Origin of the sequence: Aquimarina gracilis (genome assembly GCF_035285365.1) — a bacterium.
Taxonomy (GTDB): Bacteria; Bacteroidota; Bacteroidia; order Flavobacteriales; family Flavobacteriaceae; genus Aquimarina; species Aquimarina gracilis.
On record NZ_JAYKLX010000009.1, the window covers coordinates 1 to 55,546 of the forward strand.

Sequence of the window (55,546 nt, forward strand, 5' to 3'; positions counted from 1 at the left end):
TACCTATGCGTTCGGTATCGGAGTAACTACGGTTACCTGGATCGTGAGTGATGGTGTTGGAAATACCGCTTCTTGCGAGCAGACCGTGACCGTGAAAGCGACCGGGAATTGTAGCTCCAAACTGCTTACGGATTTCAACAGCGGGTTTTCTCCCAACGGTGATGGCATTGCCGATACCCTAGTGATTGAAGGCCTTGAAGACTATAAGAACAACGTGGTGAAGATATACGACCTGAGCCAACGGTTGCTGTTCAGCGCGCATTATGGGGGACCCGGCGATGGCTGGGACGGTACCCATAAAGGCAGTCGGGTACCCGTGGGCTCCTATGTATGCGTGATCGACTATAACGAACCAGAGTTGGGCCACCAAACAAAAATGATCTATGTTAATTATTGATCTTTCTGCTTCTGTAATGGTTGAGGCTTCGATCCTTCGAGAGCCTCAACCCTCACTAATGTTGAATCCTACGGACCCTGAGGTCCTCGAAGGGTCGAGGGGTAAGTAGTACTAAGCATTATCCTGGGCGGGGCGGAGTCGAAGGGTCGAAGGGTGAACTGCACACTGAGCCTGTCGGAGTGGAAGTCGAGGGGGAGGAATTTCCTCAAATTAGATAAAAACCAAATACATAATTATAAACAACAAGAATTAAAATGAACGAAAACAACAGAATTAGTAAGGTGCTTACCAGTGAAGAGATCACCAGTATACAACAATGTCTTACCACCTTAAAATGTGAATTAGGATTTTTACAAAACTTAACGCCCAACGAGCGTAAAAATCTACCCAAAATCAATAGCGCCAACAAAATTTTTGCAGAAGATAGCATTCATATCCTTGAGGGCAGGCCCCAATGGATCCCGGGTGCTTTAACGGCAGAAGAAGCCCGCAAAGATCTTACCCTGTTTGAGCAATTAGATCCCATCATTCTGGAGCTGGAAAGTGTATTGCGCCAGTTAAAAGATACCCAGACCATTGTGGGTAGCGAGGTATATCGAGTAGCACTGTCGGTTTATAGCCTTGCCGATGCTGCCCGCAAAATGCCAATGGAAGGCGCCCAAAGTGCCCACGAACTCTTAAAAGCCAGATTTTCTCAAAGCATAAACACCAATAATACCCCAGAAGATACGGTTGAATAGCAACACATTAGCAAAAAAGGTGGGTGCATGGTCAAAAAAGATGGCCCGAGGTACAAAAATACCCCGATAGCCTACCAAAAGGGCGGGACGAGGTGCCAATCTACCGGGCGCACCTACTACTGCAAGTGGGTGAACTGACAACGCTACAGGGATCTTTAACAATTGAAGTACCCATACCCACTTAGGTAAGTACCCTACCTGACAAATCTACAGGAACCTTTAACAATTGAAGTACCCCAGGGTACTTATACAAGTGGGAGGGGGTACTTATATAAGTGGGGGGGATGTATATCATTTGACAAGAATGAGGGCCAAGGTTTTGATAATGTGAAGTTCCTTCTCCCCTAGGAGAAGGAATTCAAAAACATGCTTCAAAGAATAACTAGAACCTTAAGCAAATTGTTATTTCATTATCCAAAGCCAAGTGTGGATATAAATTAACTTATTTTATTTAGATTGATTATAAATAATTAGTATTTTTGAGTCAAATTTGATTCAACATGAACCCTATTGACAAAATTTACAGCAACCAGGTTGGTATTTCATTTTTTTGGAAAAGAGAAACAAAAGTAACTATGCCTAGAGTTCAATTGGTATTTAGGGATATCGGTTTCTTGCTTACGCTAAATGAATTAAAAGATTTTTCTGATTCTTGTATTTCAACCAAAGAAACGCAATGCTGTAATGAGTGCATGGACGCTCAAAATTGCCGGTCACTATTGTTAAGAACACCTTCAGAAAAGATTGACCTTGCTGTAAATCGTGAAGAACTAGATCAAATTCATGAACTAATCAACGGTACTATTTTTAGAGTAGAATTAAAGAGTTGGATAAAGAATTTAGGTCTCAATTAGTCTGTCCCAAAAAGTCAATTATCTTATACGCAATCTCTTCAGCTTTAGTTTCCTGAATAAAATGTTTTTCATCAATAAAGTGAATGTCTTCTGGATTTACTTTTAGTGCATTTGCTGCACGTGTTTCTTGCGGTGGCCACTGCAACATTGTATCATGAATACCCCACATTACGGTTACCGGAACAGTTACATTTTCAAAAACATCACTGTAGTCGGGTAACTCATTACAAGTTTGACTGAAGAAGTAATACATAGCTTCTGTTTTACCTTCGAGCAATGGTTTTTTATATCCTTCTACATCCAAAGAATTAAGTGTGTTTTCTTTTAATCCTTGTTTGAATAAATTTTTAAGTAAAGTGTTTGTGGTTACCCCATTTCTATAGGCCCACATGGCAGTTTTTGCCATACCTCCTGGTTTCATCCTTACTGGCGGGTAGAATCCATCTTCATACATAATGGTATTAAAAACGATGAGGTTTTCGATCTTATTTGGAGCCATTCTCATAAGCTCCCAGGTCCATAATCCACCAGCGTCATGCATAGCATGGGACCAAGTTTCGACACCCAAGAACTCCATAAGGCCCAAAAGCCGTTTGGCATGATTTTCTGCATTATACAGCTCAAAACCTTCGGGAGAGTCACTGGATCCATACCCAAGCATATCGGGAATGATTACTCGATATCCATTTTCTACCAAAAGATCTATCATTTTACGATATAACCACCCAGAGGTAGGTACTCCATGCAATAAGACGATTACTTTTTCACTTTTACCTTCGTCAATATACTTGATTAAACCATCGTCTGTGGGATACAACCGTTGTTTTTCCCGAAAATCTTCGTACGTAATTTGATTTTTTCTGATTTTGGTATTCTCGTAGGGCTTACATGAAAAAAGTAATATCCCCATAAGGGCTAGTACAAAAAATTTCTGCATGGTAATGATGATTTATGAGCTAGCAATTTACTTAAAATCATTTTTGTTTGCCAAGCAGAATAGGATTTTAATAGAAAGAAATCAAAATAAATTATTGGACACCTGTTATATTAAAATGACTACCGTTAAAACTAAACGTATCCTCCAAAGTTTTACCCAATAATGCTTTACCTATAGGAGAGTTTGGCGCAATAGCAAAGTACGTGTAATCATTAAGCTGTATTTTACCTACCGATATGCTTATAAAATAGTTTCCATTTGAGGTTTCAATCAAACTTCCCAGGTGTATTCGATTTGAGGTAGCGTTAATGTCAATTTTCTGAAGGATTTCCTGCAGTTTTTGAACTTCGGCAAGTTGTTTTCCGGCTTTTTCGCGTTCTAATTGTAACATTGCACGACCCGTTTCGTGCTTATCACCAGCTGTACTTTTGGTTTCTGAAGTCAGGGATTCTTGTATATCCTCAATACTATTTTGAATGCGTTGTAAACGTTGACTTACATAATTTTGACATTCCTGCAGTAACTTTTGTTTAATATCCCGGGTACTCATTGTTTTGTGGTTTATCGAACACTAAAGTACCATAATTACGCATTTGTATAAAAATCCATTCCTTTCTTTTTTGCGTATACTCTGATGCCGGATTGGCCAAATATTTTCTGGGATTCGGTAAAATTGCTGCAATTGCCGCTGCTTCTTCAACCGTTAGTTGATCTGATGATTTGTTATACCAAAATTTTGCCGCCGCTTCGGCACCATAAATACCATTGCCCATTTCGATGCTATTCAGGTACACTTCAAGAATACGCTCTTTGCTCCACATTTTTTCGATCAAGAAGGTGAAATAGGTTTCTAACCCCTTGCGCACCCAGCTGCGTTGCGGCCATAAAAATACATTTTTTGCGGTTTGCTGTGTAATAGTACTGGCACCTCGTAGCCGTTTTCCGGCTTTATGTTCGGCAATTGCTTTTTCGATGGCTTCCTTATCAAAACCCTGATGTTCTATAAAACGTTGATCCTCACTGCAAATCACTGCCAGTTGTAAGTTTTTTGAAATTTTTGATAATGGAACCCATTGATGCTGTATCGTGTGTTTTGGATTGGACTGAAGCTTTCTAATCCCCATTAATGGTGTAGCAGGGACATCAATCCACTTATAGCTTAATACCCAAAGTGGGCTAAGTAAGATAAAAGCAACAAAGCTTTTAAACAGAAAACGAAGAATTTTTTGCATAACCAATAGATTGATCTATAGTAGATCTGCCAATTCTGTGCCAACAATACTTCCTATGGCAACTCCCATTCCGCCAAGGCGTACGCCACAAAAAGTATTGTTTGATACTTGTTTCACAATTGCTTTTTTTTGGTTTCCAACGCCCATAATACCACTCCAGCGATGTTCGATTTCAAAATCAACATTAGGTAATATGATTTCACCTAATAGCTGTTCTAGTTTTTGTTGTACAAGTTGGGTTTGACCTAATTGGGTGGTTTCTTCAGTTGCAAAGTCCAGATTACGACCTCCTCCTAACAAGATTCTATTATCAATGTTTCTGAAATAATAGTATCCTTTATCCAGGTGAAAAGTGCCTTTGATATGCAAACCTTTAATTGGCTTGGTAATTACTACCTGTGCACGAGCTGGTTTTACCTGTTCAATTCCTAATTGAGAAGCAAAACCATTGGTAGCGATCAAGACTTTGTTTGTAGAAAACGTAAAATGATCGGTTTTTATTTCTACCGAAGTGTTAATATCATTAATTTCGGTTACCATGCAGTTGTTTAAAAGATGAATTCCCCTGGCTTGTACTTTGTTAAGTAAGCTTTGCATCATCTTACCGGTATCGATTTGACCTTCAAACTGATTTACAATATATTGAGGTTGGATCTTTTTGAAGTTGAAAGTATTTTGTTGTGTTGCAAATACAGGATCTTCAAAAATGGGGTTTAGAAGGGTGTTGATTTGCTCTTTTTTTGAAAGACACTCTTCATACAATAGCTGATCTTGGATGGTAAAGAGCTCGAATCCCTTATTTGGTTGATAATCTACAGCTCGATCTCCCAAGTTTTTCCGTAATAAATGAAGTCCATCATATCTTTTTTGAACCAATTGCAATACTTCTTCCTCGCTATGCGAATTGAGATCGTCGATTATTTCTGATAAGCTTCCAAAACAAGCAAAACCTGCATTTTTGGTACTGGCCCCGTTAGGAAGTATTCCGCGTTCCAGGACAACTATTTTTGCCTTTGGGAATTTGTTTTTTAATCGAAGTGCACAAGAAAGCCCAACGATGCCGCTGCCCACAATGGTAAAGTCTATATTAGATAACCAGGTTTTATGTTCCCAATAGCTGAAATTCATTTTTTGATAAAGATCATAAAAAAAGCCTCGATATCGAGGCTTTTTTGTGAGTGATTTAATCTTCTTCGGGTGCTGCCATTTCAAAATCTTCCATAAATTTAGTAGTGTAGTCTCCGGCTACATAATCTGGATGATCCATTAATTGTCTATGAAATGGAACCGTAGTTTTAATTCCTTCAACAACAAACTCGTCAAGAGCTCTTTTCATTTTATTGATGGCTTCTTCACGGGTTTGAGCAGTAGTGATCAATTTGGCGATCATAGAATCATAGTTTGGCGGAATGATGTATCCACTATACACGTGGGTATCAATTCGAACACCATGACCTCCGGGAAGATGTAAATTGGTTATTTTTCCTGGTGACGGTCTGAAATCCTTATAAGGATCTTCTGCATTGATTCTACATTCTATAGAGTGTAGTTGCGGATAATAATTCTTACCAGAAATAGGCACTCCGGCTGCTACAAGTATTTGTTCTCTTATCAAATCATAATCTACAACTTGTTCTGTAATTGGATGCTCTACCTGGATACGAGTATTCATTTCCATGAAGTAGAAATTACGGTGTTTATCTACCAAAAACTCTACAGTACCAGCTCCTTCATACTTAATGTATTCTGCGGCTTTTATTGCTGCTTCTCCCATCTTTTCACGAAGTTCATCGGTCATGAATGGAGATGGCGTTTCTTCAGTAAGTTTTTGGTGTCTTCGTTGTACAGAGCAATCTCTTTCTGATAAGTGACACGCTCTTCCGTTGCTATCACCTACGATTTGTATTTCGATATGGCGCGGCTCTTCAATAAGCTTTTCCATATACATATCATCATTACCAAAAGCAGCTTTACTTTCTTGTCTGGCAGATTCCCATGCGGCTTGCAGGTCTTCTTCTTTCCAAACGGCACGCATTCCTTTTCCTCCACCACCGGCGCTTGCTTTAAGCATTACCGGGTATCCTGTTTCTTTTGCTACTTTTTTACAAGTTTTAAAATCGGGAATTACACCTTCACTTCCGGGTACACAAGGTACACCTGCTTCGATCATGGTAGATTTTGCGGTTGCTTTATCTCCCATTTTTTCGATCATCTCTGCACTGGCACCGATAAATTTAATTTCGTGCTCTTCACAGATTTTAGAAAATTTGGCATTTTCAGATAAAAAACCATATCCCGGGTGTATGGCATCTGCATTTGTGATCTCTGCAGCTGCTATTATATTGGCCATTTTAAGATAGGATTCGGTACTAGGTGCAGGACCGATACAAACAGCTTCGTCTGCAAAACGTACATGCAAGCTTTCTGCATCTGCTGTCGAGTATACAGCAACAGTCTTAATACCCATCTCTTTGCAGGTTCTGATCACACGCATGGCGATCTCACCTCTATTTGCAATTAGAATTTTTTTAAACATAACTTCTTCGAAATTTAAAAATTTCAAATTCCAGTTTCCAAATTCCAGTAGATAGGCTTTTTGGAGGTATCTTGAATAAGATCAAGGCTGGAATTTTAAAATTGGGTTATGATGGGTCTACTAAGAAAAGTGGTTGATCAAACTCTACAGGAGAAGCATCATCAACCAATACTTTAACGACTTTTCCTGAAACTTCACTTTCTATTTCGTTGAAAAGTTTCATCGCTTCAATGATACAAAGCACATCTCCTTCTTTTATGGTATCACCCACTTCAACAAACATTGGTTTATCTGGTGATGGCTTTCTGTACAATGTACCTATAATAGGAGATTTGATAGTAACATATTTCGAATTATCTTCTTCTGTTGCAGGCTTTTGGGTTGCTGCGGGTGCCGCAGGTGTTGGAGCTGCCGCTGGTACCGGTGCAATTGCCTGAGGAGCACTTCCTACCGGGATCTGCTGAACAATCGTTGTTTCTTTACTGTCTTCTGACGCAGTTTTGATGGTGATTTTAACGTCATCCATCTCTAACTTTACTTCGCTTGCCCCTGATTTGGCAACGAACTTAATTAAATTCTGAATTTCTTTTAAATCCATAATATTGGGTATTGTGTGTTTAGTTGTTTAGGAATTATAGGCCCATTTAAGATAAATAGAACCCCAAGTAAAGCCTCCACCAAATGAAGCAAATACTATATTATCTCCTTTTTTGAGTTGTTTTTCGTAATCGTGTAATAACAACGGCAGGGTGGCCGAAGTAGTATTACCATATCTTTGAATATTCATTAGGACTTTGCTTTCGTGTAATCCCATTCTGTTTGCTGTGGCATCGATAATACGTTTGTTGGCTTGGTGTGCTACCAACCAGTCTACATCTTGTCCAGTAAGGTTATTTCGTTCTAGAATTTTTGTGCTGGCATCTGCCATGTTAGAAACAGCGTATTTAAATACGGTCTTTCCGTCCTGTTGAACGAAGTGTTGTTTTTTGGCAACAGTTTCTTCAGAAGCTGGTAGTATAGAACCTCCTGCTTCAATTTTTAAGAATTCTCTACCAACGCCATCTGTTCTAAGATACTCGTCCTGTAAACCATAACCTTCTTCATTAGGTTCAAAAAGAACCGCACCACCACCATCACCAAAAATGATACAGGTTGTACGATCGGTATAGTCGATAATAGATGACATTTTATCTGCACCTATTAATAAGACCTTTTTATATCTTCCTGATTCGATATAGCTTGCCGCCGTTGACATTCCATATAAAAAACTGGAACATGCAGCTTGCAAGTCATAAGAAAAAGCATTTACTGCACCTATTTTGGATGCCGCATATGCAGCTGTTGCTGCCACGGGGAGATCTGGGGTAGCCGTTGCAAAAATTACCATATCAATCTCTTTGGGATCGAGATTTTTTTTGGTAATTAGATCTTCTGCGGCTTTTATACCCAAGAAAGAACTTCCTTTGTCTTTATCTTTAAGTATTCTGCGTTCTTTAATACCTGTACGAGTGGTGATCCATTCGTCGTTAGTGTCAACCATTGTTGCTAATATGTCATTGGTTAACAGATAATCTGGCACATAAGCGCCTACAGCTGTGATAGCTGCTGTGATTTTACTCATATCTTAGTTTTAATTCACAACCTTTATAGCACAAAAAAAGACTAAAAAGTCGTTGAAATTACTAAATAATATACAAATATGGCGCAAAATAATTGGATTTTGACACATATTCAACTAAAAACAAAAAAACTCTCACAAAAGTGAGAGCTCTCTTTGAAATTTTAACAGTATACTTATGCTACTTCTTCCTCAGTATTGTCGATAACTACCTGTCCACGATAGTATAATTTACCTTCATGCCAGTGAGCTCTGTGGTATAAATGAGCTTCTCCTGTTGTTGGATCTGTAGCAATTTGCGGTACAGAAGCTTTGTAATGAGTTCTTCTTTTATCTCTTCTTGTTTTCGATATTTTTCTCTTAGGATGTGCCATTGCTTAGCTATTATTTATCGTTTAATAAGTTTTTTAATTTATCCCAACGAGGATCTGTTTCCTCGCTATCATTTTCTATTGTTTTTTCTTTTGGACTTAGCTCGTCTAACTTTTCAAGTATATCCGATTTTAATGTTCCGTCTTCTACACCAGGGTGAACTCTTTTTTGCGGCATTGCCAAAACAATGAGTTCATATATATATTGTTGAACGTTCACTTCGTATTCACCATGGGGAAGAATAAGAAGCTCTTCATTTTCATCATTATATTCGTCACCGAACTTTACGACCAGAAAAAAATCATTTTCTATAGGTAGGTCAAAAGGTTCGTTGGTAAGATCGCAATTAATGTTTACAGTTCCGGTAGCTTTAAACTGAAGTTCTAACAGGGTAGTTTTCTTGTTGAACTCTAAATCAATTTTTACCGCTGCGGCATTAAATTCATCATACTCAAAATGCTCAAAGAACGTATTGTCAATCCTATACTCAAACTGGTGTAATCCTTGCTTCAGTCCAACAAAAGGAATAGTATACTCTTTAAGTTGTATCATTTCATCATCAGTTTCAGTCGCCTGCCAATTTGGTTAAGGCGGGTGCAAAGATAACAAAAAAACATTATGAAAGCCTTTTTGTAAACAAAATTATATCAGAAAGTTAGTCTTTTAGTATGTGAGTGGATGAGTACTCGGGTTTTTGGGCCAAAAAACTTAAAAAACCCAAGGTCTTGTTCAAAAACAAATTAAGGTTTTTTAAATGACTTATCTACTTCTGCTGTGGTTTACGAGGCTGCTTTTTTAATGGGTTTTTTGTAATCTCGGCGTATTGATTTCGGTTTTTATAAATTTTCAAAGCCAAAAAAACTGCTTCTTCAAATGAGCTATGATCGGCTTTGTTTTTTCCAGCAATTTCGAAGGCAGTACCATGATCGGGCGAGGTGCGTACCTTATTAAGACCTGCTGTGTAGTTCACTCCTTTTCCAAAAGACAATGTTTTAAAAGGAATCAATCCTTGGTCATGATAAGATGCTACAACTGCATCAAAAGTTTTATAGGTATTGGACCCAAAAAAACTATCGGCTGCGTATGGACCATATACAAGTTTACCAGATTCCTGAACTTTTTGGATCGTTGGTTTTAGCACTTCTTCATCTTCTTTGCCAATTACCCCATTGTCTCCACTATGCGGATTGATTCCTAAAATGGCAATTTTTGGTTTTGAAACTCCAAAATCCTGTTTTAATGCTTGGTGAATGGTGTTAATTTTTTGCGCTATAAGTTCGGGAGTAATGGTGTCTGCAATATCTTTTACAGCTACATGATCGGTAAGCAATCCTACTTTAAGGTCGTCTGTAATCATGAACATAAGACTGTTTCCTTCTAATTCCTGATCAAGATAATCGGTATGCCCTGGGAACTTAAATTCTTCAGACTGTATGCTATGTTTATTGATAGGTGCAGTAACCAACACGTCGATTTCATCGTTTTTCAGGGCTTGAGTAGCTGCTGTTAATGACTTGATGGCATAGCTGCCAATTTTTTCGTCTTCTTTTCCAAAGTTAATATTAACAGGTTCTTTCCAAACATTAAGAACATTGATTTTACCATCTAGAATTTGAGAGGTTTTATCGATACCATGCAAATTAACATTAATGTTATATTGTTTTTTAAGGAAGGAAAGAATCTTTACCGAAGCAAAAATAACTGGCGTACAAAAATCGAGCATCCGCGAATCCTGAAAAGTTTTAAAAACAACTTCGCTTCCGATACCATTAAGATCACCAATAGAAATCCCTAGTCTTATTTTTTCTTCTTTCTTCATTATATAACTTCCTTTATCTGTATTTTTGAAACCTGATACAAAGCCTCACTTTTAAGGTCACAAATTTAACTAAATAATTTGCATTTATGTTCACAGGAATCATCGAAGAATTAGGAACGGTTACATCTTTAAGAACAGATAAAGAAAATCTGGATATTACAGTACGTGCTAATTTTACTTCAGAATTAAAAATTGATCAAAGTGTAGCGCATAATGGAGTGTGTCTAACAGTGGTTTCGATTGAAGGAAATACATATACCGTTACAGCAATCAAAGAGACGTTGGATAAAACCAATCTTAATGATCTTAAAGAAGGCGCCATAGTGAATTTGGAGCGTGGAATGAAGCTTGGCGATCGCCTAGATGGACATATTGTGCAAGGACATGTGGATCAAATTGCAACCTGTACCGAAATATCTGAAGCCGATGGTAGTTGGTATTTTACCTTTGCTTATGATCCTGGCTTGAGTAATATCACCATCGAGAAAGGATCTATTACTGTTAATGGAGTAAGTTTAACGGTGGTGAATTCTAAGAAAAATGAATTTAGTGTAGCTATTATTCCGTTTACCTATGAACATACCAATTTTAATACTTTTGAAGTGGGTACTGTAGTGAATCTTGAATTTGATGTGATTGGTAAGTATGTAAAAAGAATTACCGAGTTGGGATAAAACAAATCTTAATCTAGGTTTTGTCTTTTGTATTTGGCATAAAACCATAATTTGGGAGATAGTTTTGGGTCGTCTCCCTGGTAATACCCCCAGCCTATGATTTCATAAAACTGTTGAGATACAGTTTCCTTGAAATATTCAATTTTTTGAGGATCTTTTTCATTGCGCTGCCAAACAATGGTGCTCTTACCTTTTGTGCTGCCTGCATGTATAACCGTTTCATCGGGTTTTTTAACGACACACCACATTTGGCCTTCCTGAATTTTATTAACTCCTTCGCTAATCACTTTTTTGCCAGAATCGGGATAAAAATCGGTGATGGTTACTTTTTGGAAATACGGTGTTTCTGAGGTGTATATTTGCTCGACCTGGATACTATTAATTTGTTTAAGACCTCTTTTTTGAAATGTTGAAAAGGAGATGTCTTTCAGGTCCAATTGATCTTTGAGTACTGGATTCTTATCTTCAAAAATTAGAAACTTACCTTTCCAATAACCATCTAATATTTTAAAAACATCGGCATAGCGTTGATCTTGAACCGTAGCTTTGGGAATATCTTGAATATTGTCAATAGCAATACTGTTCTGGCAGCTACTGCTAACCCAGAATAGTAATAGTATATATAGGTATGATCGTTTCATCTGTTACGAACATATATACATTTTTGATCTTAAAAAGAAGAAGAGGTATTGAGCGAGGTAGAAGAAGTAGAATGGTGATTATACCAATTCTACTTCATTGAATTTAAAAAGTGAAACTTTGTTTCTTCCAATTTTTAAGAGTACTCCTCCTAAATCACTCAAACTAGAGCAGGATTCGAAATCTAATACTTTGCCAAAATGTTGGCTTTTTGCATCAATTACTTTATACTGCATAATACATGATTTGATTTGACTTGTTTTCCCAATTTTTCATTATGGTTGTTCTTTCCCCAAAAAACATACCATAATGCATCAAATTCTAGAGTAAAAATAATTGTCAATCTTTTTTTTTGAAAATAAACTTATCAGGTTTTATTAACAATAACCTAACAAAAAGGCAGTTAGATATCTGAAAATCAAATATTTTATGGTTTTTCTTAAAAAAGAAGGCGGTAAAACCGGAAGTATATTTTTTGGAATATTTCCAAATTTTGTATCTTTGTTTTGGAATATTTCCAAAATGGTGTGGCTGTCGTTTTTGCCAATTTTAAGATTTTTTTACCTTTTATTAAGTTATTTTTTTAATGTCATGGCATGTGATTTGCAAAAATATACATGAACCAAATCGTATATCTATGATGCTAGAAATACCTAATGCAAATGATTTTTATGTTATGAGTGGTATTAATTATGAAATACAAAACAGAAAACTACAATTATATAAGCATACGTTTGATTATAATTATTGCAAACGCAAGTATAACGAATATGCCCTAATGGAACTGGATCAGTTTAAAAAGTGTTTGAAAGATCCCGAGAAACTCGGAGAAATAGGGCATTTGTGTTGTTTTATTTTGTGGGTAAAAAATAAGGAAAAGCACGAATACCGAGATACACTTGGTGATTATGGATTGATTCACTTACTTTTTCATTGTTTGGAACATAAAGAACATGCCGAGATTCATGCAGAGTACATCCATATGTTGTTTAAAGAAGATATTAAGTTGGTATAAAGTATGACGCTAAGTAGATAAAAGCCGTTTGCAATTTGGAAACGGCCTTTTTGTAAGCAAGCTCTATGACCGAGTACAGCTAGATTCATTTTGCTCTATGAGGGTATGCTATATTCAATCATATGAGCTTGCAAGTATGTATTGGTTTTCAAAATTCTCAAAAGCGTAGTTTATAGGATTAGCTTGATGGCATCTTTATTTAGTAAATAAGCCATTTCTTCAATAGGAATTTCTACTGCATATCTCCCTGTATATGATGGGCAAATAATACAGTCATTAAAATAAAATTTTATACTAGTATTTGTAATTACAAAACTATCTTTGTTGGCTTCAAAATGATCTCTGGTCAGTTCCCAACAAGAATTATAATGGTTCTCTTTAGAAATTTTGTTTATTAACTTTTGATTGATCTTTGACAACATTTCTGTTTCGGCATTTTTCTTGAACAAGGTGTTAAAATCAAGGAAAGCAGCTACATCAAGATCAAAGTTGAGGCACTTAAACATATACGACGAATGGTTTTCATCGGTATAGTGATTAGCTTTGTACAGTAAAATGCTTATCAATTGGTTTTCCTTACCATAGATTTTATAATCAATAATTCTTTTATAACGATGCACATCGATAACCGATGAATCACATGATAGACTATTGTTTTTTAAAACTTCGCTTACGGCGGTTTCTGTTTTTAAATAATTATTCTGTATGTATTGGTTAAAAACTTTATAAGAAGACTTGATATCTTCATTAAGATAAGGGTATTTATAGTTCAAAACATAGTTGTCTTGTTTCTTAAAGAATGTTTTGGTGGTTATAAGATGTTCCAGGTTTAATTTATCATCTTTTTCAGATAATAGGCGTTCACTCTTTAATACCTGGGTGCTTTTTTTATTATCTGCAGATTTAGGATGTTCGATCTTTTTTATTTGGCCTGGAGAATTGTAATCATTGATTATTTTTTCGTTTTTACAAGATATAAAGGCTAACAAGAATAAAAATACTAAGATGTTTTTCATATACTTAGATGTTAAGAGTTTATTTAACGCTGCAAAATTCCGAAATTTTAGTCATATATTTTTATTTATATTTATGATGATAAGTATAATTTTTATTTATGTATTTGTTTTGACAAAAGAGGTTAATCTTTTGTTTTTCAGATGATTGTAAAAAAATACAAATTAAGCGGTGAGGAATGACAATACTTAAATTATTGAAAACGAAAAAGCCTTACATTGCTGCAAGGCTTACGCTTAAAAGGTGGTCCCACTTGGGCTCCCTTCAACTCGTGCCTCCCTCAGGACAGGCTTCTCACCCTGTTTTTGTTTTTAAAAATGAAAAAAGCTGCTCCTATTAAAGAAACAGCTTTATTCAAAATATGTGGTCCCACTTGGGCTCGAACCAAGGACCCCCTGATTATGAGTAACTTCATAAAAAGACTCATTTGGGTTTGTTTAATGTGTAATCATCTAATAATCAATTACTTTTGTAGGTATAGATTTTGTATCGAACTGAATGAAACTGTAATAAACTGAAAAAAGTGGGCAAAAAGTGGGCGAAAAACCTTTGAAGTTATTCAATATAGTTTTACTTTAGACTTGTTACTTCAAACAAGAAATTAATGGCAAAAATCTTCTTCTTTCTGGATACCAGAAATAAAAAATCAGACACTTTTCCGTTGGTACAAAGAGTAAGTCATCAACGAAAAAGAAAAGATATAAAAACACCTTACATAGTGTCACCAAATCTATGGAACGAAAAAGGAAGAAAATTTAAAAGTTCTTTTCCTAACTCAGTTCGTGCTAATGCATTCTTGACAGATCGTATGAAAGCTGCAGATGATGTTTTAATAGAATGCGAATCCTTTTTGAAAAGCATGTCTGTAGAACAATTAGCAAGTTTGATCGAGGATAAGATAGAGGAATATGCAAATAAAAAAATTGGTAATAAGGTCAGGCATAAAATCAATAATATTACCCGATTGTATGAATACGGAAAAATTGTAATAAAACGATACAGAGAAGCTAAACGTTTCGGAATGGCAGATGCAATAGAAGATGCTATTAGAATGGTGGTTACTTTTAATGGAGGAGAAGATCCTTTGATTACAGAAATTGATGAGACTTTTCTTGAGAACTTAGAGGCGTATTACTTAAATAAAGGAAACTCGCTTAATGGGCTCGGAGTTCGACTACGATCTATTCGAAGGGTTTTTAACTTGGTAATAAAAGATGCTAATACAGAGCTGAAGCAAGAACATTATCCGTTTGGCAAAAATGGCTATTCTATTAAACAGCAGCGTACCAAAAAAAGAGCTGTTGGACTAGATGTTATAGAAAAAATTCAACAGTTAGATTATCCAGAAGGGTCTTCTCTATGGCATCATAAAAACTATTTCTTGTTTAACTTCTATATGCGAGGGATGAACTTTATGGATATGGCCTACCTAAAAGTAGGCGCTATAAAAAAGGGAAGACTACAATATAAACGTAGAAAAACCAAAAGAGGAAATAATGTGAGAGAATTTGATATTCTGATTCCGAATGAGATTAAGAAAATACTTAGGTTTTATACTAGTGAAAAATCTAAGGGAGATTTGGTTTTCCCAATTCTTCAAGACGTTATTCACACAGAGTCTGAAGAAAGAATTCATGAGGTATATTCAAGCCGGCTAAGGAATCATAATAGAAGACTTAAAACCATAAGTAAAGAACTAGAGTTGGATACCAACCTTACTACTTATGTGGCAAGACATACCTTTGCTACTGCAGGAATTCGAAAAGGAGTTTCCAAAGCACAAGTGGGTGATATGTTAGGTCACACAAATTATTATACCACTGAGGCCTATTTTGCGGACTTTGAAAATGCTGTTTTGGATGAAGCTGCAGATAAGATTTTTAGTTAAGATAGCCTATCGATTCTCTAACTCCTTAATAAAATACGAAGGATAAATCCCGGTTTTTTATAGAATGCTTTGGCAAAGGCCTCAGCATTGTTGAAACCAATTTCTTGAGCAATGGCCTTTACCGTGTATTTTCTAAACCGGGTATCTTCTAGCAGTTTATCTACTACAAAATCGATACGTAGATCATTAATATATTGGGTAAAGCTTTTTTCTTTAAAAGTATTAACCACTTTAGATAAATAGCTAGAGTTGGATCCAAAACTTTTAGCAAGATCTTTGGTATTAAGTCCTTGTTGTAGATAACCCTGTTTTTCTTCAAACTGTTGTAATTTGTCAAGAAGTTTATCAAGAGTTTCTTTGTTGATGGATGAAGATCCAGGAGGACTGTAATTTGAATCATCTTTTTTTTGATTATTATTGGCCTTTCCTTCCAGTAGTTTTAAGAATCGTTTTTTGTATAAACGTTGACGATGATAGTAATAGCCAGTTCCCAACAAACTAAGTCCTAAAAAGATAGTTACTATTATATTTTGATATGAGATTTTGGTGTTTTCTTTTTCTAGAGACTTTATAATTTTTTCTTTTTCCGAGATGAGAACTTTTGCATCATAATTTTTGATGATATTATTTGCAACATTTTTACTTTTCCTATTAATAATACTATCAATAGCTATAAGCTTATTCATATATATTAATTGATTACTTAAATCTTTATTTTTTCTGTAGTATTTTATTAAGGCATCATATGCCGCACTGGCTTGTCTCATCCCCTGCGGATTATGTGTTTCGAATAGAGAATCAACTTTCTTTAGATATTTTGTATACATTGGGTAATCCTTGCGTTTTCCATGTATTTTGGAAATCATCAAATAAATGGAGGCAATAGAAGATTTTCTATTTTGGAGTAAACGCGATCCTTTAAGTAAACTATCTAAGGCTTTATCATCCTGTCCTTTTAAATTCATGGTGGCACCATAAGAAATGAGAAATGCCGGATACATAAACTTACTTTTTAGCTTAAGACTTTGTTTAATACCTCTTGTATTGATAATCTCTGCAGAATCAATATTTTTATTGACATTGTATGAATTAGCTAATGCAAACAAAGATCTTACATATTGTCTTTTATGCTCAATTCTGTCGAGGTCAAAATCGAAAGAATCAATGTTTTGTTTAAATATTTCTAGTGCCTCTTGTCTATTTTTGGTTGAGTTTTTAAGAAGTCCAATACAATGTTTTATTTTGAAGAGTTGAAATTTATTATTCCTGTCCAGAGCTATTTCCTGAGCCTTAATATAATTTTGTAAAGCTTCATCATATCTTGATAGATAAAAGAATTGCATCCCTTTTTCTATATACCCTTGCGCTGGAAATTCATGATGGATCAAGTTTTCAGAATATTTTAATATACTATCCGTAAGACTTAAAGCTTTGTTTTCTTCAGAAATGATAGCTTTGAAGTAGAAGCCTTTAGCAATATTTAAACTGTCATCTTCTTTTTTGGACTTTTGCAAATATCCATTCGCGTATTGTTTTGATACTTCACGATTTGTTTCTGTATCAAAGAATCGCCTTTCCAATTCTAAATAGGTGAATGATTTTAAAGAATCTGGTACCTCAAACTTCTGCCCATATCCCAGTACTGAAGCTAAAATAAAAATAGAAACCATATAGATCCGTAGTTGCATAATCATTGTTTTGTTGGGATCAAAAGTATTTAAAATCACAGAAGATCAATGTGCTAGCCACTTAAAATATAAGGAGTAATGGACTGGTTTTATAAAAAACGAGTAGATTTAAGATCTATATAAAAGAAACCTCTTAATCACGTATTAAGAGGTTGTAATATTATTATATAACTATCATATTATTTTGGTTGATAATCAGGATGACCAGTTTGCCAAAAAGCATATGATAGAACTTCTGCAACCATGTTGAACTCTTCATCTTTTTTAGAAAATGTCATTCCATGCCCTGATTCAAATTCTGCTTTAAGTAAGATTGGTCGATTTGAGATATTCGCTTCTTTTAATTTCGTTGCGAATTTAATTGAATGCCATGGAGATAGTCTCGTGTCATTCATACCAGCAGTTATTAATACCGATGGGTATTCAACATTATCTTTAATATGGTGATAAGAATCCATAGCCAATAAACCCTTAAAATCTAATGAATCTTGTATGCTTCCAAATTCTTTAATATTATTTGATCCGTTAATACCACTTTCCATTCTTAAAGGATTAAGTAATCCTCTATCTATTACTGCAGATGAGAATAAGTCCGGTCTTTCTGTAATAGCTCGTCCTAAGACGATACCACCTGCACTACCACTCCATAAAGCAAGTTTTTCTGGAGATGTGTATTTGTTATCTATGAGATATTCAGAACAACTTATTAAATCTTTCCAGCTATTTGATTTAGTATTTTTATATCCTGCTTTATGCCATGAATCACCTTTTTCTCCACCACCTCTAACATGTGCAACAGCATAAATACCTCCTTCTTGAGCCCAAAGTAAGAAACCATAATAAAAATTAGGTGTCATGCTTATGCCATAAGAACCATAAGCCCTCATAAGAACAGGAGTACTGCTATCTTTTTTTAATCCTTTTTTATATACAAGAGATAATGGAATTTCCTCTCCATCAGAAGATTTTACCAATACTTCTTCAACTATTAAATCGCTAAAATTAGCTTTCATTGAAGCAGGATAATTTTTATCTAATTCAAATTTACCTGTAATAGTGTTATAAATATATCTAACTTTTGGAGCAGTCCAACCCTGAATTATCACTGATAAAAGATTAGGGTTGTTAGTTTTACTCAAATATACCTTACCTGATGGGAATGGGAGTTTTATTTCAACCTCGCTATTATCATCTTTTTTTGAGTACATTTTTGCCTCTACACCATTTTTAATAGTAGTAAAGAATAATTGATTATTCACTATCAAATATTCCTGTATTACGCGATCTTTCTTTTCCTCTACTAGCACTTTAGGATCTTCAAAATCAGGATTTAAAAATGAAGTTTTGCATATTTTAAAATTAGGAGAGTTTTTGGATGTGCGGTAAATTAAACTATCACCAATTTGTAAAAAGTCTCTAATCTTATCAGATCTTTTGAATAATGGGTTCCAATTATTTGTTGTAATATCTTTAATATTCAAAAAGTAAGTTTCATGGTATGTTCCTGCGGCACGTATTGTTCCAATTGCGTATTTTCCATTTTCTTCAATTTGAATTTCAGGGAATTCATTTTGATTTATATTTAATTCAGGATTATTATCGATGGACAATAGGTCTTTAAACTTGTTTGTTTTTTCTCCCAGCTTATATAAAACGGACTTGTTATTAAGATAAGTTCCTTTATTAGAAAGAGTATCGCTAAATCTATTATAAACAAAACCAGAGTTATCAGGTAGCCACTTAACCCCTCCAACAAAAGTTGGCGAGCTATGAGTGATGAACCCAGGTAAAACAGTATTGCTTTTAATATCCAAAACAATCATTTTAGAGAATTCACTTCCCTGTTTGGTAAGACTAATTAAGACTTTAGTACAATCCCAGCTAGGTTTGAAATAAGTGATTTTAAAATCCTGTTCCTTCGATAATTCAAAATTAGTTGGATCAAACAGAATTACTTCTTTTATATTTTCGTAGGGGTTTTTATAGTATAACTTATATTCGTTTTCGTCAACACTTCTCTTCAAATAAAAGATATAATCCTTCAAATAAAGAATATCTTTATATGAAGCAGATTTTGTTTTTTCAAAATCATTCTGAAGTCGAAGAAGTCTTTCTTTATTTGGAATTTTTGATAATTGATCAGTACTGTATTTGTTATAATCTTTGATATAATTCAAAACTATGGTATCCTCTAAGTTCTCCAAGTTTCGATATGAATCAATAATGCTTTTACCAAAATACTTTTCAGTTGTAGATTTTTGACTTATGTGAGGAGTAGAATTTTTGCAACTCACAATCATCATTATAGAAACAATCAAGATTATATACTTACTCATATCGTGGGTGTTATTAAACCAAAAAGTAATAATATAAAAACATCCTGTTATTTCAGGATGTTTTTATAACTTTTTGTTAGTCGTTACCTTTTGTATTGGTAAACACACTTAATATACCTGAATCACCTTCTTCACCACCACCGTACACATGTATTTTTTCGGTTCTTGATAATGTAGCGATTTGCAATTTATTAAAATTTAACTTTTTCAGATTATTCATTTTTGATTTCATGATTTTGATCTTTTAAAATTACGATGCAAATATATTCAAACGGCTTATATGAAATTGATTAAAATCCAAAACATATTTCAATATTTATAAATTTTTAAATATAAAAAAGCTTAAAATTATTTTTTAATATTTTGATTATCAAGTTCTTTAAGAAAAAATGAAGGCTTGATACCTGTTTTTTTATAAAATGCTTTGGAAAAGGATTGAATATTGTTAAATCCTATTTCCTCTCCTATTGATTTAAGGGTATACTTCCTATAATTAGGGTTGGTTTTTAATTGCTCTATAGCGTAATCAATCCTTAAATCATTAATATAATTGGCAAAATTTTGTCCTTTGTAATGATTAATTATTTTTGATAAATACGTAGAATTAGTGCCAAACTTTTTAGCCAATTTAGTTAGAGTTAATTTACTATCAATAAATTTGTTCTTTTCTTCAAAGGTTTTGATTTTTTCCAAAATATCTTCTATGATTTCTTCGGGAAGATCTATACTTTTTGAGAGGTTAGTTGGTTTTTCGGTTTCTAAACCTTTGTCTATTGATTGATCATTAATTAAGGCTTCAAACTTTTTTTTGTAGTATAAGCGTTTAGAATAGTTTCTATAAAGGAAAAAGGCAAAACCAAGAATAACTATTCCCAAAATGATAGAGACGACTATGCTTCGTTTTTTTTGTTTCTTTATGTTGCCTAAAAGTTTATTTTTTTCAGAAATAAGCTTTTGAGAATCATATTTTTGATAAATATCTATATTTAATTTAGTGTTATTAACATTGGCAATACTATCCAATACAATCATCTTCTCTAATACTTCTAATTGTTTTTCGGTATTGTTTCTTTTTTTGTGGATATTTAGAAGCATTTCGAAAGCTTCTCTTGTATTGGTTGTATAGTTGGTGGAGTCGACTAATTCATTGACCTTTTCCAGATATTCATAACTTATTTTGGGTTTGTTTATCTTGTTGTATGATTTGGCAAGAAATAAATTAGTTTCTGCTAGAGTTACTTCATATTCTAATTGTAGAGGTATTGATAAAAGCTTTTTTAATGTATCAATAGCTTTGTTATAACTCCCTTCATGATAACTATTAATTCCGTTGGCTAGTAACAGCCCTGAATAACCATATTTCTCTTTGTTTTTTGAAATCTTTCTTAAGCCTTCATTAATGTAGATCTTGGCAGAATCCAACTGCCTATTTTTATTATAAACAAAAGCTAACCCCTGCAAGGTACCGATATAAGGTCTATGAAATTTTGTGCTAATATCCTTTTTTTGAAAAAAATCATAATTTGATTTAAAAACTTTTAATGCTTCCCGCTCATTTCCAATCAAAAGTTTCAACTGTGCGATATTTAAATTCGCCGCTACTTTGTGGAGGTCATTATTATTTTTTTCAGCATAATATTTAGCTTTTACGTAATAATCAAAAGCTACATTTAATCTCTTATTGTTTTGTAATAAAACACCTTTGTTTAGATAACCTCTTGATGGGTAATTTATGTGGCTTAAATTTTTTGTTAGCTCGATTATACTGTCTACATATTTTATAGAGATATCTGGAGTACTAATCATAAACAGGTTATGATATCCATCTGCGATTTTTATCGTATCCTTTTCTTTTTTAGCTTTTTTCAGAATCTCAATTGCATATTTTTTAGCGTTACTGATATTTTTAAGGTTATTGTAAAACAAATTTTGTAGTTCAGTATAATCTTTATTGGACAAACTATCAATTTGCTTTCCTTTTGATTCAGCTTTTAAAACAAAAAATGAAAAGAGGTATAAAATTGTAAGAGTAAATCGCATAGTTTTAGCGTTGCAATGGCTGTTATTTGATTGAATAACAATCACTTTTGGTTAAAGCGGGAAACAAATATACAAAAACATAAATATCATAAAAGATTTATAAATTTTACATTCAAAATTTATAAAAGCTTAATACTTCTTCTTGCATCCAACCCAATCATCCTCATACTTTTGACCCAACAAAAAATTTCAAAATGGGATATTCTGAATATGATGAAAAAAGCAAGTTTGTTGTGGATACTATCCTGGCATTGCATTTTAAGCTGGATCAATTCATGTATGATTTGGTTCATTGTAGTCATTATGAGATTATCATTTATTTATGGATTCAAAACCTTTATCATAAAGGAAAGTCTTGCGAAGAAGCTGTGCAATTAATTTATAGGGCGAGAAATCTTTTTTTGCTTGGCAAGAAACCAAAATCATGCGCTTCCTTTTATCCAAAGGCTTCTTGAATGCTGTCAAAATTAAATAAAAACAATAAATAGGTTCTTTATACTAACATTGAATTTATAAGGCTTACCCCAAAGTTGTAAAAAATTACCCCATTAACTATTTGCCAAAATTCATGAAATGTTAGAACTAAAAAGTAAGGGAAAAACTAACCATCAAAAAAATCAGTAGAATGAATATTATCACTAAACAAATAGAACTTATAAAACGAGTGGATCAGCTAATCCGTTTGCAGGCAACAGGCAATCCAACAGAATTATCCAATCGTTTGGGGATATCAAAAACGAAATTATATCGTATCATCCATTTGATGAGAGACTTTAATGCACCAATTATATACGATGATAGCGTACAAAGTTTTGTATATGCAGAAGAAGTTGGATTTCGATTTGGTTTTTATAATAGAGAGACTTTGAGAGTGTAGAAAGTTGAGTTGAGAAGTATTGTATACCCTCTTCAAATAGGTAATGAAAAGAGTAAGGTTTTGAAGAGGGGACAATATCAAACCAAAGAAAAATGAATAAAAAAATGTAGAGTTTCAGAAAATGAAACTAGCAGCCATTAATATTGCAAAAAATGAAGTTAGCTGGATTACATATAATATTAAAGTATATCATCTTATTAGGGATTATGCCTATGGTCTTTGCACAGTATCCTGTTGTCAATACGCCATCTACACCTAAAACCCATAGTATGCAAGTTGTTACTCCTACTTTTAATCGTGGTACAGCTTCTCAAGGTTTCCCAGCATCAAAATCTTACAGTACTCAGCAACAACAAAATCAGAAACTTATAGATGAGGTAGAGCAACATCAAAAGGAGCAAGAAGAAAGGCAAAAAAGAGCGCAGACATTAATCAACGAAGCAGTAAGTCATTTTTCAACACCCTACATCCTTCCTTCCTATTCTAACGAAAAAGGAACCGATAGATATCGAAAGGCATATACCGCTTTGGGGGCTATGGAGAAAAAACCTTTTTCGGTAAAAGAAGCCGTTTTTACGGTCGAGAATGCTTTTTACGAAAAGGAAACTGGTTATGACGAGTTTAACAAAGTGATCCAACAAACCGGAGATTTTATTAAAGAAAAAATGCAGGAGTTTGGTTATGATACCAATAGTAACGTTGCCAAAAACCTGATGTTATTTCAATTTTTTTCAGATACCTTAAAAACAAAAAACGAGTTAACCCATTTACCCTTGGCCTATGATTTTGACGATATCTGGGGCAAGAAAGATTGGTCCAACATGTTTGTGACCAAACTATTAGAATCCGGTAAAGGGCAATGTCATTCGTTACCTCTGTTATATTTAATGCTAGCAGAAGAGATTGATGCCACGGCACATTTGTCCCGATCACCAAACCATACGTATATCAAGTTTCCAGACGACAATGGGATGAAATGGCATAATGTAGAATTGACCAGCCAGATATTAACTACTAATGCATTGATCCTACAAAATGGATATATAAAAGCTGAAGCCATACAAAACAAATTGTATATGCATCCACTATCTCAACAAGAACTATTGTCACAAATGTATGCTGACTTGGCGATGGGTTACCAAAAAAAGTTTGGACATGATCGGTTTACCAAAGAAGCACTACAAAAAGCTTTAGAGTTAGATACTAATAATATTACGGCATTACTTACTCAAGCCAATTATTATACAGAAATGGTTGTACATGTTTTTACACAGTTAGGCATCACTCAAGAAAACATACAGCAAGAATTACCCAAGCACTCTAAAGCGTTGGCACTGTTTCAAAAAATGGTACATCAACACAAAACTATTGATGCCATAGGCTATAAAAAAATGCCGGACGCAATATATCAAAAGTGGTTGGCAACCATGCAAAAGCAAAAAGATAATCAACAACAAAAAGCAATGAAAGAACAACTACATAAACTTACTAAATCGCTACCAAAATTATGAGAAAGATTATATTGATACTCCTTTTGGTAGGGATCACCGTGACAGCACAGGATAGAGAAACGCTCTACAAAGAAGCATTAGTGTCGCTTAGTGAAATGCTTACCGATACTACCAAAATCAACTTTAAAAAGGCAGTATTATTGGTCGAGAATGCATATCTGCATGGCATCCTAGATACACTTGCATTTAATGACGAAATAGATCGGTTAACAAAGTTTACCGAGACTATTTACAAGAATCGATCTTTGTTGTATAAAGAACGGGATAGTCTTACCGTAAAAAAACAAGCAGTTTTGTTTTCGGTATTAAAAGATACAATCCCTTACTACAATGAGACAGGAAAGTATAAACATATTCCGTTTACCTATGATTTTGAAGATATCTGGGGTAGAAAGAATTGGGAAAATATGTTTGTATCTAAACTACTACAAACCCGAAAAGGGAATTGCCACTCTTTACCCTACTTATATAAAATACTGGCTCAAGAGTTGGGTGCCAATGCATATTTGGCCTTAGCACCTAACCATGTATATATCAAAAACCAAAATAAAAAAGATGGTTGGTACAATACTGAACTTACCAGTGGTCAGTTTCCTAATGATGCCTGGTTAATGGCTTCGGGGTACATCCATTTGGATGCCGTGGTGAATAAATTGTATATGGAAGCCCTTAGTGATATACAAAGCGTCGCCATGTGTTTAATAGATCTGGCAGAAGGGTACAACCGGGCTTTTCCCGCTAATGATGGTTCGTTTCCGTTACTGGCTTGCGAGATGGCTTTAAAAGCCTATCCGCATTATATCAATGGGAGAATCCTGAGAGCCGAAACCCTTAAAAGAATCCTTGAACAAAAAATACAGCAAGAAGGAGGAGAGTTCAATACCAAAGTAAGAGAAAATGAAGAATACAAAGAGGCTTTTCTTTTTATGCAGAATGAATATGCCACGATTCACCATGCGGGATACCGTAGGATGCCAGAAAAAATGTATCTAAAATGGCTTAGTTCTCTAAAGGCCGAAGAGGAAAAATATATAAACAAAGAAATAACAAATAGGAATAAATCAAATTAAAATGAAAAGATTAGGGCTTTTAATACTAGTGCTATGGTGTGGTATCATCCAAGCACAAAATCCTTTTGAGGAATATAACTATAATCCGCATATAGCAACCTTATCCGGAGGAGAATTTATCGAAGATTTTGATAATGATACTATTGTGCGTATTGGCTCAGTAATGTTAAATGTAAAAAACAATACAATTACCAGTTTTATAGAAGAATCCGTTACCTTTACAGAGGCTGGAGCAGAACCTACAGTGATGAGTCGATGGTTTCAGCCGGATCCATTGGCTGATGAATTTCCTGATAAGTCTCCATATAACTTTGTAAATAATAACCCCATTTTTTTTGTTGATCCTGAAGGTCTAGCTGCCTATGACGTTTGGAGTTATAATGTAGATTCTGAACAACTTGAATGGGTAAGTGATACAGGAGGTACCGAAACTCAGTATGTTGGTGTTACTAACGATGAGGGTGACAATTTAGGGACTGCTACCGTGTCAGGTTCTGATGTATATGTGACAAAAACAGAAAATAGCGTTTTTGTATCAAGTTATAATCCGACGGAGGATCTAGTTGAAGGATATAATTCCAAAACTGGTTATAAATATCAAGGGTTGGATCTAAAAAAACGGCATCAGCTGAAGGGATCTGTCTTCTACGGATTAATTTTAGAAGCTGAAGCTAATGGTGAAGCAGAGCCTATTCACAGTAAAACAGCATATGATCAATATGTTAGGGAATGGGGTACAAATTCATCCTTTTGGCATGGAGCAGAACATTACTTTGCTCCCGAAGGTGGGGCTAGAGGAGTTGCAAATAGAATAGGTAAAGCTCTTACCGCAAGAGGAAATAGTGCACTTAGCAATTTGGTGAAATCTAAAGGTTCTTTTAAAAGTATTTCTAAAGGATCTTTAAGTAATGCTTCTCCGCAAGGGGTAAGTTCTCCAGTTCCAGAAAACACTAGATCTACTTCGATCAAAAATTCTTGGAATAGTTTTTTGAATGCTAATAAAGGAAAGTACTCCGGTAAAGGATGGGTTAAGAGAGCAGCAGCGGATTATAAAAAATTAAATAATTTGTGATTATATTTGAACTATGAGATTAGTGGTCTACTGTAAATATTGTAACACCAGAAACAATGCAAAAATTCATTCGGAAGATAGATTAGAAATTAAAAAAGATTATGGAGATACTTTTGAGTTAAAATGTTCAAAATGTTTGGAAAACAATCAATTTCGAATCAATGACATAAAAGCCGAAGTGAACCCTATAGTAAATCTGGTATTTATGTTATCCATGTTGGCTCTTATAGTGTGCGCATTTTTTTATTTTAATGATTACCTTTTTGTTTCTGGAACAATACAATCGGTTTATCTAGTTCCAATTGGAATGGGTATACCAATTTTAATATACTTTACTTGGTTAGGAAATGAGAGAAAAAAAGTCAATAGTTTTAATAGATTCAGAGTTTAAAATAATTATGAAGAAAATAGCAACAGTTTTATTGTTACTCGTTACCTTATTTTCTTATGGGCAAGAAGAACATATTATTCCACTGCATAATAGTAAAAAAAGAATAAAAGAATACTCAAATAGGGAGCTAAAAGATAAAGCAGAGTTTATCGGAGGCGAACAAGAATTATTAAACTTTTATAAAAAGAATTCAAAATTTAAAATTTCTCCTTTTGAGAAACATGAATCTTCCGTTGTCTTTATATTACATCTTGATGAATATGGAGAAGTGCTTAATCACGAAGTATTAAGTAAAACTAATTCTAAATTCGTCATAGAGGCTAGGAGATTAATAGATTTAATGCCTAGTTGGAAGCCTGCCACTTTAGATGGAAAACCAGTTAAAGTGGCAGTTTTTCAATCTATTTTCTTTGAATAAATTTAGACTTAACATTCATTTATCCAGTTCCAAGAAATCACAAAAATTAACGAAAGTAAGAGATTTTATAGATTAGTATTATTACAATTTTAGATTAAAAGAATACAGTTTACTCGTCTGGGGGGGCGCGGAATACTTGTTTTTATAACATTACTATTGGCTCAAATCCAAAGTTTTCATTGACTACTGTTAAAGTGTGGTTAGCGAATAATTATGGTTCATTTATAGTTACTAGTAGTCCTACCTTAGACCAAAACTGGTCAAATTGGAAAACAAAAGAATACTAATTCAACACAAACATCTTACTGTATGGAGTACATGGATATTCTGTATCATATTTTTCATGATGATTTGCGACCTGCGGTATCGCAAATACCAAGAGAAGAACTATATTCTTTTCTTATAAAAAATAAGATACAACTTAAGGATAGACACTATTTTGAATTGAAAAAATCTTTTAGTGGAGATTTTGATTTGGAAGAACTTTCATATCAACATCTTAAGTTTTACTACTATGATATCTTGATAGAATTAATCTGTAAAAGCATCCAAAAAGAATTGTACACAGATTTCTTCGAGAATAACAAAAATGGAAAAGACTTTAAAAAGACAGTTCATGATTTTCAGATGCTCATTAATGGACACTTAAAAACCATCGAACAGCATTATTTTTATGATGAAGACAGAATATCTGTATTTCAAATCTCTGATAAAAGAAATACACGAGATATCTATAAGACAATCTACACCAATTTAAGTTATGTGTTAGACTTTATAGGAAACCATTATCCATCATATATGGACAGGGACTTAGAAATTTCATATACCCAGCAGCTGTGGTTTATCGCTTCTCATCAAAAAAAAGTTATAGAACTAGTAAAAAAGCTTGGAGCAATCAATTTGCCAGATCAAATTAAAGAAGAGTTAATCCATTTTTTAAACAAAACGATTGAAGATAAGAGAAGTTTTCTAACCTATAATACTAGACAGTATTACTCCATATTTATTAATGCTCTAAATGAATTACTAGACACTGAGCCTAAACCTTCTTTTGAGAAGTTGGTTGAATTTTTTATTAGATACGATTTCTATACTTTCAAAGTCTATTTCGGTATTATTGAAGAGATCAAATCCCAACTTGTAGAAGAGATAAACCTGAACATATATCAAAAACAGTTATACGAATACCATAGGAAATACAAAAGTATAATAATAGAAACCGAGGTAAGATTCAATCCAAAATTACCTCATTTAAAGACAAGTATAATGGATTATTTGGTCAATGAAATTGAGCTTACACAAAAGATGGAAGAGTTAGAATCAAAGGATAATAATACCCAAAAGTTTAAACTGAATATGACCGTAGAGGAGATAAGCTTATTTACCAAACTCTGCTACGAAGCGGGTATTACCCAAGGGAAGAAAAAAGACTTGATAGAATTTGTCTCCAGATCTTATTATAATGAAAGTACAAAGAACATATCAGTAAAGAATCTAGATAATAGGTATTACAATGTTTCCGAGGTTACTAAAAAAAGGATGCAAAGTTATTTACAACACATGCTCGATGGTCTAGGTGGGATGGAATAATTAAATTATTTCTCACTCAACAAACTAATATCTCCATAAGTGTCTAAAACTTTCAGGAGATCATATAGACATAAATAAGAAAAACCTTCTAGTTTAAGAAGGGCGGGTCCCCCTATATCCACCAACTGTTTAATGCAAGTGTACCCTTCTTGATCCATAAATTTCCTCAGGTGCTGACCAATTTCAAGTTTATCCAACGATTCCACTAAAAAAGAGGGTTGCTTTAGGGTGGTATTTTTGAACGAATTTTCTGATTTCATGGCCACAAATATAAACCATCCTTTTATTAATTGTTCAGTTTTAACAATTTTATTTGTCTTGAAATCAATTAGTTAAAAATTATTTTGGGGTGGACCATCCCTTTACCACTGTTTTAGTGCTTTTCAAATCCTTCTCTTTACACCGAAAAATAAAACATCGAGGTAAATGTCTTTAAAAAATCATTGTAAACAGCCTATATCAGACTTTGAATGTTTCTTTCCTGACAACGAAATAATTAGCATTGGGAGTGAATCATTTCAGAGAATGAACGCGATTTTTCCTTTGAGAAATCTTATGACTGTTTATGATGGATATGTTCTAAGACAAGAGATACTTCAAAAACTGGAAAGATATACTTATGGAAAATATTGAAGAGCTACCACTAGAAGAAAGCGGAAATTTCCCCAAAGAAGATCGAGTAAAATTAATTGTACTAGAATCTGATGCTTATAATGAGTTGCTGAATGATTTTATTCGTTTAGTGAAATTGGCCGTAAGAGATGCAAAAATTGAAGCCATGAAATCTTTTTCAGATCCGGCTGCAGATTGGATTGATGCCGAAGAGGCTAAAAAGATATTGGGTATTAAGAGTAAGTCAAAACTACAGGAACTTCGTGATTATAATGAAATCACATTTTCTCAAGCAGGGAAGAAGGTAATTCGCTATTCCAAAAAAAGTATCCTTGAGTATTTAGAAAGAAACATTGTCATGTAAATCTTGTAAACATTGCATCATGCTTACTCTAGACGAACAAATCGTTTTCTTAAAAGAAAGCCGTAAACAACAAACCAAATTCTTAGAACATGTAAGTAAACAGTTTGGTGAGATTAACAAACCGTTGTTTACAAGACAAATAGGCCATACCATCTTTTGCTATGACTCCATTCTACAATCTATCCTAGAATTACAAGCCTTAAAAAACAAACCCCATGGAAAATAAACCCAAGAGACAAAACTATGATTTTGGGAAGCTATTTATAGCCACCAAATCCTTTATTGATACTTATAATCAAAACAAGCAAGATATCAAAGAACGTCTTAATGCCAACCATAGGGCCACTGCAGAATTGATCACAAGGCTATATGCCAAACAACTGAATAAAGCCATACAATTAGGTGATACTTTTGAAAATGGAACACCGGGGTTTAGAACGTACAATCCAAGTTTGGCAAGTTGTAAAGGATGTACCGTTAGAACCATTATGAATCATAAAGAGCGTTTAAAAGCGGCTGGGTTTATCATCAAAGAAGTACATCATGGAAAATCAGGGATTGAATTATGGATCAATACTGAAATTTTTTCTGAAAGAGTGAAAAATTTACACCCATTAGTTCATGTACAACAAGAACAAATAAATAATAATAGGAATGTTGATATGTTGATAACTTCAGAAGAAGGAGTTCGCCCACAGGCTCACCAGCAAAAAGATAACTACGTTACAGGAACAATGCAAGAACAAGACATGAACACGGAGGAAAGCCGAATTTCCGACTCAAAATCACAAACCAGGTGCGAGAAAAATTTAAGCACTGGGGAGTCGGAGTCGGCTTTTTTACTCCATTTGGTCAAAGATTTTTGGAAATACAGCAAAGCCGTTTTGTATTCCGATATTTTACTCAGCGAACCCGAAGAAAATGATATCCTGAATCAGATTTGGGCCTCGGTATATCGAAAATTTAAGATCAAAGGCAGCAAAAAAGATTGGAAAAGCTATCAACAAATTCTCTATAAACGAGTGGATATGGTATCTCGATGGTTAGAGCGAAATCCCAATCGATGGATTCCTCCTGCTCATTTGTATTTTCATCCTGAAAATAAGAAAAATGGATTTAATAGAACCTATGAATGGTTTATCAAACAAGAAACCCTGAAGCGGAATATCAGAAACCAGATCCTCATTCAAAAAACCGAAGCTGAGTGGCTCGCCCATCATAAAGGAGAAGGAAAACACAAACACAAATCCCGTTTACAATTGTTCAGTTTACAACGTAAACGTCTTGTTAGCTATGGAGATGAGACCCTTATAAACGCCTATGAACAAAGTTTACAACGAACCCTTATCAAATTGTCTACACAATGATGCCAACCAACCTGCCCCAAATCGCACTTACCAAATGCGTGGTATATTTTTATGATGGAAGGTCCCGTACCTTTTATTCCTTTGACCGAAGCCATCGAAATTCTAAACCCAACAAAGCTTTGGGTATGCGAAGATTAGAAAAAATGTTATTTCAAGGAAAACTAAAAGGAACTTGGGAAACGGCTATTGTTTATGAGAATCGAGTTAAAGGTGCAGAATTAGCTAAGTTTAAGAATGGTGTCCGTGTAAGTTGATTAAAAAAAATTCTCAGTCCCGAAAAATGAAACTGGGATGTTTTACATTTACACCCTGCTGCTAAAAATTAATAAGAGTTGTTTTGTTAATTTTTAGTAGTAATAAAGTATGATAATAATTAAACCATATGAATAACGAAATTGATACTATTGACATGTCTCAAAACCTGACAGATAGAGAGGTTTTTATAAAAATATGGACTAAGCCTAGAATGGTTTTCAAATTTATTAATGAAAAGCACTTTGATAAATATGTTAAAATATTATTAGTTCTTGCCGGGATTTCCAGAGCCTTTGATAGAGCTTCAATGAAGGATATGGGGGATAAAATGTCTTTATGGGCAGTAATGGGTTTTTGCATAATTTTAGGAGGTCTCTTAGGTTGGATTTCTTATTACATTTATGCTGCACTATTAAGTTGGACAGGAAAATGGTTAAATGGGAAAGGAAATACTTCTTCAATTTTAAGAATACTTTCCTATGCTTTGATTCCATCAATAATTGCTTTAATTTTTCTTATTCCTCAAATAGGCATATATGGAAATGAACTTTTTAAATCTGACGGAGATATGACAACTGCAGGATTAATTTCCAATTTCTTTGTCTATGGTTCGATGATTATAGAATTTATTCTTGGCATTTGGACTATAATATTTTTTGTAATTGGGATTTCTGAAGTTCAAAAATTATCAATTGGAAAATCGATACTAAACCTTCTACTGCCCATCATCATTTTTGCGGTTCCGATTATGATAATTATTTTAGTAACTAGTGTACTTTAGTTATTTTTCATCTAACGAAATCATAATCATTACTTTATTACCAAATTACAAAATGAAATATAGAAAGTTATTCAGTCTAGCTTTAACCTACATGATTATCATTGGATGCTCATCAGACATTGAGGAAATGAATGAGGGAGAGAAATACTTGGCTAAAAAGTTCAGAGCAGAATGGTCAAGTATTGGGTTAACTCAAACAGAATCCAAGACAAATGGTAAAATAACGGAGAACCGAAAATTTCTTGACATAATAATTAAAAACTCATCGGATATAGATAAAATTATATATGAAAATGAATATGCGAAAAAACAAATTAAAAATGTAGCTCAATTTGTTTTGGACTCTATTCATTTTGGAGAAATGTCATGTAAACCAGAAGAAATACAAGTTGAGTTTATAAAAGAAGACGTATTTCTAATTTTTAAAAATGAGACGAAACGTACTATGTCTTACAATATAAATTGAAAAGTTGAAGAGAATAAAATTAAATGAAGAAAGTAAAAATCAATCCCAAACAAATAATAGATTGGAATTCCTTTCATTCTGCATTTGCTAATCTTCAACTTTCCAGATTATTATGGGCGTAATATGAATGCTTGGGTTGATTGTATGGATGAGTTTACGACTGAATTAACTTTGTTGGATTTAGGAGATTGTAGAGGTTTAAAAGAATCTAATCCAGACATTATTGAAGCTTTATTAGAATGTACTTCTTTTATAAACTTTAGAAGAATCGAATCTAATGAAGAACCTGTTTTATTAATTTCTTTGTTTACTTAATGAGAAAGTTTAATCGCATAAATATTGAATTCGGAATTCCCGAAAATGGATGGTTATTTACGAAGTTTCAATGGGAGGATTTTCGGTTGGAAATGGATCTTTCAAATGTTCCTGCAGACCCAATCGCACAGTTGTGTGATGCATTAATTGAAATTAATAGCGGTATGAGAATTCCCATACGAATACTATGGTCCTTGGAATCTTATCACTATTATTTTCAATTGGAACAAAAGAAAGATATATATAAAGTTATAATATTTAAAAGTGATACGATTCAAAGTAGACCTTTAGAGGTTGTTAAAGAATTTGAAGGAGATTACGATCAGATAATATTGCCGTTGTACAGAGCAGTAAAAAAATTTAATTCGTACTCATATAGTAAACCACACTGGGAAGAAATGGACTCCAAAAGAATTTTGAAATTGACCAATTTAATCAAAAGAGAACATTTGGACGAATTTAAGAACTTGAATAATTAAATAACCCCTCTATAATTGACGGGTTCACATTTTGTTGAACTAGAAACTTTAATTGGGTTAAAAGAGATTTAAATTGATTTATAGAAAAATTCGTGGACATAAAAGAAGATGGGGCCAAATTGACAATTGGATTACGAGAGAGTCTGTTTTGGATGTTGAATATCTTAAGCAAAATTTATACTGGTATTCAGACATTGCTGTTCATCCATGGTGTGATATTTCTCTTACTAGAAGTCAGTTTCCTGAACCAAAAGGGCAAACTAAAAAGAGGATTTTACAAGGTCTAGAAAATGTTTATGATAATTGGAAGATGGAGTTGGAAAAATTAAGTCAACCATATTATCTCAAGGTTTGGATTTATGAACCTCGTTTTTCAAAATCACAAGTGGTTTGTGCAATTGATGAAAGAATCGAACATTATAAAAATGTGTTTAATCAATCCAATTTCAAATCAGAAGAATCTGACTTATTAAACAAATTAAATCCGGGTTTCAAATGGCAATCCTTTCTTGATGAGCAACCATATTGGAAAAGTGAATTATTATGGCCAATGAATCAATATGAAAGGATTGAAGATGCATATGCTGATAGAAAATTATTGAAGAAATTGGAAAAAGGAAATTATCGGAATGAAAAGACTAATGATGATATTGTCTTTTTTATACCTAAAGGTAAAATATGGGTTGGAGAAAAATAGAATAGAAAATATAGTTTAATTTGGCTTGGTTTCATAGTAATACAAATCGAATAATTTTCACAAATGTTCTGGAAGAGAAATAGACAAAAAAATAATTTGAATGTTCAGAGTGTGGAGAAGTTCATAATAGTTGGCCAGCTTTGACTTACAAATCTCCAACACCATATCATTGTCTTACAGATATGGATAAAGAGAAAATTGCAGAAATAAATAGTGATTTCTGCGTAATTGAGTATAAAGAACAAACAGATCGATTTATAAGGGTTGTTTTAAAACAAAAAGTAAATGACTTTCCTCATACACTTGAGTATGGTTTATGGGTTTCACTTAGCCAGGATAGTTTTGAAGATTATATCTTAAACTTTGACAATAATAATCATAAAACGTCATATTTTGGATGGCTAAGCAATGACTTACCAGACTATGATAATTCAGAAATGATTCCTATGTCTGTTTACACTAAAAAAGGAAATGAAAGACCAGAAATAGTTCCGCATCAAGATTTTGAACACCAATTTATAAAGGATTTTTATAGGGGGATCTCAAAAAAGGAAGCAGAAAGAAGAATTCATGCTATGTTAAAGAATTTAGAGTAAGATTACGGAACGGCAAGTTTTAAAATAAGTGTCGTGGGATAAAAATTCTACAGTTTCAAAAACTGAAACTCGGATGCTCTACATTTGCACTAGTAAGTAAAAAAATAAATTATTAAATAAAAGAATAGATCAAGAATATTCTTGTTAGTTTATTATGAAGAAGAAACTTAGGATAATAGTAATGATTGCTGGAATTTTGTTTGGAGTTTATGCAGTACTCGGGCAAACAGATATGTTGAAAATGTATACTACACCAACTTCAGCAAATGAGCCGGGAATCAAACTCAATTCAAAAATTTTCGTTTCAAATTTAGTTGATTTTAATAATCGAGATTTTGTTTGTTATGAATACGAAAATGAAAACTTTGGTAAGCACACAAGGGTTCATCGGTTATTGGGGAAATCAGGAGACGTTATTGAAATTAAAGATGGAGTTTTTTACTTGAATGAAAAAAATGTGGATGAGAATATGGATTTGAAACATTTCTATATTCTTAAACCAGATGAATTCGAGAAATTAAAGGATAAAAATTTAATAGACAAAAAGGATGTTGTTCACCAGACAAATGACGAGATCTTCATTTTTCTAATTGATAAAATAGCGAAACAATACGGTTTATTTTCAAAAATACAGCTAGAGCCGAGGAATCAAAAGAATAAAGTAATAGTAAAAATCTATAAAGAAGATTGGAATAGAGATAATTTTGGACCTCTAGAAATTCCAGAAGGGAAATGTTTTGTTATTGGAGATAATCGGCACAATTCTGAAGATTCCAGATTTATTGGACTTATAGATGAATCAAAAATTGTTGGTACTGTAATTCGAAAGTAGTGCCTAAATCATTGAATAAGAAATAAAGATCCATTATATGCAAAAAACATGCGCTCCCGCACCGACCAATAAAAAAGAATACATCGCCGATATCGGAAAAATATTGGTTGCAGAACATGGTAAAAAGAAATACTATAAGCCTGAAGAAGTTAAAAAAGCCCATAGAAAAAGCAAATGGTATGATGGCCTTGATTTTTCTTGTTGGGGAATGAGTACTTACTCTTCACATTCAGATTTTGATAGCTATCACGAACAAACCGGAGAAGTTTGTAATTATATCGAAATGAAAACGGAAATGTTAAGTGGTTTATCAAATACCACAGATGTTAACTGGATGGAAATCCCGGATCTGGATATTGATGCGTCATGGCTAGATTTTGGAGATGTATTTGAAGGAGTTCTAGAAGGGATTGGTGAGTTTATTAGTGCTATTTTTGAGGGTTTATCCGGTTAAAAGAGTTGTCAATGGAATTTCATGAATGTAATTTAAATATAAGGTATGATTTGCCGAAAGAGATTTGGGCTAAAGTAGAATTAGTCTATTCTCAGATGCATGGATGGTTAGGTTATGGTAAAAAGGGTATTGGGTATGAAGGTATTCCATATTGGTTTAGTTATAATGAAGAGGAAAAATACATATTGGCATCAATAGAACCTAGTGGACTTCATTTTGAAGCAAATATGGATAAAGATGAATGGATACAATGGAAAACTCAATTTAAAAAAGTTGCAACAGAAGTTCTTAGGTTTAAAGTTGGTGAAATTGAAGAGGGAGAGGTTGGACACGAAATCGAATGGATAGATTGATTAAGTTATTTTAGTTTAAGTCAACTAATAATGAAAAAAGAGCATAAAGAAATAATTAAACTACTATCGGAGTATTTATCGAATCATCCTGATCAGAGATTTGGGCAAGCACTTTTTAACTTAAGAATTAATGAGTTCGATAAGAGTACCAATACTCAAATGCCTAATTCTATAAGAGACATTCACAATGATAGTGATACAGATATCATAATAAGAATAAGAAAGCAATTAGAATGGTTTGATTTACAAGAAAAGGTAAATAACGGACTTTCAAATATTGTAGGTTTACAGGGGATGACAGTAAATGAAAGATTATTTGCTTCGGGTTTAATGGAAACTTTCGAGGAAATGAAAAATAAAAATAAAGAATTTGCTCGTTTTATACTTATGGCACTGAAAGTTGATGGTAAATCAATTGAAAAAATATTGAAATGAAGAAAGAAGAAATAATCAAATTCTTGAAGACTGAAATTGAGCCTTTAGAAGATCAATTTCTTGGATTGGGTTATCGAGCTTCAGTTTATCTTAAGGATGGCACTTATTTGCCAGCAGTAATTTTCAGGAACCCTAACAAGAAAGTTGATCGAGCGATAAGAAGGTTCAAAGAAGAAAGAGATAATAAGGGAATCATTAGCTGGGCTAAAAATGAAGATGGTTATCGTGAAATTGTGAAAACATTTGTTACTAGAGGAAATAAAATAAATGATTACGATATAGAAAAAGTTGAAAAAAGTCCATTTGCGTTTCCAAATGAAACATTGTTTTCCATAAAAGGAGAAACAACCATGGGATGGACTGGTTTCGTTGCCAAGATGAGTGATGGAAAAACTTTTGGATTTGGCACTTCATTTTTGATGGAGTTTTTCCAGATGCCTACAGGATATCAAGCAACAGAAATAGTTGATATAATTAACCATAGTTATATTTCGAAATCAGGAGAAGTGAGGTCCCATGAGAGAGCTTTTTTTGATCCACCTGAAGATTATGATGAAACAGTTATACATAGAGAAAGACCTTATTTTGAATGTTATATTGATGATTTATAATTGAATAAATAGCCATTGTTGTTTACGAAATGAACAAAATAACCTTAAATACCGAGTCTTATTTAATCAAAGGAACTGAAGGTGAGAGGTTCTTCCCTTTCTTTGAATTGGAATATAATGAATGGGTAATCTACGAGGATGATTTTCCTAAATATTACATTGAGCTTCCTATGAATTCAGAATCGAATTCATCCTTTAGAGAGTGGTTAAATAACGAACTTAAATCCGGTAAAAAACTTAAGAAGGTAATTAGTAGTTTGGGAAATCAGTATGGGAAAAATTGGAACATTCTTCCTTCCCAATTAGGGATGGAAGTCGAAGATGGTTATAAAAGCGAGATAATGGAACTTGAGATCTTAAACGATGATGTTATGGATCAGATTAAGTCTTCTAAAGAATAGTTCTTAAATCACTCCTCCACCCCAAACGCCTTAAACACCATCCGCACCTCATAAGGATACAACAATTGCCTTCGCCCTGTATCCAAACCTTCAATTTCTTTTAGTTTTAATCGCAAGGTTTCCCGGCTTATTCCAAATCGAATGGCAAGTTCTGCCTTACTCCAAAATCTCATTTCCATAGTCCTATTTTAGTTTGTTTTCAATTGTTTTAATGATCAAGAACCAAGAGTTTACCATAGGTGTAAACAAACTCCTTGTATATCGCCAAGCTACCATAAATACTACAAAAAACCATAACCAATACAGCTTTAAACAAGCTCATTTGCAAGCTGTTTTGTAAACCTATTCCTTTGATAAAAACAAGGAAGTATGTTTAAATGGATTGCCGGAGGACTGGCAGCTTTTTTTTCGATTCGATACCTATCTCGTTTGCAAAGGGCGAGTACCAATATCACTTCAAGGATTCGGGTTAGCATCCATAAGGTGAACTTAACAGGTATTGAATTAAAAGCGAAAGTTACTCTTCAAAATCCAAACCCGGTAAACCTACGAATACAGCATCCTTTTGTCAAGATATTATTTAAGGATAAGATCCTGGGCACTTCTGCTGTAGAAAATGCAGTCATTGAGGTGGAAGAAAACAGCGAAAAGCGTTTTGATCTTAGCATTCAATCCGCAGGGTGGCTCACCTTGATCCAAATTTTAGGCACCAAAGTGGTAAGTGATATCCGATCCGGAAATCCGATTCAACTGAATATCCAAACCCAGGTCATCACAAGAGTGAATGGGTTGCCTTACGAAAAACAAGAAAACATTCTTTTACAACTCTAATGCAGGCACAAACGCTACGAAATATCTACCCCGGAAAGCAATTCAATACACTGATCCCTCAAAGTATGCATAAGGATACTGTGGTGGTGGGTGAGGGAAAAGCACGTTTGGAAGATACCTTGACCTTAATGCAACAAGTGATTGAAGAAACGCTATCTGATACAGCTTTATTGGCTCTAAAACTAAAAGGCCATACCGTTGCTGACAGTTGTAAAAAGATTTGGCATTTTGTATACGGCCATATCCAATACAAAATGGATAAAAGGGGCATTGAACAGGTCCGCCGACCTTCCAGAACCTGGGCCGATCGTAAAAGCGGAGTTGATTGTGATTGTTATACGGTATTTATTGGGAGTATTTTGTCCAACCTGGGTATTCCGTATACCATCCGGATTACCAAGTATGGAGGAAAGCAACATTTCCAGCATGTATACCCCGTGGTGAAAAATGGAGGTGAAGAAATTATCCTGGATTGCGTGACCGATCGATTTAACTATGAAGTTCCCTATTCAGAAAAGAAAGATATTAATATCAAAGACACCTTAGACATACAATCAGTGTCCGGACTTAGCAGTGTAGATACCCAGGCCATTGAACTCAATGCCTTAGAGCAGCCTCGCATTCCTTTACATCAGATTCATAAGCAAATAGTGATTTTCCCAAACTCGCGAGGTTGCTCTATTCCAAAGGCAATATCAAAAAATACCCGGCAAGGAAACGTAGTGTCCCCTTTTCGACTGCATAATGCAGCATCAATAGGAGCAATGAAACGAAAGGATGATGATTTGGGATTATTAGACCTTTTCCTGGTCACTACTATTTCCCTGGTTGTAGGGGCAAGTGTGGTACGATTATTTACAAAAACGCCAACAAAAACAAAACCTAAAAAGCCCTAGGCTTTGAAAATTATAAAGAATTATGGAATTACATCGATTAGACGGCTTGGATGCCTCTGGAATAGATCATATGGAAGTGATGGATGCACAACCCGAGCTCATGCTTGAAGGCATCGATGATGTCCCAGAGATTGCTTATGAGATCTTGGATGAAGACGGCAATGTGGTCTTGTATGCCGATGCCGAAGAAAACATCTATGTCATTGATGGGTTGAATGGTTTCTTTCGAAAAATAGGAAGAGGTCTTAAGAAATTTACCAAAAACATCGGTAGAAAAGTCATCAAACCTGTGGTGAGCACCTTTAATCGATTTGTAAACCCGGCTACTATCCTTTTACGAAACGGATTTTTGTTAGCCATGAAAGCCAATTTAATGAAAGTGGCCAGTCGATTGCGATTTGGATATCTAAGTGAAGCTCAAGCCAAGAAGATGGGAATCGATATGGGCAAGTTTCGCAAGCTTAAAAAAGCAGTTTCTAAAGCCGAAAAAATCTACCGACTAGCAGGGGGACGAGGCCGAAACCTTCGCAAAGCCATCTTAAAAGGAAAAGGAAACAAAGACCGAAAAGTACCGCTCAGTGGTTTTAGCTTAGGGACTATTGATAATGAACCTGATCTATTTAATGATCCTTTTGAGAAGTTCGTAGTAGAATCCGACCTGGATACCTTTGAAGCCTTTTTAAACAATGAAGTACAAGTCGATGGATTGGGAGCCGTAGCCACAGGACCTGCTATGGCAGCGGCTAGTGGTGCTGTGGCCAGTATTTCAACGGTACTGAATAAGATTGGGAATATCTTTGGCCAGGCCCAAAAGGTAAAACAGCAAGCGCAAACGTTGTTTCAAAAACCACGAAGATCGGTGCCTGCATTACCACCACCAAGAGTAAATACACCCATTCGATCGAGTGTGTCAAGAAGCTCGTTTAGATCTTCTCCCTTTTCAAGAAGAAATAGAGGGATTCCTACAGTCACCACGCAAAACCGTGTGGTGAGAAATCAAACGACTAGTACGGCTACAGGAAAGACTTCCTGGATCGAGCGAAACAAAACTCCATTACTTATAGGAGCGGTGGGATTGGTCGCTGCAGGCGGCGTGGTGATTGCCATGCGATCGAACAAAAAATCAAGCAAACCCATTTCGGGAGTTTCCAAAAAGTCAAAAACCAACGGAAGAGATGCCTTAGGAAGATTTACCAAGGGACATACCATTGTCAGAAAAAAAACACGAAAGAAAAAAGCTCCAGAAAAATTAGTAGCTAAAGCAATATTATAGAAATCAACATGGATTTCCGCCTTCGCGGAAATGACAAATCAAACTTTATCATGAAAAAAGCAAATGCAAAAGATAGCCTACTGCAAGTAGGAAAACACCTAAGCTCTGGCGTACTGGGGATGGTCGCTGGATCTTACGTAGGCAGGCATTCCCTCGTTCTAGGAGTACTGACCATTTTCGGAGGCGCCTATTACGAAAAGGACTGGATTACCACCGCCGGAGCTACGATGGCCTTCTCAGGAATGGCGCGATCCAAAGACGCACAAACCACTCAAGGAATTGATGGGGTTAAAGATGACATGGAAGAAGCCAAAGACAGAGCAGTTACTTCATTAAAAGCCATTGGTAAAAAGCTATACTTGGACAAACTGTCTCCATCACTAGCTCAAAAGTTATCCTTGGGTAATATCGAAGATCGCCCGCTAGTCTTTATGGGATCCGAAATGGTAGATCAGGGTGATTTTGATACCCAGGAGGTCGATAAGATCATCCAAAAGATTGAAGCAGGAGAACCACTACCTACAGCCGATATTCAACAAGAATTTATAGAAGGAACAGATATCGAAGACATGGGCAATATTGATATCGAAGCCCTAAACGGAGCAGAAGACATCACCGAACTCAACGCAGTAGCGTAGAGTAGTATAAAGTCCTAAGTACACAGTACAAAGTACTAGAAAGATTTACTACTCATTACTCAATACTAACTACTTAATACTAATTATAATGAAAACAATGATAAAAAGTTCCAGGTCTCAATTTTTAGAGATTGTCAATGCACATATCTCACTTAGAGATCAAGCCAAAAAACACGATCCGGCTATGGTCAAAGTGGCCATGGATATTAAAGAAGGAAGACTACAGCTAGCCGATGCAGCCTACTACTCCATCAAATTTGCTGGAAACCGTGCCAATATCGATATGTTTGAAACCCAGGATGCCAAGGAGATCGGAATTACCAATGTCACCCAAGCCAAGCTGCAGAAAGATCGCTTGTTTTTGTGTAATCGCATCATCCTGTTAGCAGCCGAGATTGAAGGCGATCTTCCGGATAGCGATTCCCAACTTAAAAGAGTGATCAAGCAAACGGATTTTGGAAGTATCAAGAAAATAGCTGGATTACAAAATGGTGTCTTTTCTCTAGTGGCCAATAAAAAGACCATTATTGACGAACGCCCCATGCAGGAGTTCGTAACCGATAACAATCTAATGAGTAACCTGGGAACTTATTACCTGGAAAGCCCGCGATTTATTAGAGACGATGAAGAATTCGAATTCAATATCGAATTGGGGGAAGATGCTCCAGAGAAGGCACTCATCAAAGTGGTATTGGCCGGAACGGTAACCATCCCAGCATAAAAAAGGTAATTTATGGAACAGAAAACCAAAGAAACTCGGATTACCTTTCCTTTTCAAGTTACCAAAGCGAATGGCCTGGTAACGGTCGATAACCTGGAACTCCCTAAGCATACCAAAATCGTGAAGGGATTACAGCTAATATCGGACCACCCAGACAAGCTTTACTATAGAGGAAGTCAACGGATTGAAATTGGTGGTGAAGAACTGTTTCCAGATGGTTTTGATAGTAAGATCCTTATGGCTTCGGTAAGCGTTGCGCCACGAGAACGATTCTTTGATTTGGGAGAGGTATTACCGGGCGATCTGTTGGTGAAAATACGATTTGAAGATAAGGAGCATCCCCAAGCCCCTTTTGAAGACGGCTACCAGGTAAGTCTTGTAGTACTAATCCAAGAGGCCACATAGTGGCATGAAAAGTTAAAAAATGAAATGTAAGATTCATATGGGCAATAAAAGGGAAACGAAAGCGGTTATAGTGCGCAGGAAGTTTGTCCCCATACAATTTAAGATAACTAGGGAAAACCAGTATGTAAACGCCGAGGCCAAACTTCCTTTTACTTCCAATGCCGTGATTGGGATGCTCACCACCAACAAAGTGAATGCTTGTAGTGATGTCCCAGTTCCTAACCGATTGTATTACGGAATTACCGATGCTCAAGTAACGGATACTCGTTTTTTGAAAATCAAAGAAGGGCAAGAGTATACTAGTGTGTATCCCCCAGATGCTCGCATTCAATCCATAGGTATCAATACTACCTGGTGGTGGTATTATGCCCATCCGGTTACCGATCAGTTTCCCTATCTCTTTGAAGCTGATTTTGTGGAGCAATTAAATGATCCTCTAAAAGTAGATGTACAATACCCCGGACAATGCGATCCTATACCCTATTATTTATGGAGTGAGCGCTTGAACGGATTTGCATGGATTACATATACCCCAGAAACATAACCGATATGGTCTTAGGAGTTTTATCATTATTTCAGAAAAGAGGATTGTTCTATAGCGAACAGGAAGTACATGCTACGGATAGCTTTTCCAATATGGACCTGCAGGAACTAGAAAAAGTTACTGATGAGTTTGTAGATTTTAAGCATCCCACAAAACAATATAAGGTACACCCGGTAGAAGAAACGGGTAATACCGATTATATCACAGCCACGTTTGAAGACCAGGGAGAAGCACAGTATCCTTATGAGGTGACGGTATGGCTCCTGGTAGAGGAAGCGCCGGAAAAATTATAAATGTAAAATTGAAAATGAAAAAGTAAAAACACACTTTGAGTAATGAAAGAAGATTTTGCTTTGCAGTACGCTGATAGAAGAGCCAAGGAAAGAGGATATGATCAGTATCGGATTGTATATCGGGAGTTTATCATTCCTCCAAATGGAGCCTTGAAGTTCCAAGCGTATAATGAATTATGGTTAGTCACCTATATCGGCTGGGGACTGATAGTAAAATCCAGTTACGGAAAGTATACCAATTGGTACACCCAGGGGATCACCGAAAACAGCCATGAACATGGAGATCGGATTGAGATTATCAATACCCGAAAATACCAGAGAACGATACGATTTATACAAGTGATTCTAAAAACCAAAGACGATGGAAGCACGACAACGAAAACCGGGATCGGTGAGACTAACCGATGAGCAGTACCAGGAGATGGACCGATTGGGAATTGATAACGAGAGTGCGTATGTAAAGTACAAGCTCAGTACCGCCCAAAGTAAGTTGGCGGTTTTAAAACCGGATCCACAAGAATCTCAGGTAAAGGCATTGCCTGTAGTACCGAATCGAACCAATGATCTACCTATGGTAGAAGATAAACTGACGATTCAACGATTGGTGCTGGAGAATCAAAGTTTAAAGAATAAGCTGGAGGAGATTTCAGAAACCAATCAGCAAACCTTAAGTGGCGTGAATCAAAAGGTGCATGCGATGCTCCAGGACGAGCTGATGAAACGAGATTTTGAGGCGCTGAAGAAACAGAACACTCAACAAGAAAAGGAGATCAGGGCATTAGAAGAGAAGCTGGAAAAATCAAACAAAGAAACGGAAGCCAAACAAGAGGAGATTGAAGCTTTGGTCAAAAAATTAGGATTGGTTGAATTAGGCAAGGCCTTGCTTCCTGGTGCTATCTCTGGATTAGCCAAACAGTACCCCAATCAAATGAAAGGGATTGCAGGAACACTAGGAAGCCTAGGCCTCGGTGCCCATGGCACCAATATAAATAACAATGAAGAGGATAAGGACTATTTGCTTCAAATATTAAATCACCTTACAGAGGTGTTTAATGAAGCACAATTTGAACAGGTAATGCAACTTATGATGCAATTGGCAGAGCAAATCCAAGAGGACGATCAGCTACTTCAGAAAGTAGCCTATTATATACTACAACTTCAAAAGAAAGAAAAACAATGATCACACCCATTACGGTAAACATAGAGGTAAAAGATAAAGCAGAAGCAATTCAGGTAAAAAAGGCTTTTGAGACGATGAACAAACATTTTAAAGCTAGAGGTATTATCAAGATGGAGCAGCTGTTTTTGAATGATGCCTTTATTAGAAACCTGGTAAAAATGAAACTGGCATAGCCTAAAGACGAATTAAAAAAGATACCCTATGGCACTTCCCACAGCACTAGCAGTGCAGGCAATAAAGAATAAACCCAAAGTCAAGGTAAATTCTAAGGTAACGACAGTTGTATTATCCACAGCTTTGGGATTAGGAGTATTCTTTGCCGGAAGAGCGATTTGGCGTTCGTTTAAAAGAAACATCAGGGAAGGTCAGATTTTGAAAGAAGGCAACCCGGCATCTTTTGCTACCCAACTTAACATGGCCTTTGAAAATGATAATGCCTTTGGTTGGGGGACCGATGAAGAAGCGGTGTATAGAACGCTGGAGCAAATTCCAAATACATCCATGATGCGAAGAGTACAACGAGCCTATAAAGATCTGTTCGGAAAGAACCTTGCTAGTGATTTAAAAAATGAACTAAGTACCCAGGAATTTGCCATCGCTCAAGAGATCATACATGCTAAACGATAAATGATGAAAAAACAAACGATACCTAAGAAACGACCTATAAAGAACTCAACAAAAAAGAAGGATTCCCAAAAGAAATACGTGATGTTTGGTTTAGGGATTGCTGCCTTGTTAGGCGGGGGATATTTGGCTTTTAATTTCTTTAGAAACCGAGAGGCACAGCAACGAAGTATACAAGAACCGATACCCATTCCGACACCAAGGGATATTGTGACCAAGCCTATACTTCCGGTGGCCTCCTCAGGCAGTTTCCCATTACGCAGGGGAGCTAGAGGATCATTGGTGCAAATGGTACAAAACGCACTTTTACAAAAAGGAGGTCAAGCAGCGCTGATCATCAAAGAAACCAGTTTACGAGCCGGGCAACCCGATGGGATTTTTGGTAGAGGAACTGAACGCGCTTTACGAGCAGCAGGCCTTCCATCAGTAATATCCCAAAGTCAGTTTACGAGTCTGGTGGGAAAAACAAAAAACACTACCGGGTTTAATCCTGGGATGATTGCCAACGAGATTATAGGAGCGGCCAATAAGAGAAACTTATTTGGTGTGTTAAATGGATTAAAGAAAATCCAAAATGTAAATCAATATCGCCAGGTGAGTACCTTTTTTCAAAACGTTCGCATCTTAGGGGTACGCGTAACTTCACTGGTCAATGCACTATTAAGTGTGGCTTTTAAAAGGAAGGAACTAGAGAAGGTAAAGATCAGGGCAGAATTTCGAAGAATGGGCCTCAAACAAAACACAAGAGGTATATGGTTTGTTCCAAATCTTAATGGGATTGAAGATTTTGATTCGGTAGAAGACCAAATAGAGAATGAATGGAATTTAGCCATCGCTAGGAAACCTACACTATTGAAATCGCAAGATGGGACCTTTATTGTCCCCGAAGTATTACCCCAAACCGTGATTGGATATATCACTGGGATAAAGAACGGAACTACTCAGATCCTAACACAATCGGGAGAGACCGTATTTGCCCCTGCTCAAAATGTGAGTGTACTATAAATCATGAATTGATGCTATCCAAAAGCCTACAGATTTTACGAAGTAAAAAGTATCAAATCTATCGGCAACCTTATCAACTAAATATTGTAGGGTACCGTAGTCGCTTTGTGCGTAGCAATCATTTTGATGATGAGATTCATGTGTTCTATACCAATGATCAAGGAAAATGGGTGTATCATATTTTCAAAGCCACTACAGATCCAGGGCAGTATTGGTTGGATCATCCAATACATCCACAAGGCACAGCATTTCTAAAAAAAGGACAATATCAAAATGCTTTTGGTATTGGATTACATCGAGGGGTGTATCCTGCTTTGGTACAGAAAAAGGATGTAAATGTGATCAGAAATTACAAGCGGAAGGGATTGTTTAAATGGTTCGAATCTGGAATAGAAGATAGAGGAAGGTTTGGCATCAATATCCATCGAGCCAGAAAACAAGGAACCACCAAAGTGATTGATAATTTTTCTGCAGGGTGTTTAGTATTTGCAAATGCTGAAGATTATAATCTGTTTATGAATTTGACTATAGAACATCAAAAACGATATGGAAACTCTTTCACGGTAACCTTAGTGGATTTTAGAGATGAACGAAGAAGGAGGTTACAAAAGATAGCTTGGGGATCAATGATCGCTGGAGGAGGATTATTAGTTATAAATCGCTTGAACTGAAGATGAGATTATCCAAAAATACCAAGAAAGCAGGATTAGCATTAATGGGTAGTATGCTTGGTTTTATAGTAGCCAAGAAATATGCGCCTAAAGAAACCTACCCTTTTATTCTGATCGGTGGTTTTTTAGGAAGTGTATTGGGTGAAGAATTGATAACAGAAGAACAAAAACAAATTGGGAATAGTTATGAAAAATTCTAATACAACAATCTATTTTGAAGGTGAACAACCGACCAAAATCAGAGCGTATTATAAATATGAACTAGCAGCTTTATATAATGTCTGTACGAAGACTTTCTCTTCTTGGATCCATACCTACTTGGAAGAGTTACATCAATTTGGCTATAAAAAAAGTACCAAACTCCTACGGCCTGAGGTAGTAAGATTTTTATTTGAACGGTTGGGAGAGCCTTAAAACCGAAATTCAGTTATGATTATATCTCCATTAAATGGCCCTGGCAAAACAACCAAAACTCCAATCACATACTATGGAGGCAAACAAGTATTAACTAAACTTATATTATCGTTAATTCCTGAGCATAATTTATATTGCGAACCTTTTGTAGGTGGAGGCGCTGTCTTTTTTGCCAAAGAACAAAGCTCTGCAGAAGTAATCAATGATTTGAATGGCAATGTGGTTAATTTCTACCAGGTATGTAAACAGAATTTTTCTAAACTGAATACCTTAATCCAAGCTACTCCTCATAGCAGAAAACTTCACAAAGAAGCTGCAGCTATTCTAAAGGGTGAGGATGAAAAAGATAAAATCAAAAGAGCTTGGGCCTTTTGGGTGCAAACCAATATGAGTTTTTCAGCACGGATATTTGGAGGATATGCTTATGAAAAGAAAACTAACGGAGTGTCTAAAACCATCTTCAATAAAAAACGAGCCTTTACCAACGAGATCTGTGATCGACTAGATTTGGTAGATATCGAATGCAATGATGCACTTACCGTGATTAAAAGTCGAGATACCAAAGACACCTTCTTTTATGTGGATCCTCCCTATTTTAATTCAGACATGGGTCATTATAAAGGATATACAGAAAAGGATTTTATAGAGCTATTGGAGCTTTTAAGTAAGATAAAGGGAAAGTTTTTATTAAGTAGTTACCCTTCTGAAGTTTTGGATACTTATAAGAAAAAACACAAATGGGATCAACATGCTATAGAAAAGAAAGTCGCGGTAACCAAACAAACCAATAAAAAGAAAACTGAAGTGCTAACCGCCAATTATAATATCGAAAAGAAGATATCAAACTTATCAGGTATCCCAGAGTTAGATAGAATGATGATAAGGTCCAGAGCCTTAAAATTACGATTGCAAAATTAGATCTTAACCAGAACGAAACAGAACAATCTCGAAAGCGATATGGTTGCACTAGGTAGTATTGTTGTATGGAAAAACAAGCTATAACCTTAGATACCTACCCTCAAGCAATCACCACTATAGAAATACATAAACTACCTAAAATTTTACAGGAAGGACATCAGTTTTTGATGGATGCCAAGGATTTTTATCATACCGAACCACTTATCAAAGAAACGATCGATATTTACCTTGATAAATTAAATGCTCATATACCTAAAGAGAAGAAGCAAATCAGTTTAGATGGAGTATCGGTTATAGAAATGGAATTCATAAAACGATTTCTTGAGATGCATAGAACCGTACAATCTAGGGATAAACTTAAACAGTATATTTTTGATCTACAAAAAGCGATCTCAAAAAAAGAAATTAGTAAAGATTCTCCAGCTGCAGATCACCTGATGCAGATCCAGGAGAAATTGATTGTACAACACAACAACCTCATTTTAGAAGAACAGGTTAAAGTTGTGATTAATAGAAAATGGTTAAGAGAGCTTAGAAAGATGCTAAAAAATCAATCTGATTCTTCCGATTCGAATCAGGAGTTGGGCAAAATGGTAATCAAGGAAATTACACCAAGTCTATTCTCTCCAATAAATGCAAAACCTTTAAGTCGTTCGACAAATGCATTTAAACTTAATGGAGCTTTAGGAGAATTATTAGGTGATTTAGAACAGTATGAATTGGCCATCACCATTGAAGGTGACCAAGGTGGTGGGAAAACAAGATTTGCCTATCAACTGGCGGATGCCTTTGCCGAAATTGGAAATCGAATTGCCATTTTTTCTTTAGAGATTGGGAGTCGATCGGATCTAATCACACGTATGAAAGAGGAATACTTACAACCCAAAAATCAAAATAACATCTTTATCTCCGATCAATTGCCCGAAGGGTATAAAACCATCTCTAAAGCGGCCAAAGATTTTAATGTTATCATTATTGATAGTTGGAACAAAACAGGTTTACCCTCCCAAGATTTTGATCGATTACGGAAACAACATCCAAGTACCATTTTTATTGTCATTTTCCAGCGAACGACCCAAAAAACTATACGAGGTGGTACAGCACCGCTTTTTGATGCAGGGATTAATATTAAAGTCGTTAAAGTAGATGATACTTTTAAAAATAATTATGCAGTGGCGACTAAAAATCGTTATGGGTTTACTGGGATTAAGTATAACCTATCTAGTGATAAAGTAACAATGTAATTTTTCATGTCTTTTTGTGACTAAAGAAATAATGAATACTAAAAACTCTAAATATCTAAGTAGCAAAGAAACCAAAAAGGCTTTAAAAATTTCTGGATGTAAGTTGATGCATTTAAGAGAGGATGGTAAAATTGAATATGTGAAAAAAGGTAATGCTTATCTATATCTGAACACATCTATAGATGAAATTTCCTGAAAAACTCTTTATCCAAGAGTAAAAATTCCCTTTTAAAATATGTTTTTATGTTAAGGATTCATAAATTAGTTTTCTGGATTTAACTTAACTTTTTTTTTACCCCATCTGTGTTTGGTTGACTAAAGACCTCCTTTTATCATCTTTTCAGATGATTGAAAAAATAAAAACAGAAAAAGATGTTCGTTAAATCGGTTTGGAATGTAAATGACTAAAATCATTTAAAGTTATTCGTAAAATCGAGCATGACAATATTTAGAGATATAAATTTTCCTCCAACCTATAAGTATAGTTCTGATTCAGAACATATACCTCTTGAGTTTTACGAAGAGACATTTCCAATCAGCAAGTCAATAGACTTACTACTAGGATACTTTAGCTCCAATGCCATAAAAGTGTTATCAAAAAGCCTTGCAGAGTTTATTTATGGTGGAGGAAAAATCAGAATAGTAACCAACCATATTTATAGCCTTTCAGATTATCGAAACCTTATCGAAAATACTTCTTTATCAAATGAAGACAAAGTAATTGACATCTTCTCTGACTTGGAAGAGCTTGAAAAAAATTTAAGCCAAGAAGGAAAACACTTTTTTGATTGCTTAAAATATTTACTGAACAATGATAGATTGGAGATTGTTCCTGTTAAGTTTAATGGGGTTGACCTATCGCATTGCAAAAAAATGATATTATTTGATGGACAAGATTACTTAACTACTGAAGGTAGTATAAACTTTACTTTACCAGCATTATTGAAAAATGCAGAAAGCTTTCAAGTAAATGCTCCATGGATTAGTGATGTTTCAAAAGCTATAATTAAAGATGAGAGGAAAAAATTTGATTTAATTATCAATAGAGAGCATACTAGCTACAGTTATATTGCCAGAGAAGAAATAGAAGTAATTATCAATAAGATTGGCCAAAACAAAGATATTGTCGACTTATTAGATGATTCACTGAGTCTGTCTAATGGAAGATATAGTGATAAAGTCAGAAAAATTATTCATAAAAAAAGAGAAAGATTTAAAGAAAAACTTCATAAGATTGCCACCACTCCCAGATTTCCTTTTACACAAGGTCCAAGAGATTATCAGAAAGATGCATACAATGCTTGGGTAGAAAATAACTATTCAGGTGTATTTGCGATGGCAACTGGTACAGGTAAAACGATTACCTCTCTTAATTGCCTTTTGAATTTATATAGTAAGAAAAATTTCTATAGGGCTTTAATCCTAGTTCCATCTATTGCATTACTTAACCAATGGGAAGATGAAGTGAAGTCATTTAATTTTAGGAATATTCTAAAAGTTGGGGGAGGAAATAACTGGGAGAAAGACCTTGCAAATTATTGTAGTAATTTTTCTTGGGGTTTAAAAGAGGACTTGGTTATAATTTCAACTTATGGAAGTTTTACTCTAGATAGATTTCAGAAGTTATACAAAAAAGTACAAAACGAGTTTCTTCTAATTGCCGATGAGGCTCATAACATGGGAGCTAACAACATAAAAAGTAAACTAACTAACCTTGATATTAAAAAGAAAATAGGGTTATCAGCAACATTTAAAAGGATTTATGATCCTGAAGGAACCCTTGCAATAGATGGTTTTTTTAATGACTCTCCTCCATATACTTATAATTTCAGTATGGAAAAAGCACTAGAACTTGGTTTTTTGACAGGTTATAAATACTATCCAATAATTGTTGAGTTAACAGAACAAGAGCTTGAAGAGTACACTATAATTTCTAAACGCCTATTAAAATATTTTGACTTCAAAAATGGCGTGTTTAGAGATGATCCAATGGTAGAAATCCTGCTACTTAGAAGAAAAAATATAATTCACAAAGCCCACAACAAAATAGATCTATTTAGCTCTATTGTTGAAGAGTTAAGAAAAACTAATAAAGACAAATATGTCTTCGCATATATTCCTGAAGGTTATACAAATAATGAAGAGGGAGAATCAACAAAAATATTAAATGAATACTTGAAAAGAGTACATAAAGATTTTCCAGATATAAAAATGAACTCTTATACTTCTGAAGACCAAGATTTAGGTGATATTCTTAAAGGCTTTGAAGAAGGGAAGATAGAAATACTTTTTGCTATGAAAATGTTAGATGAAGGTGTTGATGTACCAAGAGCTGAAGTAGGAATATTTGCAAGTAGTACAGGTAACCCTAGGCAGTTTATACAAAGAAGAGGTAGGTTATTAAGGAAACACAAAGACAAAACTTATGCAACTATATATGATATGGTAGTCATTCCTAAATTAGAAGAACAAGCTGATGAACTATTTAGTATAGGAAGAAACCTAGTAAAAAATGAGTTAAATAGAGTGGCTTATTTTTCTAGTTTATCAATGAATTTTTATGATTCAAAAGAAACATTGATAAATGTGTGTAGAAAATACAATTTAGATTTAGACACCATTATAAACGAATTATAATATGGAAAGAAATAATATACTTAGAGAGATTCTGTCTGACCCGAATTTGATGCAAAAATATAACATAACGGAAAGTGAGTTAAAAGAACTTACTACTAGTGCACCATATAATAAAAAAATTGTGGAAGTACTATCAATTATTATCAATGAAAATGACAATCATTTGAATAGCTCTATGATCTATAAAAAAATAAAAAAAGCACATAATATAGGTTAATATGGCATCAATTATAAATAGTATTTCATTTAAGAACTTCTTCAATTACTATGGAGATTATGATACTACAAAGTACGATTTTGAAGAAGGTGTAAATATTGTAGTAGCCGATAATGGAGCGGGTAAATCAAAATTTTTCAATGCCTTTTTATGGCTGTTTTATGATACGGTGCTTAATTCTGATGATAAAAAAACTTATCCTGTAAAAGACTTTGCTGTAAAAATTATCTCTGATAAGGCTAAAAATGAAACATCCATTGGTGAATCTATAGAAACTGGAATCAAAATAGAATATTCCACTGGTAGATATAAGTTTCAAATCATAAAATCATTTGTAGCTACTAGAATTGCAGAAAAGTTATCAGATTTTGATAGTTGGCAGATAACCCTAAATGATGTCGAAGTAGATAAAACAGATCATGTTTTACCGAAGTACAAGCCTATTTATGATGTAGAAGAAAAGTATAGAGTGATCAATCAACTTATACTTCCAACTTTAAGACAATATTCTTTCTTCCAAGGAGAAGAGGTTGACAAAATGATCGACTTTACTAAAAAGTCTAGCATTGAAGATGCGGTAAAGACTCTTACCAATATTAGCAAGTATGAGGATATTGCAAAAATTGTTCAGGATATTTCTTCTAAGGCTTACAATGACCTTAACAAGCAAACTAAATCTACTAGTGATCATAATGATAGACTAGAAAAAGCAATAGAATTGAAAAAATCTCTTGAAGATCAGTTAAGTCAAGAAATTGAAAAGCTTAATATTCAAAAAGAGTTATATGAAACAGCTGAGCAAGAAAAAAATGACCTAGAGCAGAACTTTGCAAATGCTGAAAAGAGAAAAGAGCTAGATGATAAAATTTCTCAAAAAAGTAAAGTTTTAAGAGGGGTTAAAGAAGATTATGACAATTTTCTAGAAGGAATAAATAGCAGATTTTTTGATGGAGGGTTCTCCTGGATTTCATTAGGGTTTGAACAATCGGTAATTGATTTTAAAAATAAAATCAAAGACTTTAGACAAAAGAGGTATGAGAAAAGAGCATTATTAAATGCCACAGAAAATCCAAACGATTATTTCACAATACTTCCATCAGACTCACCGGATGCAGTGACACTTCAACAAATGATAGAAAGTGAACATTGCCATGTCTGCAATAGACCAGCTAAAAAAGGTTCTGATGCTCATAACTATTTTTTAAAATTAAAGAATAGACCAAACGAAGCAAATACTAAAAAGGATTTTGTGAAAAATGACTTAGAAGATTTTTTTGGTAATCTACAAATTAATGCATCACCATTTCTCAATAAGTTTGAAGCAATACCTCAAAGCGTTATGAGGACTCGAGAGAAAGAGCTTGAATTAAAAAAGCGACTTGATAAGCTTAATTCAGAATTAAAAGCCCTTAAAACAAGAAGAAAAGATATTCTAATTGCAGGAACTGAATCTGAAGTGGTAGATAATACTTCTAACATCATTAACCAATATAAAGGCTCAATTAGAAGAATTGAACAGGCTTCAAGTAGAATTGAAAGACTACAAGGTAATATTAGTGAATTAAAAACAAAAATCTCTAATACAGATAAGGAAATAACTAACTTAAGGCCAAAGGACATTCCTGAAGGTTTCACTATCAATTACGAAATGAGCCAAGATTTAGTAGAAGCTACTAATAAGGCTCAAGCTAGAGTTTTTGATGAAATGGTAAGCCTTCTAGAAAATCACGCTAATAATCATTTTAAAGGTTTAATAAAATACAATGACATTAAAGGAGGTGTATTAAACTTTGAAAAAACTCCTTCTGGTGGTATTTCACTAGATTATATAGATGAATTAGGAAATGAAGTTTCAGGAGCTTCTGAAGGATTTCAAAGGATGAAAAAATTTGCTGTAGTTATGGCTATTATTTCGGCTAATACATCTCAATATAATTATCCTTTATTAGCTGATGCTCCACTCTCGGCTTTTGGGAAAGCATTTAACAAAGGTTTTTTTGAAGCCATACCAGATGTATTTCCGCAAAGCATCATTTTGGTGAAGGATCTATATGATAAGGATCTAGATGGAAAATTAACCGATTTAGGTCAAGCTCTATTAAAAAGCGATACAATTAAAACACTTTATCTAAATGAGGTTGATGAAGAGTTACCACAAATAGAAAGAACTACTAAAATTGAGAGAAGAAAATAATGAATAGTCAAGAATTTAGAAATAATTTGCTTCTTAAAAGACCTCGATATGCGGTTAGCAGGATACCGGTTTTAGATGCTTTCTCTGAGAAAGGTAGTAAAAGTGCTGATTACAGCAGATTTGGTCCTTACTATGAAATTTACATTTATGCTCTGATGCTTGGTATAAAGAAAAAACAAAGATTACCATTACCACCAAGAGACCTAACTAAAGACTTTATAGAAATGGGGAAATGGAAGAGAGATTCTTCTCTCATAGATTTTCTCTTAATGGTAATTTTCACTCAAACAGATGATTTACAAATTGATTGGAATGAGCTTGAAGATATGGAACAAGAAGGGCTTAATAAAGTAATTTCTAATATAGTAAACTTAATAGAGGAATATGCAAATGGTGGGTTAGCGTACCTTGAAGAACTATGGGAAAAAGGTGAGCTATCAAATTCTCACTATATGTTTATTGATTTATATAAAAATTGAATATGAGAGTCGACCCTGTACATGCAGCAGTAGGAACATTTTTCAGTAACTCACCAATGTTCCGTGTACCAAAATATCAAAGAAGTTATGCTTGGGAATCCCCGGAATTAGAAGACTACCTAAAAGATCTAGAAGAGACATACAATAGGAGAAGAAGTGGAAATCCTATTAATCATTTTTTTGGAGGTATGGTGAGTGTAGAAAGTACTGTAACTGGTGTTGTAAATCAAAAAAGACATGAACTTGTTGATGGGCAACAAAGATGCGCAACTTTTGTGTTAACAATTGCTGCAGTAATTAGAGTTTATCGAGATTTATTAGCTCTAACTAAGTCATCAGGAGATACTGTAAATGAAAATATTATTCAAAGTAGGATTGATAGATTAACAACTAGATTTATTGAGTTTAGTCAAGAAGTTAATAGACAAACTCGTGTGGTGGAATCATTAATATTATCTAATGCAGACAGTCAATTCTTTAGAGATTTAATACGAGGTTTGGACCCCATCCCTTCAAGAGAATCGCATAGAAGAATCAAATTAGTTTACGATAGTTTAATATCAAAAATTGAGGCATTAATGCCATCATCTTCATCAATTGTTGACAAACTAGATTC

At 34.6% G+C, this 55,546-nt stretch carries 71 protein-coding genes (1 of these 71 cut by a window edge); 52 read left to right on the top strand and 19 right to left on the bottom strand.

All coding sequences use genetic code 11. The features are described from left to right. The 3 genes from U6A24_RS18090 to U6A24_RS18100 form a co-directional block, all read left to right on the top strand. A partial coding sequence (locus tag U6A24_RS18090) for a T9SS type B sorting domain-containing protein (protein WP_324181416.1) occupies positions 1 to 397 on the top strand: 397 nt, incomplete at its 5' end. Positions 398 to 651: 254 nt separating this feature from the next. Further along, positions 652 to 1,137 carry a hypothetical protein gene (locus U6A24_RS18095; protein ID WP_324181417.1) on the top strand — a complete coding sequence of 162 codons (486 nt, stop codon included), beginning with the start codon at positions 652 to 654 and terminating at the stop codon, positions 1,135 to 1,137. 500 nt (positions 1,138 to 1,637) lie between these two features. Then, positions 1,638 to 1,991 (top strand): hypothetical protein, encoded by a 354-nt coding sequence (locus tag U6A24_RS18100; protein ID WP_324181418.1) that lies wholly within the window; start codon positions 1,638 to 1,640, stop codon positions 1,989 to 1,991. Here U6A24_RS18100 and U6A24_RS18105 read toward each other — a convergent pair. The 10 genes from U6A24_RS18105 to pdxA form a co-directional block, all read right to left on the bottom strand. Continuing rightward, complete coding sequence (locus U6A24_RS18105; RefSeq protein WP_324181419.1) at positions 1,984 to 2,928, bottom strand: alpha/beta fold hydrolase; 945 nt, start codon at positions 2,926 to 2,928, stop codon at positions 1,984 to 1,986. The genes U6A24_RS18100 and U6A24_RS18105 overlap by 8 nt on opposite strands. Positions 2,929 to 3,019: 91 nt before the next feature. Continuing rightward, complete coding sequence (locus U6A24_RS18110; protein ID WP_324181420.1) at positions 3,020 to 3,478, bottom strand: 3-oxoacyl-ACP synthase; 459 nt, start codon at positions 3,476 to 3,478, stop codon at positions 3,020 to 3,022. Further along, on the bottom strand, positions 3,459 to 4,160 hold the full coding sequence (gene mtgA, locus U6A24_RS18115; RefSeq protein ID WP_324181421.1) for a monofunctional biosynthetic peptidoglycan transglycosylase: 702 nt from the start codon (positions 4,158 to 4,160) through the stop codon (positions 3,459 to 3,461). The genes U6A24_RS18110 and mtgA overlap by 20 nt, the downstream gene beginning before the upstream one ends. A gap of 15 nt (positions 4,161 to 4,175) precedes the next feature. Next, entirely contained in the window at positions 4,176 to 5,288 is a 1,113-nt protein-coding gene (locus tag U6A24_RS18120; RefSeq protein WP_324181422.1) for an NAD(P)/FAD-dependent oxidoreductase, read from the bottom strand. 55 nt (positions 5,289 to 5,343) lie between these two features. Next, positions 5,344 to 6,696 carry an acetyl-CoA carboxylase biotin carboxylase subunit gene (gene accC, locus U6A24_RS18125; protein ID WP_324181423.1) on the bottom strand — a complete coding sequence of 451 codons (1,353 nt, stop codon included), beginning with the start codon at positions 6,694 to 6,696 and terminating at the stop codon, positions 5,344 to 5,346. A 106-nt stretch (positions 6,697 to 6,802) separates the two neighbouring features. Next, the gene (accB, locus tag U6A24_RS18130; protein WP_324181424.1) at positions 6,803 to 7,294 is read right to left on the bottom strand and encodes an acetyl-CoA carboxylase biotin carboxyl carrier protein; all 492 of its coding nucleotides are present in this window, start codon (positions 7,292 to 7,294) and stop codon (positions 6,803 to 6,805) included. Positions 7,295 to 7,321: 27 nt separating this feature from the next. Next, positions 7,322 to 8,317, bottom strand: a complete 996-nt coding sequence (locus tag U6A24_RS18135; RefSeq protein ID WP_324181425.1) for a beta-ketoacyl-ACP synthase III — start codon at positions 8,315 to 8,317, stop codon at positions 7,322 to 7,324. A 173-nt stretch (positions 8,318 to 8,490) separates the two neighbouring features. Further along, positions 8,491 to 8,688 (bottom strand): 50S ribosomal protein L32, encoded by a 198-nt coding sequence (rpmF, locus tag U6A24_RS18140; protein ID WP_140592350.1) that lies wholly within the window; start codon positions 8,686 to 8,688, stop codon positions 8,491 to 8,493. Positions 8,689 to 8,698: 10 nt separating this feature from the next. Beyond that, complete coding sequence (locus U6A24_RS18145; RefSeq protein WP_324181426.1) at positions 8,699 to 9,238, bottom strand: YceD family protein; 540 nt, start codon at positions 9,236 to 9,238, stop codon at positions 8,699 to 8,701. 211 nt (positions 9,239 to 9,449) lie between these two features. Continuing rightward, entirely contained in the window at positions 9,450 to 10,505 is a 1,056-nt protein-coding gene (gene pdxA / locus U6A24_RS18150) for a 4-hydroxythreonine-4-phosphate dehydrogenase PdxA (RefSeq protein ID WP_324181427.1), read from the bottom strand. Between the two features lie 86 nt (positions 10,506 to 10,591). Here pdxA and U6A24_RS18155 point away from each other — a divergent pair, with 86 nt between their 5' ends. After that, positions 10,592 to 11,179 carry a riboflavin synthase gene (locus tag U6A24_RS18155; protein WP_324181428.1) on the top strand — a complete coding sequence of 196 codons (588 nt, stop codon included), beginning with the start codon at positions 10,592 to 10,594 and terminating at the stop codon, positions 11,177 to 11,179. An 8-nt stretch (positions 11,180 to 11,187) separates the two neighbouring features. Here the strand turns inward: U6A24_RS18155 and U6A24_RS18160 are convergent, their stop codons facing one another. Further along, positions 11,188 to 11,820 (bottom strand): hypothetical protein, encoded by a 633-nt coding sequence (locus tag U6A24_RS18160; protein ID WP_324181429.1) that lies wholly within the window; start codon positions 11,818 to 11,820, stop codon positions 11,188 to 11,190. 78 nt (positions 11,821 to 11,898) lie between these two features. Further along, complete coding sequence (locus U6A24_RS18165) at positions 11,899 to 12,054, bottom strand: hypothetical protein (protein ID WP_324181430.1); 156 nt, start codon at positions 12,052 to 12,054, stop codon at positions 11,899 to 11,901. Between the two features lie 401 nt (positions 12,055 to 12,455). Between U6A24_RS18165 and U6A24_RS18170 the strand changes: the two genes are divergently transcribed. Beyond that, the gene (locus U6A24_RS18170) at positions 12,456 to 12,833 is read left to right on the top strand and encodes a hypothetical protein (RefSeq protein ID WP_324181431.1); all 378 of its coding nucleotides are present in this window, start codon (positions 12,456 to 12,458) and stop codon (positions 12,831 to 12,833) included. A 170-nt stretch (positions 12,834 to 13,003) separates the two neighbouring features. On the opposite strand, the gene U6A24_RS18175 is transcribed toward U6A24_RS18170, so the two are convergent. Next, complete coding sequence (locus U6A24_RS18175) at positions 13,004 to 13,849, bottom strand: RsiV family protein (protein WP_324181432.1); 846 nt, start codon at positions 13,847 to 13,849, stop codon at positions 13,004 to 13,006. A gap of 602 nt (positions 13,850 to 14,451) precedes the next feature. Here U6A24_RS18175 and U6A24_RS18180 point away from each other — a divergent pair. Next, the gene (locus U6A24_RS18180; protein WP_324181433.1) at positions 14,452 to 15,735 is read left to right on the top strand and encodes a phage integrase SAM-like domain-containing protein; all 1,284 of its coding nucleotides are present in this window, start codon (positions 14,452 to 14,454) and stop codon (positions 15,733 to 15,735) included. A gap of 17 nt (positions 15,736 to 15,752) precedes the next feature. Here the strand turns inward: U6A24_RS18180 and U6A24_RS18185 are convergent, their stop codons facing one another. The 4 genes from U6A24_RS18185 to U6A24_RS18200 all read right to left on the bottom strand — a co-directional run bounded on the left by U6A24_RS18185 (position 15,753) and on the right by U6A24_RS18200 (position 21,799). After that, on the bottom strand, positions 15,753 to 17,423 hold the full coding sequence (locus U6A24_RS18185) for a helix-turn-helix domain-containing protein (RefSeq protein ID WP_324181434.1): 1,671 nt from the start codon (positions 17,421 to 17,423) through the stop codon (positions 15,753 to 15,755). A 179-nt stretch (positions 17,424 to 17,602) separates the two neighbouring features. After that, positions 17,603 to 19,759 carry a prolyl oligopeptidase family serine peptidase gene (locus tag U6A24_RS18190; RefSeq protein ID WP_324181435.1) on the bottom strand — a complete coding sequence of 719 codons (2,157 nt, stop codon included), beginning with the start codon at positions 19,757 to 19,759 and terminating at the stop codon, positions 17,603 to 17,605. 76 nt (positions 19,760 to 19,835) lie between these two features. After that, positions 19,836 to 19,991 (bottom strand): class I lanthipeptide, encoded by a 156-nt coding sequence (locus U6A24_RS18195; RefSeq protein WP_324181436.1) that lies wholly within the window; start codon positions 19,989 to 19,991, stop codon positions 19,836 to 19,838. A 116-nt stretch (positions 19,992 to 20,107) separates the two neighbouring features. Further along, a complete protein-coding gene (locus U6A24_RS18200; protein WP_324181437.1) occupies positions 20,108 to 21,799 on the bottom strand; it encodes a helix-turn-helix domain-containing protein in 1,692 nt (563 codons plus the stop codon). Between the two features lie 194 nt (positions 21,800 to 21,993). On the opposite strand from U6A24_RS18200, the gene U6A24_RS18205 reads away from it, so the two are divergent. The 7 genes from U6A24_RS18205 (at position 21,994) to U6A24_RS18235 (ending at position 28,728) form a co-directional block, all read left to right on the top strand. Continuing rightward, positions 21,994 to 22,254, top strand: coding sequence for a hypothetical protein (locus U6A24_RS18205; RefSeq protein ID WP_324181438.1), 261 nt, complete (start codon positions 21,994 to 21,996; stop codon positions 22,252 to 22,254). 170 nt (positions 22,255 to 22,424) lie between these two features. After that, a complete protein-coding gene (locus tag U6A24_RS18210; protein WP_324181439.1) occupies positions 22,425 to 22,676 on the top strand; it encodes a hypothetical protein in 252 nt (83 codons plus the stop codon). A gap of 152 nt (positions 22,677 to 22,828) precedes the next feature. Further along, on the top strand, positions 22,829 to 24,187 hold the full coding sequence (locus U6A24_RS18215) for a hypothetical protein (RefSeq protein WP_324181440.1): 1,359 nt from the start codon (positions 22,829 to 22,831) through the stop codon (positions 24,185 to 24,187). Further along, on the top strand, positions 24,184 to 25,257 hold the full coding sequence (locus U6A24_RS18220; RefSeq protein WP_324181441.1) for a hypothetical protein: 1,074 nt from the start codon (positions 24,184 to 24,186) through the stop codon (positions 25,255 to 25,257). The genes U6A24_RS18215 and U6A24_RS18220 overlap by 4 nt, the downstream gene beginning before the upstream one ends. A gap of 1 nt (position 25,258) precedes the next feature. Next, positions 25,259 to 26,329 (top strand): hypothetical protein, encoded by a 1,071-nt coding sequence (locus U6A24_RS18225; RefSeq protein WP_324181442.1) that lies wholly within the window; start codon positions 25,259 to 25,261, stop codon positions 26,327 to 26,329. 347 nt (positions 26,330 to 26,676) lie between these two features. After that, positions 26,677 to 27,138 carry an energy transducer TonB gene (locus U6A24_RS18230; RefSeq protein ID WP_324181443.1) on the top strand — a complete coding sequence of 154 codons (462 nt, stop codon included), beginning with the start codon at positions 26,677 to 26,679 and terminating at the stop codon, positions 27,136 to 27,138. A gap of 309 nt (positions 27,139 to 27,447) precedes the next feature. Continuing rightward, positions 27,448 to 28,728: a hypothetical protein gene (locus U6A24_RS18235; protein WP_324181444.1), complete on the top strand. Its 1,281-nt coding sequence runs from the start codon at positions 27,448 to 27,450 to the stop codon at positions 28,726 to 28,728. 5 nt (positions 28,729 to 28,733) lie between these two features. Here the strand turns inward: U6A24_RS18235 and U6A24_RS18240 are convergent, their stop codons facing one another. Then, positions 28,734 to 28,988: a hypothetical protein gene (locus tag U6A24_RS18240; RefSeq protein ID WP_324181445.1), complete on the bottom strand. Its 255-nt coding sequence runs from the start codon at positions 28,986 to 28,988 to the stop codon at positions 28,734 to 28,736. Between the two features lie 359 nt (positions 28,989 to 29,347). Here U6A24_RS18240 and U6A24_RS18245 point away from each other — a divergent pair, with 359 nt between their 5' ends. From U6A24_RS18245 to U6A24_RS18320, 16 genes are all read left to right on the top strand, one after another. Then, positions 29,348 to 29,704 (top strand): helix-turn-helix domain-containing protein, encoded by a 357-nt coding sequence (locus U6A24_RS18245; RefSeq protein ID WP_324181446.1) that lies wholly within the window; start codon positions 29,348 to 29,350, stop codon positions 29,702 to 29,704. Positions 29,705 to 29,723: 19 nt separating this feature from the next. After that, positions 29,724 to 29,930 carry a hypothetical protein gene (locus U6A24_RS18250; RefSeq protein ID WP_324181447.1) on the top strand — a complete coding sequence of 69 codons (207 nt, stop codon included), beginning with the start codon at positions 29,724 to 29,726 and terminating at the stop codon, positions 29,928 to 29,930. Then, positions 29,920 to 31,071: a hypothetical protein gene (locus U6A24_RS18255; protein ID WP_324181448.1), complete on the top strand. Its 1,152-nt coding sequence runs from the start codon at positions 29,920 to 29,922 to the stop codon at positions 31,069 to 31,071. The genes U6A24_RS18250 and U6A24_RS18255 overlap by 11 nt, the downstream gene beginning before the upstream one ends. Then, positions 31,068 to 31,325, top strand: coding sequence for a hypothetical protein (locus U6A24_RS18260; protein ID WP_324181449.1), 258 nt, complete (start codon positions 31,068 to 31,070; stop codon positions 31,323 to 31,325). The genes U6A24_RS18255 and U6A24_RS18260 overlap by 4 nt, the downstream gene beginning before the upstream one ends. Positions 31,326 to 31,453: 128 nt before the next feature. Continuing rightward, complete coding sequence (locus U6A24_RS18265; protein WP_324181450.1) at positions 31,454 to 32,107, top strand: Yip1 family protein; 654 nt, start codon at positions 31,454 to 31,456, stop codon at positions 32,105 to 32,107. A 52-nt stretch (positions 32,108 to 32,159) separates the two neighbouring features. After that, positions 32,160 to 32,573 carry a hypothetical protein gene (locus U6A24_RS18270; RefSeq protein ID WP_324181451.1) on the top strand — a complete coding sequence of 138 codons (414 nt, stop codon included), beginning with the start codon at positions 32,160 to 32,162 and terminating at the stop codon, positions 32,571 to 32,573. Positions 32,574 to 32,657: 84 nt separating this feature from the next. Continuing rightward, positions 32,658 to 32,888, top strand: coding sequence for a barstar family protein (locus U6A24_RS18275; RefSeq protein ID WP_324181452.1), 231 nt, complete (start codon positions 32,658 to 32,660; stop codon positions 32,886 to 32,888). Further along, complete coding sequence (locus tag U6A24_RS18280) at positions 32,888 to 33,367, top strand: hypothetical protein (protein WP_324181453.1); 480 nt, start codon at positions 32,888 to 32,890, stop codon at positions 33,365 to 33,367. The genes U6A24_RS18275 and U6A24_RS18280 overlap by 1 nt, the downstream gene beginning before the upstream one ends. Positions 33,368 to 33,440: 73 nt before the next feature. Continuing rightward, entirely contained in the window at positions 33,441 to 34,064 is a 624-nt protein-coding gene (locus U6A24_RS18285; RefSeq protein WP_324181454.1) for a hypothetical protein, read from the top strand. Positions 34,065 to 34,204: 140 nt separating this feature from the next. Further along, on the top strand, positions 34,205 to 34,660 hold the full coding sequence (locus U6A24_RS18290; RefSeq protein ID WP_324181455.1) for a DUF2199 domain-containing protein: 456 nt from the start codon (positions 34,205 to 34,207) through the stop codon (positions 34,658 to 34,660). A 154-nt stretch (positions 34,661 to 34,814) separates the two neighbouring features. Then, positions 34,815 to 35,492 carry a signal peptidase I gene (gene lepB, locus U6A24_RS18295; RefSeq protein WP_324181456.1) on the top strand — a complete coding sequence of 226 codons (678 nt, stop codon included), beginning with the start codon at positions 34,815 to 34,817 and terminating at the stop codon, positions 35,490 to 35,492. A gap of 37 nt (positions 35,493 to 35,529) precedes the next feature. Then, positions 35,530 to 35,946, top strand: a complete 417-nt coding sequence (locus tag U6A24_RS18300) for a hypothetical protein (protein WP_324181457.1) — start codon at positions 35,530 to 35,532, stop codon at positions 35,944 to 35,946. Between the two features lie 11 nt (positions 35,947 to 35,957). Then, positions 35,958 to 36,299, top strand: coding sequence for a hypothetical protein (locus U6A24_RS18305; RefSeq protein WP_324181458.1), 342 nt, complete (start codon positions 35,958 to 35,960; stop codon positions 36,297 to 36,299). A gap of 30 nt (positions 36,300 to 36,329) precedes the next feature. After that, positions 36,330 to 36,734, top strand: coding sequence for a hypothetical protein (locus U6A24_RS18310; protein ID WP_324181459.1), 405 nt, complete (start codon positions 36,330 to 36,332; stop codon positions 36,732 to 36,734). Continuing rightward, positions 36,731 to 37,345, top strand: a complete 615-nt coding sequence (locus tag U6A24_RS18315) for a hypothetical protein (RefSeq protein WP_324181460.1) — start codon at positions 36,731 to 36,733, stop codon at positions 37,343 to 37,345. The genes U6A24_RS18310 and U6A24_RS18315 overlap by 4 nt, the downstream gene beginning before the upstream one ends. A 29-nt stretch (positions 37,346 to 37,374) precedes the next feature. Then, complete coding sequence (locus U6A24_RS18320) at positions 37,375 to 37,746, top strand: hypothetical protein (protein WP_324181461.1); 372 nt, start codon at positions 37,375 to 37,377, stop codon at positions 37,744 to 37,746. Positions 37,747 to 37,754: 8 nt separating this feature from the next. Here U6A24_RS18320 and U6A24_RS18325 read toward each other — a convergent pair whose 3' ends face one another. Then, the gene (locus U6A24_RS18325; RefSeq protein WP_324181462.1) at positions 37,755 to 37,919 is read right to left on the bottom strand and encodes a hypothetical protein; all 165 of its coding nucleotides are present in this window, start codon (positions 37,917 to 37,919) and stop codon (positions 37,755 to 37,757) included. A 196-nt stretch (positions 37,920 to 38,115) separates the two neighbouring features. Here U6A24_RS18325 and U6A24_RS18330 point away from each other — a divergent pair, with 196 nt between their 5' ends. From U6A24_RS18330 to U6A24_RS18440, 23 genes are all read left to right on the top strand, one after another. Continuing rightward, on the top strand, positions 38,116 to 38,577 hold the full coding sequence (locus U6A24_RS18330) for a hypothetical protein (protein WP_324181463.1): 462 nt from the start codon (positions 38,116 to 38,118) through the stop codon (positions 38,575 to 38,577). Next, positions 38,577 to 39,473 (top strand): hypothetical protein, encoded by an 897-nt coding sequence (locus tag U6A24_RS18335; RefSeq protein WP_324181464.1) that lies wholly within the window; start codon positions 38,577 to 38,579, stop codon positions 39,471 to 39,473. The genes U6A24_RS18330 and U6A24_RS18335 overlap by 1 nt, the downstream gene beginning before the upstream one ends. Positions 39,474 to 39,495: 22 nt before the next feature. Beyond that, on the top strand, positions 39,496 to 40,746 hold the full coding sequence (locus U6A24_RS18340; protein WP_324181465.1) for a hypothetical protein: 1,251 nt from the start codon (positions 39,496 to 39,498) through the stop codon (positions 40,744 to 40,746). A gap of 50 nt (positions 40,747 to 40,796) precedes the next feature. Then, positions 40,797 to 41,384: a hypothetical protein gene (locus U6A24_RS18345; RefSeq protein WP_324181466.1), complete on the top strand. Its 588-nt coding sequence runs from the start codon at positions 40,797 to 40,799 to the stop codon at positions 41,382 to 41,384. A gap of 88 nt (positions 41,385 to 41,472) precedes the next feature. Then, a complete protein-coding gene (locus U6A24_RS18350) occupies positions 41,473 to 42,105 on the top strand; it encodes a hypothetical protein (protein WP_324181467.1) in 633 nt (210 codons plus the stop codon). A gap of 12 nt (positions 42,106 to 42,117) precedes the next feature. Next, positions 42,118 to 42,510: a hypothetical protein gene (locus U6A24_RS18355; RefSeq protein ID WP_324181468.1), complete on the top strand. Its 393-nt coding sequence runs from the start codon at positions 42,118 to 42,120 to the stop codon at positions 42,508 to 42,510. A 19-nt stretch (positions 42,511 to 42,529) separates the two neighbouring features. Beyond that, positions 42,530 to 43,054: a hypothetical protein gene (locus tag U6A24_RS18360; RefSeq protein WP_324181469.1), complete on the top strand. Its 525-nt coding sequence runs from the start codon at positions 42,530 to 42,532 to the stop codon at positions 43,052 to 43,054. Then, positions 43,027 to 43,347, top strand: a complete 321-nt coding sequence (locus U6A24_RS18365; RefSeq protein WP_324181470.1) for a hypothetical protein — start codon at positions 43,027 to 43,029, stop codon at positions 43,345 to 43,347. The genes U6A24_RS18360 and U6A24_RS18365 overlap by 28 nt, the downstream gene beginning before the upstream one ends. Positions 43,348 to 43,389: 42 nt before the next feature. Next, complete coding sequence (locus U6A24_RS18370) at positions 43,390 to 43,755, top strand: hypothetical protein (protein ID WP_324181471.1); 366 nt, start codon at positions 43,390 to 43,392, stop codon at positions 43,753 to 43,755. Continuing rightward, the gene (locus U6A24_RS18375) at positions 43,709 to 44,527 is read left to right on the top strand and encodes a hypothetical protein (protein ID WP_324181472.1); all 819 of its coding nucleotides are present in this window, start codon (positions 43,709 to 43,711) and stop codon (positions 44,525 to 44,527) included. Before U6A24_RS18370 ends, U6A24_RS18375 begins: the two co-directional genes overlap by 47 nt. Continuing rightward, positions 44,524 to 44,700: a hypothetical protein gene (locus U6A24_RS18380; protein ID WP_324181473.1), complete on the top strand. Its 177-nt coding sequence runs from the start codon at positions 44,524 to 44,526 to the stop codon at positions 44,698 to 44,700. Before U6A24_RS18375 ends, U6A24_RS18380 begins: the two co-directional genes overlap by 4 nt. A 28-nt stretch (positions 44,701 to 44,728) precedes the next feature. Beyond that, positions 44,729 to 45,154: a hypothetical protein gene (locus U6A24_RS18385; RefSeq protein ID WP_324181474.1), complete on the top strand. Its 426-nt coding sequence runs from the start codon at positions 44,729 to 44,731 to the stop codon at positions 45,152 to 45,154. A 3-nt stretch (positions 45,155 to 45,157) separates the two neighbouring features. Continuing rightward, complete coding sequence (locus U6A24_RS18390; RefSeq protein WP_324181475.1) at positions 45,158 to 46,156, top strand: peptidoglycan-binding domain-containing protein; 999 nt, start codon at positions 45,158 to 45,160, stop codon at positions 46,154 to 46,156. Between the two features lie 11 nt (positions 46,157 to 46,167). After that, positions 46,168 to 46,827, top strand: coding sequence for a hypothetical protein (locus tag U6A24_RS18395; protein ID WP_324181476.1), 660 nt, complete (start codon positions 46,168 to 46,170; stop codon positions 46,825 to 46,827). 2 nt (positions 46,828 to 46,829) lie between these two features. Then, positions 46,830 to 47,027, top strand: coding sequence for a hypothetical protein (locus U6A24_RS18400; RefSeq protein ID WP_324181477.1), 198 nt, complete (start codon positions 46,830 to 46,832; stop codon positions 47,025 to 47,027). Further along, positions 47,014 to 47,241 carry a DUF4248 domain-containing protein gene (locus U6A24_RS18405; RefSeq protein WP_324181478.1) on the top strand — a complete coding sequence of 76 codons (228 nt, stop codon included), beginning with the start codon at positions 47,014 to 47,016 and terminating at the stop codon, positions 47,239 to 47,241. The genes U6A24_RS18400 and U6A24_RS18405 overlap by 14 nt, the downstream gene beginning before the upstream one ends. Positions 47,242 to 47,256: 15 nt before the next feature. Continuing rightward, the gene (locus U6A24_RS18410) at positions 47,257 to 48,159 is read left to right on the top strand and encodes a DNA adenine methylase (RefSeq protein ID WP_324181479.1); all 903 of its coding nucleotides are present in this window, start codon (positions 47,257 to 47,259) and stop codon (positions 48,157 to 48,159) included. 65 nt (positions 48,160 to 48,224) lie between these two features. Further along, entirely contained in the window at positions 48,225 to 49,403 is a 1,179-nt protein-coding gene (locus U6A24_RS18415) for an antirestriction protein (RefSeq protein ID WP_324181480.1), read from the top strand. A 438-nt stretch (positions 49,404 to 49,841) separates the two neighbouring features. Next, positions 49,842 to 52,040: a DEAD/DEAH box helicase family protein gene (locus U6A24_RS18420; protein ID WP_324181481.1), complete on the top strand. Its 2,199-nt coding sequence runs from the start codon at positions 49,842 to 49,844 to the stop codon at positions 52,038 to 52,040. 1 nt (position 52,041) lies between these two features. Then, positions 52,042 to 52,257, top strand: coding sequence for a hypothetical protein (locus tag U6A24_RS18425; RefSeq protein ID WP_324181482.1), 216 nt, complete (start codon positions 52,042 to 52,044; stop codon positions 52,255 to 52,257). Position 52,258: 1 nt separating this feature from the next. Beyond that, complete coding sequence (locus U6A24_RS18430; RefSeq protein WP_324181483.1) at positions 52,259 to 54,451, top strand: AAA family ATPase; 2,193 nt, start codon at positions 52,259 to 52,261, stop codon at positions 54,449 to 54,451. Further along, complete coding sequence (locus U6A24_RS18435; protein WP_324181484.1) at positions 54,451 to 54,930, top strand: hypothetical protein; 480 nt, start codon at positions 54,451 to 54,453, stop codon at positions 54,928 to 54,930. The genes U6A24_RS18430 and U6A24_RS18435 overlap by 1 nt, the downstream gene beginning before the upstream one ends. A 2-nt stretch (positions 54,931 to 54,932) precedes the next feature. Further along, on the top strand, positions 54,933 to 55,546 hold the 5' portion of the coding sequence (locus U6A24_RS18440) for a DUF262 domain-containing protein (RefSeq protein ID WP_324181485.1). The gene runs 1,204 nt beyond the window's last position; the window shows 614 of its 1,818 coding nt (coding positions 1–614); its start codon is at positions 54,933 to 54,935; its stop codon lies off the right edge, out of view.

Bases quoted from the DNA above. Each gene is read 5' to 3' on its own strand.
- U6A24_RS18180 (WP_324181433.1), top strand. From the start codon at position 14,452: ATGGCAAAAATCTTCTTCTTTCTGGATACCAGAAATAAAAAATCAGAC.
- U6A24_RS18400 (WP_324181477.1), top strand. From the start codon at position 46,830: ATGAGATTATCCAAAAATACCAAGAAAGCAGGATTAGCATTAATGGGT.
- U6A24_RS18260 (WP_324181449.1), top strand. From the start codon at position 31,068: ATGATGCCAACCAACCTGCCCCAAATCGCACTTACCAAATGCGTGGTA.
- U6A24_RS18335 (WP_324181464.1), top strand. From the start codon at position 38,577: ATGCAGGCACAAACGCTACGAAATATCTACCCCGGAAAGCAATTCAAT.
- U6A24_RS18300 (WP_324181457.1), top strand. From the start codon at position 35,530: ATGCAAAAAACATGCGCTCCCGCACCGACCAATAAAAAAGAATACATC.
- U6A24_RS18305 (WP_324181458.1), top strand. From the start codon at position 35,958: ATGGAATTTCATGAATGTAATTTAAATATAAGGTATGATTTGCCGAAA.
- U6A24_RS18330 (WP_324181463.1), top strand. From the start codon at position 38,116: ATGTTTAAATGGATTGCCGGAGGACTGGCAGCTTTTTTTTCGATTCGA.
- U6A24_RS18360 (WP_324181469.1), top strand. From the start codon at position 42,530: ATGAAATGTAAGATTCATATGGGCAATAAAAGGGAAACGAAAGCGGTT.
- U6A24_RS18395 (WP_324181476.1), top strand. From the start codon at position 46,168: ATGCTATCCAAAAGCCTACAGATTTTACGAAGTAAAAAGTATCAAATC.
- U6A24_RS18245 (WP_324181446.1), top strand. From the start codon at position 29,348: ATGGAAAATATTGAAGAGCTACCACTAGAAGAAAGCGGAAATTTCCCC.
- U6A24_RS18225 (WP_324181442.1), top strand. From the start codon at position 25,259: ATGAAAAGATTAGGGCTTTTAATACTAGTGCTATGGTGTGGTATCATC.
- U6A24_RS18215 (WP_324181440.1), top strand. From the start codon at position 22,829: ATGAAGTTAGCTGGATTACATATAATATTAAAGTATATCATCTTATTA.
- U6A24_RS18185 (WP_324181434.1), bottom strand. From the start codon at position 17,423: ATGCAACTACGGATCTATATGGTTTCTATTTTTATTTTAGCTTCAGTA.
- U6A24_RS18390 (WP_324181475.1), top strand. From the start codon at position 45,158: ATGAAAAAACAAACGATACCTAAGAAACGACCTATAAAGAACTCAACA.
- U6A24_RS18355 (WP_324181468.1), top strand. From the start codon at position 42,118: ATGGAACAGAAAACCAAAGAAACTCGGATTACCTTTCCTTTTCAAGTT.
- U6A24_RS18250 (WP_324181447.1), top strand. From the start codon at position 29,724: ATGCTTACTCTAGACGAACAAATCGTTTTCTTAAAAGAAAGCCGTAAA.
- accB (WP_324181424.1), bottom strand. From the start codon at position 7,294: ATGGATTTAAAAGAAATTCAGAATTTAATTAAGTTCGTTGCCAAATCA.
- U6A24_RS18325 (WP_324181462.1), bottom strand. From the start codon at position 37,919: ATGAGATTTTGGAGTAAGGCAGAACTTGCCATTCGATTTGGAATAAGC.
- U6A24_RS18425 (WP_324181482.1), top strand. From the start codon at position 52,042: ATGGAAAGAAATAATATACTTAGAGAGATTCTGTCTGACCCGAATTTG.
- U6A24_RS18310 (WP_324181459.1), top strand. From the start codon at position 36,330: ATGAAAAAAGAGCATAAAGAAATAATTAAACTACTATCGGAGTATTTA.
- U6A24_RS18220 (WP_324181441.1), top strand. From the start codon at position 24,184: ATGAGAAAGATTATATTGATACTCCTTTTGGTAGGGATCACCGTGACA.
- lepB (WP_324181456.1), top strand. From the start codon at position 34,815: ATGAAGAAGAAACTTAGGATAATAGTAATGATTGCTGGAATTTTGTTT.
- U6A24_RS18240 (WP_324181445.1), bottom strand. From the start codon at position 28,988: ATGAAATCAGAAAATTCGTTCAAAAATACCACCCTAAAGCAACCCTCT.
- U6A24_RS18380 (WP_324181473.1), top strand. From the start codon at position 44,524: ATGATCACACCCATTACGGTAAACATAGAGGTAAAAGATAAAGCAGAA.
- U6A24_RS18105 (WP_324181419.1), bottom strand. From the start codon at position 2,928: ATGCAGAAATTTTTTGTACTAGCCCTTATGGGGATATTACTTTTTTCA.
- U6A24_RS18210 (WP_324181439.1), top strand. From the start codon at position 22,425: ATGAATATTATCACTAAACAAATAGAACTTATAAAACGAGTGGATCAG.
- U6A24_RS18100 (WP_324181418.1), top strand. From the start codon at position 1,638: ATGAACCCTATTGACAAAATTTACAGCAACCAGGTTGGTATTTCATTT.
- U6A24_RS18255 (WP_324181448.1), top strand. From the start codon at position 29,920: ATGGAAAATAAACCCAAGAGACAAAACTATGATTTTGGGAAGCTATTT.
- U6A24_RS18350 (WP_324181467.1), top strand. From the start codon at position 41,473: ATGAAAACAATGATAAAAAGTTCCAGGTCTCAATTTTTAGAGATTGTC.
- U6A24_RS18120 (WP_324181422.1), bottom strand. From the start codon at position 5,288: ATGAATTTCAGCTATTGGGAACATAAAACCTGGTTATCTAATATAGAC.
- U6A24_RS18345 (WP_324181466.1), top strand. From the start codon at position 40,797: ATGAAAAAAGCAAATGCAAAAGATAGCCTACTGCAAGTAGGAAAACAC.
- U6A24_RS18270 (WP_324181451.1), top strand. From the start codon at position 32,160: ATGAAATATAGAAAGTTATTCAGTCTAGCTTTAACCTACATGATTATC.
- U6A24_RS18230 (WP_324181443.1), top strand. From the start codon at position 26,677: ATGAGAGAAAAAAAGTCAATAGTTTTAATAGATTCAGAGTTTAAAATA.
- U6A24_RS18170 (WP_324181431.1), top strand. From the start codon at position 12,456: ATGATGCTAGAAATACCTAATGCAAATGATTTTTATGTTATGAGTGGT.
- U6A24_RS18370 (WP_324181471.1), top strand. From the start codon at position 43,390: ATGAAAGAAGATTTTGCTTTGCAGTACGCTGATAGAAGAGCCAAGGAA.
- U6A24_RS18365 (WP_324181470.1), top strand. From the start codon at position 43,027: ATGGATTACATATACCCCAGAAACATAACCGATATGGTCTTAGGAGTT.
- accC (WP_324181423.1), bottom strand. From the start codon at position 6,696: ATGTTTAAAAAAATTCTAATTGCAAATAGAGGTGAGATCGCCATGCGT.
- U6A24_RS18375 (WP_324181472.1), top strand. From the start codon at position 43,709: ATGGAAGCACGACAACGAAAACCGGGATCGGTGAGACTAACCGATGAG.
- U6A24_RS18155 (WP_324181428.1), top strand. From the start codon at position 10,592: ATGTTCACAGGAATCATCGAAGAATTAGGAACGGTTACATCTTTAAGA.
- U6A24_RS18195 (WP_324181436.1), bottom strand. From the start codon at position 19,991: ATGAAATCAAAAATGAATAATCTGAAAAAGTTAAATTTTAATAAATTG.
- U6A24_RS18200 (WP_324181437.1), bottom strand. From the start codon at position 21,799: ATGCGATTTACTCTTACAATTTTATACCTCTTTTCATTTTTTGTTTTA.
- U6A24_RS18165 (WP_324181430.1), bottom strand. From the start codon at position 12,054: ATGCAGTATAAAGTAATTGATGCAAAAAGCCAACATTTTGGCAAAGTA.
- mtgA (WP_324181421.1), bottom strand. From the start codon at position 4,160: ATGCAAAAAATTCTTCGTTTTCTGTTTAAAAGCTTTGTTGCTTTTATC.
- U6A24_RS18315 (WP_324181460.1), top strand. From the start codon at position 36,731: ATGAAGAAAGAAGAAATAATCAAATTCTTGAAGACTGAAATTGAGCCT.
- U6A24_RS18235 (WP_324181444.1), top strand. From the start codon at position 27,448: ATGGAGTACATGGATATTCTGTATCATATTTTTCATGATGATTTGCGA.
- pdxA (WP_324181427.1), bottom strand. From the start codon at position 10,505: ATGAAGAAAGAAGAAAAAATAAGACTAGGGATTTCTATTGGTGATCTT.
- U6A24_RS18420 (WP_324181481.1), top strand. From the start codon at position 49,842: ATGACAATATTTAGAGATATAAATTTTCCTCCAACCTATAAGTATAGT.
- U6A24_RS18175 (WP_324181432.1), bottom strand. From the start codon at position 13,849: ATGAAAAACATCTTAGTATTTTTATTCTTGTTAGCCTTTATATCTTGT.
- U6A24_RS18265 (WP_324181450.1), top strand. From the start codon at position 31,454: ATGAATAACGAAATTGATACTATTGACATGTCTCAAAACCTGACAGAT.
- U6A24_RS18340 (WP_324181465.1), top strand. From the start codon at position 39,496: ATGGAATTACATCGATTAGACGGCTTGGATGCCTCTGGAATAGATCAT.
- U6A24_RS18435 (WP_324181484.1), top strand. From the start codon at position 54,451: ATGAATAGTCAAGAATTTAGAAATAATTTGCTTCTTAAAAGACCTCGA.
- U6A24_RS18280 (WP_324181453.1), top strand. From the start codon at position 32,888: ATGAGAAAGTTTAATCGCATAAATATTGAATTCGGAATTCCCGAAAAT.
- U6A24_RS18430 (WP_324181483.1), top strand. From the start codon at position 52,259: ATGGCATCAATTATAAATAGTATTTCATTTAAGAACTTCTTCAATTAC.
- U6A24_RS18410 (WP_324181479.1), top strand. From the start codon at position 47,257: ATGATTATATCTCCATTAAATGGCCCTGGCAAAACAACCAAAACTCCA.
- U6A24_RS18405 (WP_324181478.1), top strand. From the start codon at position 47,014: ATGAAAAATTCTAATACAACAATCTATTTTGAAGGTGAACAACCGACC.
- U6A24_RS18190 (WP_324181435.1), bottom strand. From the start codon at position 19,759: ATGAGTAAGTATATAATCTTGATTGTTTCTATAATGATGATTGTGAGT.
- U6A24_RS18110 (WP_324181420.1), bottom strand. From the start codon at position 3,478: ATGAGTACCCGGGATATTAAACAAAAGTTACTGCAGGAATGTCAAAAT.
- U6A24_RS18145 (WP_324181426.1), bottom strand. From the start codon at position 9,238: ATGATACAACTTAAAGAGTATACTATTCCTTTTGTTGGACTGAAGCAA.
- U6A24_RS18415 (WP_324181480.1), top strand. From the start codon at position 48,225: ATGGAAAAACAAGCTATAACCTTAGATACCTACCCTCAAGCAATCACC.
- U6A24_RS18095 (WP_324181417.1), top strand. From the start codon at position 652: ATGAACGAAAACAACAGAATTAGTAAGGTGCTTACCAGTGAAGAGATC.
- U6A24_RS18205 (WP_324181438.1), top strand. From the start codon at position 21,994: ATGGGATATTCTGAATATGATGAAAAAAGCAAGTTTGTTGTGGATACT.
- U6A24_RS18135 (WP_324181425.1), bottom strand. From the start codon at position 8,317: ATGAGTAAAATCACAGCAGCTATCACAGCTGTAGGCGCTTATGTGCCA.
- U6A24_RS18385 (WP_324181474.1), top strand. From the start codon at position 44,729: ATGGCACTTCCCACAGCACTAGCAGTGCAGGCAATAAAGAATAAACCC.
- U6A24_RS18160 (WP_324181429.1), bottom strand. From the start codon at position 11,820: ATGAAACGATCATACCTATATATACTATTACTATTCTGGGTTAGCAGT.
- rpmF (WP_140592350.1), bottom strand. From the start codon at position 8,688: ATGGCACATCCTAAGAGAAAAATATCGAAAACAAGAAGAGATAAAAGA.
- U6A24_RS18320 (WP_324181461.1), top strand. From the start codon at position 37,375: ATGAACAAAATAACCTTAAATACCGAGTCTTATTTAATCAAAGGAACT.